At 65.0% G+C, this 57,189-nt stretch carries 52 protein-coding genes (1 of these 52 running past the window's edge); 21 read left to right on the top strand and 31 right to left on the bottom strand.

The features are described 5' to 3' along the window. Window positions 1-651: hydroxyethylthiazole kinase (locus tag GSQ83_RS18690; protein WP_158804405.1), on the bottom strand; the 651-nt coding region annotated here is incomplete at its 3' end. A gap of 137 nt (window positions 652-788) precedes the next feature. Here GSQ83_RS18690 and mbfA point away from each other — a divergent pair. Beyond that, entirely contained in the window at window positions 789-1,745 is a 957-nt protein-coding gene (gene mbfA, locus GSQ83_RS18695) for an iron exporter MbfA (RefSeq protein WP_158804406.1), read from the top strand. Window positions 1,746-1,771: 26 nt separating this feature from the next. On the opposite strand, the gene cbiB is transcribed toward mbfA, so the two are convergent. From cbiB to GSQ83_RS18725, 6 genes are read right to left on the bottom strand one after another with little or no spacing between them, the layout of a single operon-like run. Further along, window positions 1,772-2,782 carry an adenosylcobinamide-phosphate synthase CbiB gene (gene cbiB / locus GSQ83_RS18700; RefSeq protein WP_371418041.1) on the bottom strand — a complete coding sequence of 337 codons (1,011 nt, stop codon included), beginning with the start codon at window positions 2,780-2,782 and terminating at the stop codon, window positions 1,772-1,774. Next, the gene (locus GSQ83_RS18705) at window positions 2,743-3,879 is read right to left on the bottom strand and encodes an FUSC family protein (RefSeq protein WP_158804407.1); all 1,137 of its coding nucleotides are present in this window, start codon (window positions 3,877-3,879) and stop codon (window positions 2,743-2,745) included. Before GSQ83_RS18705 ends, cbiB begins: the two co-directional genes overlap by 40 nt. 6 nt (window positions 3,880-3,885) lie before the next feature. Continuing rightward, window positions 3,886-4,944, bottom strand: a complete 1,059-nt coding sequence (locus GSQ83_RS18710; RefSeq protein WP_158804408.1) for an HlyD family secretion protein — start codon at window positions 4,942-4,944, stop codon at window positions 3,886-3,888. 48 nt (window positions 4,945-4,992) lie between these two features. Further along, on the bottom strand, window positions 4,993-5,955 hold the full coding sequence (gene lpxK, locus GSQ83_RS18715; RefSeq protein WP_158804409.1) for a tetraacyldisaccharide 4'-kinase: 963 nt from the start codon (window positions 5,953-5,955) through the stop codon (window positions 4,993-4,995). A gap of 5 nt (window positions 5,956-5,960) precedes the next feature. Continuing rightward, window positions 5,961-7,238 carry a 3-deoxy-D-manno-octulosonic acid transferase gene (locus tag GSQ83_RS18720; protein WP_158804410.1) on the bottom strand — a complete coding sequence of 426 codons (1,278 nt, stop codon included), beginning with the start codon at window positions 7,236-7,238 and terminating at the stop codon, window positions 5,961-5,963. A 12-nt stretch (window positions 7,239-7,250) separates the two neighbouring features. Then, the gene (locus GSQ83_RS18725) at window positions 7,251-8,000 is read right to left on the bottom strand and encodes a lysophospholipid acyltransferase family protein (RefSeq protein WP_158804411.1); all 750 of its coding nucleotides are present in this window, start codon (window positions 7,998-8,000) and stop codon (window positions 7,251-7,253) included. Window positions 8,001-8,081: 81 nt separating this feature from the next. Here GSQ83_RS18725 and GSQ83_RS18730 point away from each other — a divergent pair, with 81 nt between their 5' ends. Then, entirely contained in the window at window positions 8,082-9,590 is a 1,509-nt protein-coding gene (locus GSQ83_RS18730; protein WP_158804412.1) for a glycosyltransferase family 39 protein, read from the top strand. A gap of 574 nt (window positions 9,591-10,164) precedes the next feature. Here GSQ83_RS18730 and GSQ83_RS18735 read toward each other — a convergent pair. Then, the gene (locus GSQ83_RS18735; protein WP_158804413.1) at window positions 10,165-11,217 is read right to left on the bottom strand and encodes a HoxN/HupN/NixA family nickel/cobalt transporter; all 1,053 of its coding nucleotides are present in this window, start codon (window positions 11,215-11,217) and stop codon (window positions 10,165-10,167) included. A 1,142-nt stretch (window positions 11,218-12,359) separates the two neighbouring features. Here GSQ83_RS18735 and GSQ83_RS18740 point away from each other — a divergent pair. Beyond that, on the top strand, window positions 12,360-13,517 hold the full coding sequence (locus GSQ83_RS18740) for a matrixin family metalloprotease (protein ID WP_158804414.1): 1,158 nt from the start codon (window positions 12,360-12,362) through the stop codon (window positions 13,515-13,517). Window positions 13,518-13,573: 56 nt separating this feature from the next. On the opposite strand, the gene GSQ83_RS18745 is transcribed toward GSQ83_RS18740, so the two are convergent. Next, complete coding sequence (locus GSQ83_RS18745) at window positions 13,574-14,500, bottom strand: dihydrodipicolinate synthase family protein (protein WP_174246690.1); 927 nt, start codon at window positions 14,498-14,500, stop codon at window positions 13,574-13,576. 282 nt (window positions 14,501-14,782) lie between these two features. Here GSQ83_RS18745 and GSQ83_RS18750 point away from each other — a divergent pair, with 282 nt between their 5' ends. Further along, window positions 14,783-15,130, top strand: a complete 348-nt coding sequence (locus GSQ83_RS18750; protein WP_158804415.1) for an RT0821/Lpp0805 family surface protein — start codon at window positions 14,783-14,785, stop codon at window positions 15,128-15,130. Between the two features lie 19 nt (window positions 15,131-15,149). On the opposite strand, the gene GSQ83_RS18755 is transcribed toward GSQ83_RS18750, so the two are convergent. The 4 genes from GSQ83_RS18755 to GSQ83_RS18770 form a co-directional block, all read right to left on the bottom strand. Further along, a complete protein-coding gene (locus GSQ83_RS18755) occupies window positions 15,150-15,986 on the bottom strand; it encodes a folate-binding protein YgfZ (protein WP_254065783.1) in 837 nt (278 codons plus the stop codon). Further along, window positions 15,968-16,414 (bottom strand): DNA polymerase III subunit chi, encoded by a 447-nt coding sequence (locus GSQ83_RS18760; RefSeq protein ID WP_158804416.1) that lies wholly within the window; start codon window positions 16,412-16,414, stop codon window positions 15,968-15,970. Before GSQ83_RS18760 ends, GSQ83_RS18755 begins: the two co-directional genes overlap by 19 nt. A 74-nt stretch (window positions 16,415-16,488) precedes the next feature. After that, window positions 16,489-17,916 carry a M17 family metallopeptidase gene (locus GSQ83_RS18765; RefSeq protein WP_158804417.1) on the bottom strand — a complete coding sequence of 476 codons (1,428 nt, stop codon included), beginning with the start codon at window positions 17,914-17,916 and terminating at the stop codon, window positions 16,489-16,491. Further along, entirely contained in the window at window positions 17,917-19,389 is a 1,473-nt protein-coding gene (locus GSQ83_RS18770) for a leucyl aminopeptidase (RefSeq protein ID WP_158804418.1), read from the bottom strand. It abuts the gene before it with no gap. A gap of 107 nt (window positions 19,390-19,496) precedes the next feature. On the opposite strand from GSQ83_RS18770, the gene GSQ83_RS18775 reads away from it, so the two are divergent. Together GSQ83_RS18775 and GSQ83_RS18780 are read left to right on the top strand one after the other, a co-directional pair. Beyond that, a complete protein-coding gene (locus GSQ83_RS18775; protein WP_158804419.1) occupies window positions 19,497-20,276 on the top strand; it encodes a 3'(2'),5'-bisphosphate nucleotidase CysQ in 780 nt (259 codons plus the stop codon). Further along, on the top strand, window positions 20,273-21,262 hold the full coding sequence (locus tag GSQ83_RS18780; RefSeq protein ID WP_158804420.1) for an L-threonylcarbamoyladenylate synthase: 990 nt from the start codon (window positions 20,273-20,275) through the stop codon (window positions 21,260-21,262). Before GSQ83_RS18775 ends, GSQ83_RS18780 begins: the two co-directional genes overlap by 4 nt. 19 nt (window positions 21,263-21,281) lie before the next feature. Here the strand turns inward: GSQ83_RS18780 and GSQ83_RS18785 are convergent, their stop codons facing one another. The 5 genes from GSQ83_RS18785 to carA form a co-directional block, all read right to left on the bottom strand. Then, window positions 21,282-22,175 (bottom strand): alpha/beta fold hydrolase, encoded by an 894-nt coding sequence (locus GSQ83_RS18785; RefSeq protein WP_158804421.1) that lies wholly within the window; start codon window positions 22,173-22,175, stop codon window positions 21,282-21,284. A 12-nt stretch (window positions 22,176-22,187) separates the two neighbouring features. Then, a complete protein-coding gene (locus GSQ83_RS18790) occupies window positions 22,188-23,387 on the bottom strand; it encodes a threonine ammonia-lyase (protein WP_158804422.1) in 1,200 nt (399 codons plus the stop codon). A 14-nt stretch (window positions 23,388-23,401) separates the two neighbouring features. Continuing rightward, the gene (gene greA, locus GSQ83_RS18795) at window positions 23,402-23,875 is read right to left on the bottom strand and encodes a transcription elongation factor GreA (RefSeq protein ID WP_158804423.1); all 474 of its coding nucleotides are present in this window, start codon (window positions 23,873-23,875) and stop codon (window positions 23,402-23,404) included. 136 nt (window positions 23,876-24,011) lie between these two features. Then, window positions 24,012-27,254, bottom strand: coding sequence for a carbamoyl-phosphate synthase large subunit (gene carB / locus GSQ83_RS18800; RefSeq protein ID WP_158804424.1), 3,243 nt, complete (start codon window positions 27,252-27,254; stop codon window positions 24,012-24,014). 2 nt (window positions 27,255-27,256) lie between these two features. Then, window positions 27,257-28,642: a glutamine-hydrolyzing carbamoyl-phosphate synthase small subunit gene (gene carA, locus GSQ83_RS18805; RefSeq protein ID WP_158804425.1), complete on the bottom strand. Its 1,386-nt coding sequence runs from the start codon at window positions 28,640-28,642 to the stop codon at window positions 27,257-27,259. 205 nt (window positions 28,643-28,847) lie between these two features. Here carA and GSQ83_RS18810 point away from each other — a divergent pair, with 205 nt between their 5' ends. The 10 genes from GSQ83_RS18810 to GSQ83_RS18855 all read left to right on the top strand — a co-directional run bounded on the left by GSQ83_RS18810 (window position 28,848) and on the right by GSQ83_RS18855 (window position 39,599). Further along, complete coding sequence (locus tag GSQ83_RS18810; RefSeq protein WP_158804426.1) at window positions 28,848-29,303, top strand: GatB/YqeY domain-containing protein; 456 nt, start codon at window positions 28,848-28,850, stop codon at window positions 29,301-29,303. A gap of 9 nt (window positions 29,304-29,312) precedes the next feature. After that, complete coding sequence (dnaG, locus tag GSQ83_RS18815) at window positions 29,313-31,160, top strand: DNA primase (protein ID WP_158804427.1); 1,848 nt, start codon at window positions 29,313-29,315, stop codon at window positions 31,158-31,160. Window positions 31,161-31,234: 74 nt separating this feature from the next. After that, window positions 31,235-33,175 carry an RNA polymerase sigma factor RpoD gene (rpoD, locus tag GSQ83_RS18820; protein WP_158804428.1) on the top strand — a complete coding sequence of 647 codons (1,941 nt, stop codon included), beginning with the start codon at window positions 31,235-31,237 and terminating at the stop codon, window positions 33,173-33,175. Window positions 33,176-33,302: 127 nt separating this feature from the next. Next, the gene (locus GSQ83_RS18825) at window positions 33,303-33,947 is read left to right on the top strand and encodes a GNAT family N-acetyltransferase (protein WP_254065785.1); all 645 of its coding nucleotides are present in this window, start codon (window positions 33,303-33,305) and stop codon (window positions 33,945-33,947) included. An 11-nt stretch (window positions 33,948-33,958) separates the two neighbouring features. Next, entirely contained in the window at window positions 33,959-35,020 is a 1,062-nt protein-coding gene (locus GSQ83_RS18830; protein WP_158804429.1) for a glycosyltransferase family 4 protein, read from the top strand. A gap of 288 nt (window positions 35,021-35,308) precedes the next feature. Beyond that, the gene (locus GSQ83_RS18835; RefSeq protein WP_158804430.1) at window positions 35,309-36,034 is read left to right on the top strand and encodes a hypothetical protein; all 726 of its coding nucleotides are present in this window, start codon (window positions 35,309-35,311) and stop codon (window positions 36,032-36,034) included. Between the two features lie 768 nt (window positions 36,035-36,802). Next, window positions 36,803-37,144 carry a DUF983 domain-containing protein gene (locus tag GSQ83_RS18840; protein WP_158804431.1) on the top strand — a complete coding sequence of 114 codons (342 nt, stop codon included), beginning with the start codon at window positions 36,803-36,805 and terminating at the stop codon, window positions 37,142-37,144. Next, entirely contained in the window at window positions 37,134-37,628 is a 495-nt protein-coding gene (locus GSQ83_RS18845) for a UPF0262 family protein (protein WP_158804432.1), read from the top strand. Before GSQ83_RS18840 ends, GSQ83_RS18845 begins: the two co-directional genes overlap by 11 nt. A 10-nt stretch (window positions 37,629-37,638) precedes the next feature. Next, window positions 37,639-38,724, top strand: coding sequence for an S-methyl-5-thioribose-1-phosphate isomerase (mtnA, locus tag GSQ83_RS18850; RefSeq protein ID WP_158804433.1), 1,086 nt, complete (start codon window positions 37,639-37,641; stop codon window positions 38,722-38,724). A 5-nt stretch (window positions 38,725-38,729) separates the two neighbouring features. Beyond that, entirely contained in the window at window positions 38,730-39,599 is an 870-nt protein-coding gene (locus GSQ83_RS18855) for a DUF2272 domain-containing protein (protein WP_158804839.1), read from the top strand. Window positions 39,600-39,663: 64 nt separating this feature from the next. Here the strand turns inward: GSQ83_RS18855 and GSQ83_RS18860 are convergent, their stop codons facing one another. Beyond that, a complete protein-coding gene (locus GSQ83_RS18860) occupies window positions 39,664-40,209 on the bottom strand; it encodes an ester cyclase (RefSeq protein ID WP_158804434.1) in 546 nt (181 codons plus the stop codon). Window positions 40,210-40,379: 170 nt separating this feature from the next. Further along, window positions 40,380-40,790: a rhodanese-like domain-containing protein gene (locus GSQ83_RS18865; RefSeq protein WP_158804435.1), complete on the bottom strand. Its 411-nt coding sequence runs from the start codon at window positions 40,788-40,790 to the stop codon at window positions 40,380-40,382. A gap of 71 nt (window positions 40,791-40,861) precedes the next feature. On the opposite strand from GSQ83_RS18865, the gene GSQ83_RS18870 reads away from it, so the two are divergent. From GSQ83_RS18870 to GSQ83_RS18880, 3 genes are all read left to right on the top strand, one after another. Further along, window positions 40,862-41,875 carry a cysteine synthase A gene (locus GSQ83_RS18870; RefSeq protein WP_158804436.1) on the top strand — a complete coding sequence of 338 codons (1,014 nt, stop codon included), beginning with the start codon at window positions 40,862-40,864 and terminating at the stop codon, window positions 41,873-41,875. Window positions 41,876-41,970: 95 nt separating this feature from the next. Then, entirely contained in the window at window positions 41,971-43,158 is a 1,188-nt protein-coding gene (locus GSQ83_RS18875) for an AI-2E family transporter (protein ID WP_158804437.1), read from the top strand. Between the two features lie 46 nt (window positions 43,159-43,204). Next, complete coding sequence (locus tag GSQ83_RS18880; RefSeq protein WP_158804438.1) at window positions 43,205-44,377, top strand: NAD(P)/FAD-dependent oxidoreductase; 1,173 nt, start codon at window positions 43,205-43,207, stop codon at window positions 44,375-44,377. 251 nt (window positions 44,378-44,628) lie between these two features. Here GSQ83_RS18880 and GSQ83_RS18885 read toward each other — a convergent pair whose 3' ends face one another. After that, window positions 44,629-45,231: a nitroreductase family protein gene (locus tag GSQ83_RS18885; protein WP_158804439.1), complete on the bottom strand. Its 603-nt coding sequence runs from the start codon at window positions 45,229-45,231 to the stop codon at window positions 44,629-44,631. Between the two features lie 51 nt (window positions 45,232-45,282). Continuing rightward, a complete protein-coding gene (locus GSQ83_RS18890) occupies window positions 45,283-46,107 on the bottom strand; it encodes an aspartyl/asparaginyl beta-hydroxylase domain-containing protein (RefSeq protein ID WP_158804440.1) in 825 nt (274 codons plus the stop codon). Window positions 46,108-46,266: 159 nt separating this feature from the next. On the opposite strand from GSQ83_RS18890, the gene GSQ83_RS18895 reads away from it, so the two are divergent. Beyond that, entirely contained in the window at window positions 46,267-47,127 is an 861-nt protein-coding gene (locus GSQ83_RS18895; RefSeq protein WP_158804441.1) for a hypothetical protein, read from the top strand. A gap of 46 nt (window positions 47,128-47,173) precedes the next feature. On the opposite strand, the gene GSQ83_RS18900 is transcribed toward GSQ83_RS18895, so the two are convergent. Then, window positions 47,174-47,320 (bottom strand): hypothetical protein, encoded by a 147-nt coding sequence (locus tag GSQ83_RS18900; RefSeq protein ID WP_158804442.1) that lies wholly within the window; start codon window positions 47,318-47,320, stop codon window positions 47,174-47,176. Between the two features lie 146 nt (window positions 47,321-47,466). Between GSQ83_RS18900 and GSQ83_RS18905 the strand changes: the two genes are divergently transcribed. Further along, window positions 47,467-48,420: a hypothetical protein gene (locus GSQ83_RS18905; RefSeq protein ID WP_158804443.1), complete on the top strand. Its 954-nt coding sequence runs from the start codon at window positions 47,467-47,469 to the stop codon at window positions 48,418-48,420. Window positions 48,421-48,480: 60 nt separating this feature from the next. Here the strand turns inward: GSQ83_RS18905 and GSQ83_RS18910 are convergent, their stop codons facing one another. The 8 genes from GSQ83_RS18910 to bamA form a co-directional block, all read right to left on the bottom strand. Further along, window positions 48,481-52,059, bottom strand: coding sequence for a vitamin B12-dependent ribonucleotide reductase (locus GSQ83_RS18910; protein ID WP_158804444.1), 3,579 nt, complete (start codon window positions 52,057-52,059; stop codon window positions 48,481-48,483). A 414-nt stretch (window positions 52,060-52,473) separates the two neighbouring features. Further along, window positions 52,474-52,875, bottom strand: a complete 402-nt coding sequence (gene gloA / locus GSQ83_RS18915; RefSeq protein WP_158804445.1) for a lactoylglutathione lyase — start codon at window positions 52,873-52,875, stop codon at window positions 52,474-52,476. Next, on the bottom strand, window positions 52,872-53,744 hold the full coding sequence (locus GSQ83_RS18920; RefSeq protein ID WP_158804446.1) for an LpxI family protein: 873 nt from the start codon (window positions 53,742-53,744) through the stop codon (window positions 52,872-52,874). The genes gloA and GSQ83_RS18920 overlap by 4 nt, the downstream gene beginning before the upstream one ends. Before the next feature lie 4 nt (window positions 53,745-53,748). Next, complete coding sequence (lpxA, locus tag GSQ83_RS18925) at window positions 53,749-54,564, bottom strand: acyl-ACP--UDP-N-acetylglucosamine O-acyltransferase (protein WP_158804447.1); 816 nt, start codon at window positions 54,562-54,564, stop codon at window positions 53,749-53,751. Then, a complete protein-coding gene (fabZ, locus tag GSQ83_RS18930; RefSeq protein ID WP_158804448.1) occupies window positions 54,561-55,058 on the bottom strand; it encodes a 3-hydroxyacyl-ACP dehydratase FabZ in 498 nt (165 codons plus the stop codon). The genes lpxA and fabZ overlap by 4 nt, the downstream gene beginning before the upstream one ends. 4 nt (window positions 55,059-55,062) lie before the next feature. After that, window positions 55,063-56,118: a UDP-3-O-(3-hydroxymyristoyl)glucosamine N-acyltransferase gene (gene lpxD / locus GSQ83_RS18935; protein WP_254065787.1), complete on the bottom strand. Its 1,056-nt coding sequence runs from the start codon at window positions 56,116-56,118 to the stop codon at window positions 55,063-55,065. Window positions 56,119-56,121: 3 nt separating this feature from the next. Continuing rightward, window positions 56,122-56,931, bottom strand: coding sequence for an OmpH family outer membrane protein (locus GSQ83_RS18940; protein WP_254065788.1), 810 nt, complete (start codon window positions 56,929-56,931; stop codon window positions 56,122-56,124). Then, window positions 56,931-57,189, bottom strand: partial view of an outer membrane protein assembly factor BamA gene (gene bamA / locus GSQ83_RS18945; RefSeq protein WP_254065789.1) — the end only. Its footprint extends 2,099 nt past the window's final position; 259 of the gene's 2,358 nt are visible here — the last part of the coding sequence; its start codon lies beyond the right edge, outside the window; it ends in the stop codon at window positions 56,931-56,933. Before bamA ends, GSQ83_RS18940 begins: the two co-directional genes overlap by 1 nt.

Consider the following 57,189-nt stretch of genomic DNA (forward strand, 5'->3'; position numbering starts at 1 on the left):
AGCAGACGCATAGGCGGCGGCGAGCGCGCCGAGCACGCACCCCGTCGCGGTCACGCGCGGCAACCAGGCGCTGCCGCCCGAGACGCGCACCAAAATGATCCGCTCGCCGACCCGCCCCACCACATGATCGATCGGGCCGGAGGCCGAGACGGTAGCGGCATGCACCAGCAGCGCCACCGCGGCGGGCACCGCCGCCGGGGCGTCGATGGCGCTATCGACCCCTCGCCCGCCCGCGCCGAGGCCCGCCAGGCCGATGATCTCCGAGGCATTGCCGCGGATGATCGCAGGTCGGTCGCGCAGCAATTCAACGGCGATCTGGCCGCGCCACGGCAGGCCGCCAGCGCCGATCGGGTCGAGCACCCAGGGCCGCCCGGCGGCGCGCGCCGCGGCGGTGGCGAGCCGCATACCCTCGACCTGCGCCGCCGTCGGCGTACCGAGATTGACCAGCACGGCATCCGCAATGCCGGCGAAGAGGCCGGCCTCCTCCGGGTTGTCGACCATCGCCGGAGCGGCGCCCACCGCGAGCAGCACATTCGCCATGAAATTGGTCGAGACGGCATTCGTCAGGCACTGGACGAGCGGCGCCTTCGCCCGCAGCGCGTGTTGCGCCGCCACGACATCCTCAAGCCCCGGCGCATGATCCAGCGTCATAACCCATCCCTCAAAGCGATCAGCCGACACCTATGACACAGGCGCCGGAGGTCTAGAACCCGATGCGAATGCGAGCGATTCGCATCGTTTCGATCTCGACTTGATCGTTCCGGGCGCGATCGTCAGACTCCAGCGCGATGCGCAACTTCTCCGACCTCTCCGAACGCGAAATCCTGGCCCTGGCCATCGGCAACGAGGAGGAGGATGGCCGCATCTATGCCGATATGGCGGAGAGCCTGCGCACCGACTATCCGAGCACCGCGCATGTCTTCCTGGAGATGGCGCAGGAGGAAAGTGGCCACCGCCATGACCTGCTCACGCTGTATCAGGAGAAATTCGGTGACCATATTCCGCTGATCCGCCGGCAGGACATTCGCGGCTTCATCGCGCGCAAGCCGGTGTGGCAGATCCGGCCACTCTCTGTCGCCATGGCACGGGCTCACATGCAGTCGATGGAGGTCGAGGCCTTCCAATTCTACACCCGTGCCGCCGCACGCAGCCAGGACGCCTCGATCCGCAAGCTGCTCGGCGACCTCGCCTTGGCCGAGACCGCGCATGAGCTGCGCGCCGATGATCTGGTGGAGCGGAACCTTGGCGAGGAGGCGCTGCATAGCGAGGACGAGGCGGCTCGCCGCTCCTGGCTGCTCCGCGTCATCCAGCCGGGTCTGGCCGGGCTCATGGACGGCTCGGTCTCGACCTTGGCGCCGCTTTTCGCGGCCGCCTTCGCGACAGGCAATACGTGGTCGGCCTTCCTGGTCGGGGTTTCCGCGTCACTTGGCGCGGGCATCTCGATGGCCTTCGCAGAGGCGCTTTCAGATAACGGAAGCCTCACCGGCCGTGGGTCGCCGGTGGTTCGCGGCTTGGTCTGCGGGCTGATGACGACGATCGGCGGCCTCGGACACAGCCTGCCCTTCCTCCTGCACGACTTCCACACGGCACTGTTCCTCGCCATCGCCGTGGTGCTGGTGGAACTCGGCGTGATCAGCTGGATCCGCTGGAAATACATGGACACGCCACCGATCTCGGCGACGATTCAGGTAGCGCTCGGCGGTGCGCTGGTCTTCGCGACGGGGGTGTTAATCGGGAACAGCTAGAGGGCCCGGGGCATCAAGTGAGGAGATCAGCGAAGAAACAACGCCAGCAGCAACAACACGCCGGCCTGGCACCAGCACGCGACACGGTACAGCCGGAGCGCGGCGCGGATGTCGGCAGCGGTCAGCGCGGCGCGGCCGTCGCCCATCCAGCCATCCTCCACCAGCGTCTCGCCATAGACGCGTGGCCCGGCGAGGCGGAGGCCGAGAACTCCGGCCATCGCCGCCTCCGGCCAGCCCGCATTCGGCGAACGGTGGTGGCCCGCGTCTCGCCCGATGGCGCGGGCGCCGCTTCGCCAATCCCCGCCCGTGACGAGAGCAGCGAACAGCAAGAGCGCTGCCGAAAGCCGGGATGCCGGCAGGTTCACCACATCGTCGAGCCGCGCCGCCGCCCAGCCGAAGGCGAGGTGACGGGATGTCCGATGGCCGATCATGCTGTCGGCGGTATTGATCGCCTTGTAGGTCGCCATGCCGGGCAGGCCGCAACAAGCGCCCCAAAATACGGGCGCCACCACGCCATCCGAGAAGTTCTCCGCGAGACTCTCGATGGCCGCGCGGCAGATGCCGGCCTCGTCGAGGAAAGCCGGATTACGACCAACGATTTGCGCGACCGCCACGCGCCCGGCATCGACACCCCCACGCTCCAGCCCGCCGGCCACCGCCGCGACATGAGTGTGCAAACTGCGCTGCGCGAGCAGGCTGGAGGCGAACAGCGCCAGCAGCAACAGGCCCAGCCAACGGCCGAGCAGACGCAGCGCCAGCACCTGCAACAGGACCATGGCGAGCACGACGATGAGGAGGATGAGCAGCAAAGCCGCCACGCCGCGAAAGCGCCGCCGCGCATCTGACACTACGGGATCGTTCACGCTGGTATCGAGCCGGGCGATCAGCGCACCGACCCAGGAAACGGGATGGCGGATGCGGCGAAACAGCGTGTCCGGATAGCCCAGCGCCGCCTCGAGCGCGACAGCGCCGAGGGTCAGCGTGAGTGCCGTCGCGGTCACGCGGCGCGCCGCGTCCGCACCGGTGGCGGCGGCCACACCACCACCACCGCACCGAGCACGAGGCAGCCGATGGCGATGCCGACCAGCCGTTGAAATCCCGGCGTGATACTGGTCGCCGGGCCTGGTCCCTGCACAAGAGTCACGATGAAGGCGAAACAGAACTGCGTGCCGACGTAGGAAAGGCCGGAGCGGCCGCCTTGAATATGGACGCCGATACCCACGCCCAAGGCCAGCGTCAGGCCATAGAGTGGCAGGCTGTCGCCGGCGAGAGGCAGCAACAGCAGCGCCAGCAGGCCGCCCATGACGCAGCCGAGCACGCGATAGACCGCACGCTGATAGATCGCGGCTATCCCCTCTTGCTCCACGACGGTCGCCGGCATGATCATGACGATGAAGGAAGTGACCGCCGTCGCGGAAATGTCGGTGATGCTGAAGGCGCGCCAGACCAGGGGCAGCGACCCCACCGCGATGGCCGCCCGGCTCGCATGCGCCAGGATGGCGGCATGGTCACGGCGCCAATTCTCATCGAGCAGGCGGCGCAGCGTGAGACGGCTGCCGGGCGAGGGCAAAGGCTGCGGCGGCGGCGCGCTGGGCTGCCGGAACAGCTCGAACAAACCCGAGACGACGATGCCGCAGAGCGTGCCGATGCCGACCTCCGCAATCCGCGTGCTCGCGAAGTCTATCGTGTCGGCGGGTGACGCGAAGGCCGCGGTCATGACCATTGCCGCGGTGACACCGAACAGCACCCAGGCATAGCTCGCGACGCTGACCGTCGATTGGTAGACGCAGACAAAGGTGACGACGACGAAGGTCACCATGAGCAGCGGGACCGAGGCGGATGTATAGCGGGCGAGGCCGAAGCCGAGTGCAGCGCCCGCCAGGGTGCCGAGCATGCGCTGGCCGCCGCGCGGCGCTGATTCTCCGAAACTGGTACGCATGACGAGAAAGCCGCTTAGCGCGGCCCAGGCATTGTCCTCGAGATGAAAGGCGCAGGAGACGGCGGTCGCCAGCAGAACCGCAAGCACAGCTTTGACCGGTTCGCGCCAGGTGCTGAGATCCGCCGCCAATGCCCGCGTTTCCTGCCAAAGCGCGCTCGGGATCGGACGCAGCGCGTCGAGGGCGGGAGAGGACATGGCCGATTAGAAGAGAATGAAGACGCGGGCGTCGGAGCCCATGAAGCGCTCGTCTTCAGGCGGTGGATTATCGAGGGTGAAGCGCACGGGCAAGCGGCGGGCGAGCCGGATCCAATCGACGGTCGGGGAAACATAGGGCAGCAGGCCGGGATCCTCCTGACTGCGGCGGATACCGGGCGCGACCCCTTGCACGCGCGCCCGGAAAAAATGCCAGGGCTGCGTGTCGAGCCAGACCCAGGCGACGGCGCCGGGATGGAGATGACGCAGCACCGATTCCTTGTAATTCGCGACGACACGCCAGCCATCCGCCGCGATCAGGGCGATCATCGGCGTGCTGGCATCCGCCATATCACCGACACGCAAGGTGAGATGTGCCACTCGCCCGGCGACCGGCGCGACTATTTTCGTTCTTGCGAGGCGCCAGAGCGCGATCAGCCGGTTGGCCTCGGCGGCGCCGAGCGCGATCTCGTGCAGCCGCAGCGTTTGTTGCGCCGCGATCACCGCGGATTGGGCAGCGCGGAGCCGGTCGGTGGTGCGCTGTTCGGTCGTCTGCGCCTCCTGCAGAGCCTGCACGGAAGCGAAGCCCGCATGATTCAGGCTGGTGGCGCGCGTGAGGTCGGATTCCGCGAGGCGCAGCTGTGCCAGGGCGCCGGCTCGCGCGTCGGTGGCACTTTCCAGCAAGGTTTGGTCGATTGGCAGCTGCGAACTTGCCTGCGCGGCGTCCGCCGTGGCGCGGTCGAGTTCATATTTGTAGGGCGTGGGGTCGATGGTGAAGAGCGGCGCTCCGGCGGCGACCAGTTGATTGTCCTGGATATCGACGGAAGCGATCGGCCCGGTCACCTGCGGCGCGATGGAAACGAGGTCGGAGGTGAGGAAGGCGTCATCCGTGAAGGCGAAGACATAGCCCGAGCCGATCCAAAGCAGCAGGATCGCGATCAGGCAGCCGAAGATTGTCAGTATGCGGCGGCGATACGGCGAGGCGCGCGGCGGATCCGGCACTACCGACACCGGGGTCGCTTCGGGGATGGTGGTGACGATGGCCGGTTGTTGCGGGTTGTCAGCCATGTCCCTCGACGGCTCCGTCTGCCGGCCGCAGATTATGGGGCCGGCCGTTCATTGCAACGCCTGGTTGAGCAAAGCGTCGATTTGACCGGGATCTTCCCAGCTTAATGTGACGCCGGCGACATCAACGCGCTCCCGCCAGGCTGGCGGCAAGCGAACGGCGTCCTTCGGCGTGGTGACAAGTCTCAACCCGGACGCCGCCGCGCGTTCGAGCAGGCGGGCTAGATCCCGCTCGGCATAGGCATGGTGATCGGGAAAGGCCTGCGTGGCGCGGAGCGAAACGCCCGATGCCCGGAGGCCGGCGAAGAATTTCTCCGGCCGCCCGATGCCGGCGAAGGCGAGATAGTCAGTGCCGGGCGCGAGATCGCCGAGGTCCTGCACGAGCTTCGCCGCGAATAGCGGAATGCCGGATGGCAGCGCCGCGCGGGCGTCCTTGGCATCCTCGCCGATCAGGACCGCCGCTTGGCAACGCGCGGCCGCTGCGGCGATGGGTTCCCGCAGTGGACCGGCGGGCAGTAGTCGTCCATTGCCGAAGCCGGCGCCTCCATCGATCACCAGCAGGCTGCAGGATTTGAGCAGACCCGAATTCTGCAGTCCGTCATCCATGACGATGGCGCTGGCCCCCGCCGCCACCGCGGCGCGCGCGCCCGCCGCGCGGTCAGCCGCGATCCAGGTAGGCGCGCAAGCGGCGAGCAAAAGCGCCTCGTCCCCGACTTGCGCCGCGTCGTGGCGCTCCAGATCAACCCGCAGCGGTCCTTTCTCTCGCCCGCCATAGCCCCGCAGCAACGCGTGAGGCGTGAGCGCGCGGGACTGGAGGCGCTGCAGCAAATCCAGCGCAACAGTTGTCTTGCCCGAGCCGCCGACGCTCGCATTGCCGCAGCAGAACACCGGCACCGGCGCGCGCCACCCTGGCTTGGCGACGCGCCGGGCGGTCATCCAGCCGGTCACCATGGAGCCCGGGGCGAGCAGCCGTGGCAGACAGCCGTCCCGCGCCCAAAATTCCGGCGCCCTCATGCGAGTTACGCCGCGCGTGGTGTCGCGAGGTCGCGCAGCATCGCCGCGACCTCGGCCGGGATGGTCGAGAAACCGTCCAGGAGTTTCGCGCCGCGCTCGCCGCTGGCGGTGGTGCCCCAGGGGTCGCGCAGCCGCGCATCGACCCACGGCGCGATCTCGTTGGCGTTCGGGATCTCGGTAAGCGCGCCGCCCTCCCGCAGCAGCGCCACGGTCTCGGTGAAGTTGGCGGTGTGGGGTCCGATGCCGACGGCGCGGGCGAGGCGGGCGGGCTCCGCCGGGTTCTGACCGCCATGCGGGATCAGGCTGCCACCGACAAAGGCCACCGGCGCCAGCCGATAGATCAGGCCAAGCTCGCCCACCGTATCGGCCACCCAGACTCCACCGCTCCGGGGAGGCGGCGCACCGAGGGAGCGCTGCGGCGCGCCGCCCGCCAGTTCGGCGATGGCCCCGCCGCGCTCCGGATGGCGCGGCACGATGATGGTGAGAATGCCGGGATGCGTCGCGGCGAGGCTCTGATGCGCGGCGAGCACCATCTCGTCCTCGCCACGATGAAGGCTTGCGGCGATCCAGACCGGCCCGCCGATCAAGGTGGAGAGGTGGGACAGTTCCGCCTGATCCACCGGCAAGGGTGGCGCCGCGAGCTTGAGGTTGCCCGGCGGCAAGATCCGCGCATCCGAGGGGGCGATTGAGGCGAAACGCTCGGCATCGCCCGCGCTTTGCGGATGAATGAGCGCGAAGCCGCTGAGCAGTGCCCGCGCGGTTGCCGGCACCATGCGCCAGCGCGACAGGCTGCGCGCCGAAAGCCGCGCGTTGATGAGCATCAGCGGGATGCCGCGACGCCGCGACGCGATGAGGAGATTCGGCCAGATCTCACTTTCGACAAAGCCCGCGGCATTCGGCCGCCAATGGTCGAGGAAACGACTTGCCCAGGCGGGCACGTCCAGCGGCACGAAACGGTGGATGACGCGCTCTGCCAGCCCCATCAGCGGCAGCCTTTGAGCCAGCAGCCGGGCCGCCGTGACGGTGCCCGTGGTGACCAGGAAAGTGCCAGGATCCCGCGCCAGTACCGCCAGCACCGGCAGGATCGAGGCGGTCTCGCCCAGGCTCGCGGCATGCAGCCAGAACAGCAGGCCGTCCGGGCGCGGCAGGCTCTCGATGCCCTCGCGCTCAGGCAGGCGGCCAGCGATCTCCTTACCGACGGCGAGGCGGCGGCGAAGCATGATACGCAGGGCCGGCGCGGCGATCCGGCCGAGGCCCGACCAGGCGCCGAGAGTAAGGCTCATAGGCGGGCCCGATCAGACATTGCAGAGGCGATCGCTCTGGCGGGAGACCGCGTCGATCGCCGCCGCGATCATCGGCACGAATTCGGCCCAACCCTGGCGCGGAACGAGGATCGCGGGACCACAGACAATGGCGCCGCGCCCGAAGGGAAACGGCACGACCATGCTGTCCCAGCTCGGCAGCCGGAAATGCCAGCGGCATTGGGCGGCGGCGGGAACCACCGGCACGCCCGTCGCCGCCGCGACCTGCGCCACGCCAAAGGCCGCGACCTTCGCCGGTCCGCGCGGGCCATCCGGGGTGATCGCAACGTTATGCCCTTCCCTCAGTAACAGCAGCATCCGCCGAAGGCTCTCCCGCCCGCCTGAGGATGAGGAGCCGATGACTGTATCGAGGCCGAAACGGCCAACGACCCGGCCGATAAAACGCCCGTCATTGTGGCGGCTGACAAGGACATGCGTACGCATCCTGATCCCCTCCTGCTGCGAGCGAAGGGCGAGGCGCGGCATCATGGGTAGCCGCTCGTGCCAGAAGGTGAGGATGCAGGGGTGACGGTTTTGGAAAACAGGTTCGAGGTGCTCCAGGCCCTCGAACTGCCACTGCGTGGTGCGCAAAACGAAGGCGAGATAGTTCCCAAGCGCCAGGGCGAAGAACCCCTTCAGCCAGGGGTGCCGCACGATGACCTTGAACGCCTTAGGGGTGCGGAACTTCGTGTTGCGGCTTTTCGCCATGGCGCGGCCGGTAGCATGGCGGGTCCCCGGCGGCAAACGACTGATCTCCCAATTCCTTTGCCACGGGTCATTTCATATCGATGTTGCATCCTTATGCCGCCCGCGAGATGGTGAGGCATGACGGCGAACCGGCGCTTCCTGTCCATACTCACGCTTGGGGCGGTAGTGCTGTCGCTCGCGGCGGTTTGCCGCGGACCGGAATATGACGAGGGCTACACGGCATTCGTGACGGGACGCGAGGCCCGGCCTGATTGGCCGCGGACGCCGTTCCGCGTGGCCGAGATGCGCGCCGCATTCCTCCCCGCACCCACACCGGCGGCAATCCTCGAAATGCTGCGGCAGACCGATGTGCATCCGCCGCTTTATTTCTGGCTTGCCTGGGGATGGCGTCGCTGCTTTGGCCCCGATTTGCGCGTCACGCGAATGCTCTCGGTGCTGCTCAGCCTCGGCGCGCTGGCGCTGGTGGGTGCGACCGCCCGGGTCACAGGATTGCCGCCGGGGTTGCCCATGCTGCTCACACTGGGGTGCTACGGCTTCGTGGGGAGTGGTGTCGTTGCGCGGGGCTTTGCCCTTGCGCAGTGCCTGTCGGTGGCGGGGCTGCTGCTGGCTTTGCTGGCGCGGCGGAAGGACCGTCCGGCGCTGGCCCTTGCGAGTGGCGCATCGCTGGGGGCGGCCTCATTCACCAACTATCTCGCGGGTTTTCCGGCTGCCGCCGCCTTGCTTTGGAGTCTTTCCCGCCGTCCGCGTGGCTTGCTGCAAAGCGCGGCGATGTTTGGCGGATTGGCGCCCTTCCTCGCGTCCGATTTTTATGTCTTCGTCGCTCAGCGCGGCAGCCGCATCGGCCAATTCGAGCCTTTTGCCTGGGCTCGGCTGCCGGCTGCCTTCGGCCGCGCCATCGGTGGGGCTCTGCTCGGCGGGCTGCCGCTTTATATCGGCGGCGTGTATCGGGTTACGGCCACCGGGTTGCTGGCGTTGCTTTTGGGCACGATGCTTGCCATGCCGGTGCTGCGGTGGCGCCGTGTCGAACCGCACGACGCGCGCGACCTTTGGGGGATGGCCGCGCTTGCCGCGCCTTTGGGCCTTGTCGCGATGGGCTGGGCGGCCGGATCCATGCCGGTCGAGATCCGTTATCTCACCTTCGCGCTGCCGCCTTTCGCGCTCATGCTGGCGGCCGCGCTGCGCGAAGTGGCCGTCGCTCGGGTGTTGTGCCGCGCGGTTCTGGCGGCGCAGGCGCTCAGCGTCGCTGGTTTGATCGTGCGGCCCGAAACGATGCAGCCAGAGGGGACTGCGGCGCTTGCCGCCGTGCGTGCCGCCGGACCGAATGGCCTGGTTCTCCTCCCGCGGGGCAATGATGGCGTCGGTCTTGTCGCGGCCTTCGCCACCGCCGCACCCAACGGGCTTCGCATCGCGCTGCTCGAACCGGGCACGGCAATAGCCGTGTTGCGTCGCGCAGCGCTATCGGGAGGACGTGTCGTCGTCGTGCTTCTCGCGGTCGATCGAGACAGCCGGTCCGTGAGCGGCGCAATCAGAGCGGCGACGGCCGCCGAGTGCAGGCATCCGGCGGGACCGTCGGGCGCCGAGTTGCTGATAGTCTCCCCTGGACTGACCTGCTTTTCGCACCTCTAAATCAAGGCATGGTCGACGCGCGCCGATATAAAGCTTCGTTTATGTCTACAGGCAGGGCACGGTAACGGCGGAAACAGCCCCTTGCCTGTGTAAGTTTACCTCTGGCCAGCTATCAACGCCTCCGCCGGCCGCACCACCTACATTCCTTGCAACCAGCGATAGGTTATCCACGCTGGGAGCCAGAACGGAGCGGTCAAGAGCGCGACCACTGTGAGTATAACCCGATAAGCGTCGCACCCCTGGTCGTCCGTTAGAGCTGGCTTGGGCGCCCCCAGCGCGGCTGCAGACGATGAGCGACGGTCGATTTTCGTGTCCACACGTATGGTCCCGTAACGAGCCAGTAAGTCGGTCGCTGCTGAGGCTGTGCCGCGCTCTCGCCACGGTGCGCGCAGTCTGGGGCAACCGCATTAATGTGGCGTTACCGGTGAACGCGCAGCAGTAACCGCGTCAGCCTCGTGGCCGCCTTCGCCACAGCAGCGCCGCACGGGCGGCGAGTGGCGCTGATGGATCCGAAGACTGGGGCCAGGGGGCCGAGTGGTCACTCGAGGACAAGCGACAAGCCCGTCATCCCAGGCTAGGAAGCTTGCCGCTCCAGGCTGTCATAGCCCTTGATGCGGTAGATCAGCATTGAGACAATCCAACCGGCGAAGAAAACGCCGATGATGGCGAAACCCAGATTGCTGAAGTTGCCGTTGAGCCTTTCGACGGCCCGCCAGATCGGGCCCCTCAGCTCGAATTGGCCGGCTAGCAGTCCGAGCACCTCGATGCCGCCGATCAGTACCGCCACCGCGATCGAAACCAGCGTGATGGTGAGGTTGTAGTAGAGTTTCCGGATCGGCTTGACGAAGGCCCATTCATAAGCACCCAGCATCAGCACCCCGTCCGTGCTGTCGACAAGGCACATCCCCGCGGCGAACAGCGCGGGGAAGACCAGGACAGACCATAAGGAGAGGCCTTTCGCCACCTCATGGGCGGAGATACCGAGGAGGCTCACCTCTGTCGCGGTGTCGAAGCCGAGGCCGAAGAGGAGGCCGATGGGCAGCATGTGCCAGCTTGACGTCACCAAGCTGAAAGCCGGGCGGAACAGGCGGGCAAGCAGCCCGCGTTTGTTAAGCAGGAGGTCGAAATCCTCGTCCACGTAGCGCCCGCCATGGCGGACGTGCCGGAAGGTTCGCCAGACGCCTTGCAGAATCACGATATTCATCGCCGCGATCAGGAACAGGAATAGCGCGGAGACGCCGGTCGAGAGAAAGCCGCCGACACTCTTCCAAGCTGCGAACCTTCCCTCGAGTGCTGCCGCCGTGGCGGCGACCGCCGCGGCCACCACCACCACGACCGTCGAATGGCCGAGTGCGAAGAACAGCCCGACCGAGACCGGACGTTTCCCCTCCTGCATGAGCTTGCGAGTCACATTGTCGATCGCGGCGATGTGGTCGGCATCGACCGCATGGCGGAGTCCGAAGCCATAGGCCAGCAGGCCGGTCGTCAGCAGAAAGGGCTGGCCGTGGAAGGCGGCGAAAGCCCAGATCCAGGCGCCAATGTTGACGACGCCAAGCAAGCCGAAGAGGCCCGCGACGCGTCGGCGGAGATTCCCGGTGGCGGGACGATAGGCAATGAAGGCAGACACCGAGATCCTCTCGACACATCAACCGTCCGCGCGGTCAGGCCTGACCACCGGGCCACCTTATGCCGAGGACCAGGGCCGTCTCATTCAGGCGCCCGCGGGAACCATATCGGCCAGCCTAGGGGGGAGTTCACGCGTCACGCAAGGCTCGACCGCCGGGAGGCGGCCCCATGCTGTGCCCCACGCATAGTGCGATGAGGAAATATGCAAGCATGACCCACCGCGCTAACCCCGCGGTAACGCACACATCCTATAAGAGCGGGACTGCCCAAGACGGCCGATATGAGAAGGCCGAGCGGGCTAAAATCCGGCGGTTGAAGGATGACGTTACTACAACCTAACGATTTGCGTGGCGCTCCTTTGGAGAAGGACCAGATCGCTCGCGACGACTGCAGTTATATCCTACCCCGAAACGATGACCATCCTTTAGCCTATGTTGGAATGCAGCGATTGTTCAGAGCTACCCCTTTCTCTCGTGTGCGGGTCGACGAATTCGTTAACGATACATGGCGATTACATTGACACGCCGTAACCATTAGTGGCTCGCGTCAATTTCGTAATGATTATTCGCGCGAAAGTTTATGTTTTGGGCAACCGAGAATGAATCTCGCTCTCTCTTAGGGAGATGGCCAAGCGAGTCGAGATTACGTCTTCACCCTTTCCTCACCGAACGGTCAGGGCGCTGATATCTTTTGAGCTCCTTCAACGCCCCGGACTACGCCGTCGCTGCACTTGATAAGTAACTGGAGACGTGGACTTACTACCGTCACTGCTCAGCAGCTTAGTCGAATAATGACTATTTGCGTTCAGACTTACGATTCCCACTCTCCATGACCGAATCGCCTCCCCTCTTTGGGAGCAACACCGCCAGGTACGATACCCGAGCCTATGTTTTCCTCCCCAAACGACTAAGACCTTCATGACTATACAATGCCTTCCAAACTCAGCACTACTCCGTTGCGTCAATGACGAGTGAATAACCTTGTTGCTCACAGAGAGTAATGTCAATTAACTCCCGGTAATAATCACTAAACGGACTTACTTAAGTAATGATTATGCGCAGCTCGCTTCTAGAGTTGCCGCAAGCGTTTATCTACGCCGGGAAGCATTTCGCTTATCCCACTTATGTGTGGCGGTCATATACTATGGCTCAATTCAGTACTATTGGTGCCAAATGGGCAGCGGGAGAAACCGTTACCTGGAGCTTCGCCGATCAGGCCGAAGATGGGATCAACTTTTCTTCAAACATAACCGACGGCGCCCAGCAGGCGGCGATTGAAGCCGCTTTTAACGAATGGTCGAGCGTCACTGGTATTAAGTTTCAGGAGGAAGCACCAGGCCAAACCTCCGATATCTACTTGGGCTATGCCGACAACAACAGCGCGAGTGGCCTGCTGGGGATCACTAGCCTGGCATGGGACGCGAACGGCATCATCAACGACGGCTCGGTCGTCATCCGCCTCGAAGACCCGAACGAGATGCCGCTCGCCAGCGTGAACGGCGCGCTGCTTTACGAGCGTCCCAGCGGAAACAGTGACACGGACACAACGCTCAACCAACTTGCTCTTCATGAGATCGGCCATGCGCTCGGCTTTGGCGTTTCGAGCGACCCCAACTCTATCGAGAACGTTTTCCTGACCTCGGCCAATCGTGGTTTGAACCAGACCGACATCGATGGCGCGCGATTTCTCTACCCTGCAACCGCCACCGCAGCCAACGCTGTGGCGGCGGCTGCTTCGTCGACTCCGGCCAAGGTCGTCCCGCAGCTGACAAGCTTCACGGTTTCCAACCAAAGCGGGACCTCTATCGTCGCCGGGGACACCCCGACCGTCGGGCTGAGCTATGTGAAGTCGCAGTTCATCGACGGTGGCGCTCTGACGGGCGAGGCCGTGACGGCGAATGGCAATAACGTCTATATTCAGACAGGCGCTGGATCGGACGCCATCAAGGTTCAGGGCGGCCAGAACTTTATCGATGCGGGCGCCGGCTCGAACTTGGTCGATGCGGGGACCGGCGTTTCGCAAATCTCCATGAACACAGGCGGCGTCAATGTATGGGACGCGATCCAGAACCTCGGCGTCGGTGATCTCGTGGCTCTGTTCATGCCGAACACGCTCAGCGCGACGCCGAGTTGGGGTGGCGTGATGGGCATGGGTGGTTTGGCCGGAGAGACCCTCGCGATCAAAACGGATACCGGCATCAGCGCCATCACCTTCAGCGGCGCCCCATCCTCTGCCGGCTACCAGGTCGGTGTCGTCAATCTCGGAGGCGAGCCCGTGGTGCTGGTCGATCGTGTCGCTTAGGGCAACCCACCATCAATGAGGTGATCGCCGCGACGGTGCGGCGTTCGTCTCGCGGATTACTTCGTCCAGCGCAGAACCAGCGGGTCCAGACGCCGCGCGGTATCCAGAAGCCCGGCCCTCGTCTCGGGGCTCATTGACGGGATTGGATGGCGCGGCGCGTCGCAGGCGATCACGCCGCCCTCTTTCATCAGCGCCTTGCAGGCCAGCAAGCCGCATTGGCGGTTCTCGTAATTGATCAGCGGCAGCCACCGGCCGTAGCGCTCCACCGCCGCTTCCCGGTTGCCGGCCAGATAATCATGAACGATGGGCTTCAGCCCGTCCGGATAGGCGCCCGCCGTCATGGCGCCGGTCGCCCCCGCATCGAGGTCGGCCAGCAGGGTGATGGCTTCCTCGCCGTCCCAGGGTCCCTCGATCGCGTCGCCGCCCAGCCTGATGATCTCCCGCAGCTTCTGCGCGGCATTCGCCACCTCGATCTTGAAGTAGGAGACCTGCGCGATCTCCTTCGCCATGCGCGCAAGGAAAGGCGCGGAAAGCGGCGTTCCGGCGGCGGGCGCATCCTGGATCATGATCGGAATGGTGATCGCGTCCGAGACCTTCTGGAAAAAGGCGAAGATCCCAGCCTCCGGCACGCGGAAGGTCGCGCCGTGGTAAGGCGGCATGATCATCACCATCACCGCACCCTGATCCTGCGCGCGCCGGCTACGCTCGGCGCAGATGCGGGAGCTGTAATGCGTCGTGGTGACGATCACCGGCACCCGCCCGCCAACATGCTTGAGAATGCGGCTGGTGAGCAGTTCGCGCTCTTCATCGGACAACACGAATTGCTCGGAGAAATTCGCGAGGATGCAAAGCCCGTCCGACCCGGCGTCGATCATGAAATCGATGCAGCGCATCTGGCTCGCCAGGTCGAGCGCCCCTTGCTCGTCGAAAGTCGTTGGGACAACGGGAAAGATGCCGGTGTAGCGGCGCTTCAACTCAGCCATGGATCTCGCTCCTCGGACGGGCCGCTACATTGGCACGACCGACCGCCAGCCCGCGAGGGCAAGACAGGCGACCGAGACAGGGCGGCTCTTTTACAGCGGGTGCATGCTGCACGGCGGCCGCCCGCAAGGCAACCGCGGCTATGGCGCTGAACGCTAGCGAATGGCCGGCAATGAAGCGCGAGGCCAATCCCGCCGAGGAAGTCTTTGCATCGCGGCCGTTGACCTTACCTGGCATCCGGGCGACCAATCATCCGCTTAGTCCAGTTTCCGGAGTCCCTCATCATGCGTCAGTCTTCTTTGACAGCCGCCGGCATGCTTGGTTTCCTCGCGCTCGCCGCACCGGCGATGGCGCAGGAATCCTACCTCCCCAAGGGTCTCAGCCGAGTCGATCTGAAAATGGTGCAGGAGGCGGCGGGAAATCTGGCGCCCGAGGGGCCCCGCGAGGGCAGTTGGTCAAACCCCAAGAACGGCCATAGCGGAACGGTGACGTATGTGAAGTCGACGAAGGAGAAGGGCATGAACTGCCGGCTCTTCCGCTACACTTTCGTCACCGGACACACCACCGACCGCACGCCGTATCACCTCAACTGGTGCCGGACGACCCAGGGCAACTGGGCCATCGTGAACTAACGGATACTGCGGTTTCGCCTCACGCTTCGGGCAGGCGCATCCATCCGGGAATCTCGGCCTCCAGCCGCGCCTCGCCAACGCCGAGCATCCCGCCGGTCCGCAACGCTTCGAGCCGCAGCACGGCCATGCCGCGATCGCCCTGACCCGAGCGCAAAGTTCCGACCTCCAACCCGTCCCGCATCACGGGCGTTCCGCGTGGCGGAAGCGTGCCTTCGATGCGAACCGGCACGAGGCGGCGCTTGAGCAAGCCGCGATAGCGGGTGCGAGCCGTCAGCTCCTGGCCCATGTAGCAGCCTTTGGTCCAGGATATGCCATTCAACTCGTCGAAGCCGGCCTCCAGCAATACAGTCTTCTCGCTCTCTAGGTCGCGGGAACCGTCCGGAAGGCCGAGCGTGAGGCGGTAATGGTCCCATTCCTCCGCATCGGCATTGGTCGGCAGCGGCGTCTCGGCGAGGATGCGCCAGCCGGCCTCGGGCAGGCGCGGATCGGGGGCGAGGGCACGAATGTTTGGCGACGCATCAGGCGCGGCACCCCAAGCGACCTGAACCGCGAGCGGCAGGGCAGTCACGGAGACCTTGGCGCGGAGGCGGTAACGCAGCAGGCGAGCGGCGATCATGTCGCGCTGGGCTGATTCCACATCAAGCAACAGGCGATCGCCCGCCGCCAGGACAAAGAAATCGGCAAGCCATTTGCCTTGAGGTGTGAGCAGCGCCGACCACAATGCCCGCCCCGGCGCCGCCAGCGCGATATCCTGCGAGACAAGCCCCTGAAGGAAGGCGACGCGATCCTCCCCGGTTACTTCGAGAACCGCGCGATCGCTCAAGGTCGCGAGCTTCATCATAGCTTCTTTTCCCATCCGCGCGCCGCCTGCTGCCAATAGCTTAGCGTGTGGCCAGCGGCCTTGGCTGCCGCCCAACGCTGGCGGGCCGCGGCGACCGCGGTCTCGTCATTGCCGTCGAAGAGATCGAAGACTCGGTCGTATTCCGCAAGCCGGTCGCTCGACATGCCATCGATGAGGAAAAGGAAGCGCGCCTCATTCGGCGCCTCATCCGCCTCGGTCAGCCAGATCGGCTGGCGCGTCGGCTTACCGGTCGCGGCGCTGCCATGCGGCAGCCAATCCGGATCCGGACAGAGCCAGAGCGCGGAGTCGAGCGCCGCCAGCCGCTCCGCGCTGCCGCAACGGATGACGGCGCGCTGCTTCGCGGCAAGGGTGCGGCCGAGCAACGGCGGCAACGCCTGGTCGGTAGTGGTACGCGTGAGGTGGTAGAAGCCGATCTCCGCCATAAGCGTTGTTTAGCTGCGATCGGGGTTTGTCTGAAGCGTCACGGCAAACCGCATCATCCGAGTCGCAACATCCCTCACGGATGCTCCGGATCCTCGTAGCGCGCGGCCACGAGTTGATCGAGCAACCGGACGCCGAAGCCCGTCGGCCCGGCGCTATACCGCGCATCGCCTTCATCACGCTGCTCGGTGCCGCCGATGTCGATATGCGCCCATGGCGTATCGCCGACGAATTCGCGCATCAGCGCGGCGGCCTGGCTCGCGTCGGGGATGAGGCGTCCGGTATTGCATTGGCGCAGATCCGCGACCTCGGAGTTGAGCGCCTCGCGATGGGAGGCTCCGATCGGCATGCGCCACAGGCGCTCACCCACAACCTCCCCCGCCGCGCCGAGATGCGCCGCCAAGGTCTCATCATTGTCGTAGAGGCCCGCGCGCTCATGCCCCAGCGCGACGGAAACGGCATGGGTCAGGGTCGCGAAATCGACGATGGCGCGCGGGGTGTAGGTCGCGACGGCATAGGAAAGCGCGTCGGACAGCACGAGGCGCCCCTCGGCGTCGGTATCAATGATCTCGATGGTGCGCCCGGCGTGGCTACGCAGGATATCGCCGGGCCGATAGGAGGTGGCGCCGATCATATTCTCCGCCAGCGCCAGAACCGCGATGGCGGGCGTTGGTGACTCGCGGCGCGCGAGCGTGACCATGGCGCCGACGCAAGCGGCGGCGCCCGCCATGTCGCCTCGCATGTCCCACATGCGATCCGCCGGCTTGATGGAAATGCCGCCGGTATCGAAGGTGATGCCCTTGCCAACAAAGGCGAGCGGCGGCAGGTCGAGCTTACCCTTCCACCGCATCACCACGAGGCAAGGCGGGTTCACTGAACCGCCGCCTACGGCCGCGATGAGACGCAGACCCTTCGCCGCGAAATCCTCCGCCGGGATGACATCGAGTTTCAGGCCCAGATCGGTCAGCGGCCGCAGCCGCTTCACGAAAAGCGCCGGCGTGAGAGTGTTGGACGGTTCGGCCACCAGATCCCGGGCGAAACCGACACCTTCCAGAACCGCCAGCGCGCGCCGCCAATGTTTGCCTTCCTTCCTGGCATCCTCGACGACGAGATCGATGCGCCCGATCACCATCGCTTCCGGATCCTCAGCGAAGCGATTGGTGGGAAAGCGCCAGGAGCGCAGCGCGGCGCCCACGGCAATCGCTGTCGCCATTGCGCGCGGCAGGCCGCGACCATCGATCGCGAGACGCGGCGCGCGCGGCAAACTCGACGCCGCCTGAGCGCCGGCGGCTTCCGGGTCAGCGGGATCGAGCCCAACCAGGATCGTAGCCGTGCGCCCAACACCCCAGAGTGTCAGCACCTGACCGGGCACCGCCGTAAATCCTGCCGCCTTGGCGGCAACCGCGTATTCAGGTGGCACGCCGCCGGGCGCGACCGGCAGCACAAGCGGTACCTCGGCCGTCAGTTCGGCAGCAGCGAGCAGGAAGAGCGAAGGCTGCGGCATTCAGCCCTCGTAGTGGTCCCGCACCAGCCGGTCGAGCAGCCGCACGCCGTAAGCGGTGGCACCCTTCGGCGTGATTGCCGTATCCTTCGAGGACCAGGCGACACCGGCAATGTCGAGATGCACCCAGGGCTTGTTATTGACGAAGCGCTGGATGAATTGCGCTGCTACAACCGCGCCCCCTTGCCGTCCGCCGATGTTCTTCATGTCAGCGATGTCGGATTTGATCGCCTTGTCATAGGCATCCCCGAGCGGCATGCGCCAAGCCTTCTCGCCCGTCGCGAGCCCCGCCGCCGAAAGTTTTTGCGCCAATTCGTCGTCATTGCTGAATAGTCCGGCATGTTCCTGGCCGAGCGCCACGATGATGGCGCCCGTCAGCGTCGCGAGGTCGATCATGAAGGCCGGATCGAATTTTTCCTGCGCATACCAAAGCAGATCGGCCAGCACGAGGCGGCCTTCCGCGTCGGTGTTCAGCACCTCAACGGTCTGGCCGGAATAGGTCGTAACCACATCGCCCGGACGCTGCGCGGTGCCGGAGGGCATGTTCTCGACCAGTCCCACCAGCCCGACCACATCGGCCTTGGCCTTGCGCCCGGCGAGTGCCGCCATGAGACCGATCACGGCGCCCGCGCCTGCCATGTCCCATTTCATATCCTCCATCCCGCCGGCCGGCTTGATGGAGATGCCGCCGGTGTCGAAGGTGACACCCTTGCCGACGAAGGCGAGCGGCTTGCGCGGCTTACCCTTGCCCGCGCCGTTCCACTGCATGATGACGACGCGCGGTTCCTGGGCGCTGCCCTGCGCCACACCCATCAGGGCGCCGAAACCAAGCTTGTCGAGTTCCTTCGGCCCTAGAATCTCGACCTTCACGCCGAGCTTCGTCAGGGCCTTGCAGCGCTCGGCCATTTCCGTCGGGTTGAGCACATTGGGCGGCTCGCTGACGAGATCGCGGCTAAGAAACACTCCCTCGGCCACCGCCTGAAGCGGCGCATAGGCGGCCTTCGCCTTGGGAGCATCATCAACAAGGATCGTAAGACCGGCGAGCTTGGGTTTGTCCTCCGCCTTTTCCTTCGTGCGGTAGCGATCGAAGCGATAGGCCCGTAACGCGGCGCCAAATGCCAGATGAGCGGCGTCCTCGCTGCGCAAGCCCTCAGCGGAGACGGCGGCAGTCGCCTCCTGCGACAAAGCGGAGGCAATGGCGCCGCCGGCTTCCTCGGCGACGCTGGCCGTGACTTCGGCTCGCTTGCCGAGACCGATGAAAACGACTCGGGTGAAACCGGCGGCGGGGGAGAACAGCAGGCAGGTCTTGGCCTTCTGGCCTTTGAAGGCGGCGGCCTCCAAGGCCCGCGTGACGCCGCCCGCGCTCGCCTCATCCAGCGTCTTTGCGATGCCGGACAGCGCCTCTTCCTCGGCAACGAGGAGCGCGAGCGCACCCGACTTGGGCAGGGCCGCCCGCGCGAAGGCCATGGTCAGCATCGATGTCACTCCAGAAACCGGGATAGAGGCGTTCAGCGAGTCCGAAGCGGCAAGTTAACGGTTAATGCGCGCTTTGCCAGGGCCGCCCGCGCGTCTATCACACGCGGATGAAATATCGCTATTCGGACGAGTCGCTGCTGGAACTCGCGGCGGAATTGGCCGTGCGCGCCGGCCGGCTCATCCTTGAGTGCCGCGCGCGGGGAATTGCGGTCACCGCGAAGGCGGATCGTTCCGTCGTGACGGATGCCGACAACGCCGCCGAGGCGCTGATTCTGGAGGGACTACGCCGCGCCGATCCGGGTGTGCCGATCATCGCCGAGGAAGCGACGGCGGCGGGCGAGGCGCCCGAAACGGCCGGCGAGTATTGGCTGGTCGATCCGCTGGACGGCACGCGGGAATTCGCCGCCGGGCTCGATGATTTCGCGGTCAACGTCGGGCTGGTGCGGGACGGGCGGCCGGTGCTCGGCGCGGTGGATGTGCCGGCGCGCGGTGCGGTGTTCTGCGGCATGGTCGGCGGCGCGGCCTTTCGGCGCGACGCCGCAGGCACCACAGCGATCACCGCACGCACTGTGCCGGATCGCGGCCTCACTTTGCTGGTATCCCGCTTCCATGGCAGCTCGGTGGTCGATCTACCGCCCCGCCTGCGCGGTCACGCGGTTTACGACAGCATTCGCATGGGTTCGGCCGCGAAATTCTGTGTGCTGGCCGAAGGCGGCGGCGACTTCTATCCGCGCCGCGGCCGGACGATGGAATGGGATACCGCGGCGCCACAGGCGCTGGTCGAAGCGGCCGGCGGCGCCGTTCTGCGCATGGATGACGACACCATTCTGCGCTACGGCAAGCCGGGCTGGGAGAACCCTTCCTTCTACGTCGTCGGGCGACCGTGACCTTCGCGACCCGCCTGCTGCCGCCAGATGCCGCCGGGCTGCATGAGGCCGCCAATATGGTGCGCGGCGGGCTGCTGGTCGCCTTCCCGACCGAGACCGTCTATGGCCTCGGCGCCGATGCGACGCAGCCGCAGGCCGTCGCGATGATCTTCCAGGCCAAGGGGCGGCCGCATTTCAATCCGCTGATCTGCCACTACTCCACTGCTGCCTTCGCCTTCGATGACGTGGAGGCGAGCCCGTTCGCCGAGCAACTCGCCGCCGCCTTTTGGCCGGGGCCCCTGACCCTTGTTCTGCCGCGCCGCGTGACCTGTCCCGTGGCTTTGCTAGCTGGGGCGGGGCTCGAAACCTTAGCTGTGCGCGTGCCGGCTCACCCCTTGGCACGGGCTTTTCTGACCGAGGTCGGCAAGCCGGTCGCCGCACCCTCGGCCAATCGCTCCGGCAGCGTTAGCGCGACGACCCCGGCCCATGTGCTGGAGGGATTGGCGGGGCGCATCGCCGCCGTGCTGGACGGGGGCGCATGCCCGGTCGGCGTGGAATCCACTGTGCTGGATCTGAGCGGCGACCGCCCGTTCCTCCTCCGCCCCGGCGGCACGACGCGGGAGGAGATCGAGGCGGTGGTGGGACCGATTGGCGTTGGCATCCCGCACGCGGTCGCGGAGGCGCATCGCAGCTTGCGCTCGCCGGGGCTGCTCGTTTCGCACTACGCGCCAAACATGCCGCTGCGGGTGGGGGCCACAAGTGTTGCGGCCGAGGAGGCGCTTCTTGCATTCGGGCCACCGCTGCCGGGCGCTGCGCTGACCTATCAATTGAGCGAAACCTCCGACGTGACGGAGGCCGCCGCGCGGCTATTCGACGGTCTGCGCTGGCTCGACCGGGAAGGCAGTGCCTTGGGGCTGCGGCGGATCGCGGCGATGCCGGTGCCGGAAGTCGGCCTAGGTGCCGCCGTCAACGATCGGCTGACCCGCGCGGCGGCACCGCGCGACTAAGGCACGGACGAGCGGCTTGTCACCCTGCCGCCAGCATCTCCAAGATCGCTGCCGCACAGATCCGCGGCGCCTCTTGCGGAATGTTGTGGCCCACTCCCGAAACCACGCGACGGTCGTAGCGGCTCGTGAAATGACGTTCGTGACCTTCCGAGCTGGACGGCGGCGCCACGTCATCATCCGCGCCATGGAAGGTGATGGTCGGCACGCCAATTTTCGGCAAAGCCGCTAGCCGATCCTCCATCGCCTGATAGGCCGGATCGCCCGCAACAGCGCCGAAACGATGACGATAGGAGTGGATCACCACATCCACGAAATCCGGATTCGCGAAAGCTGCGGCACTAAGATCGAAGGTCGCGTCGTCAAACTCCCAACTCGGAGACCACAGACGCCACAGCAGCTTCGCCAAAGCCTCGCGGTTCCGCGCGAGACCAACGCGCGCTCGCTCACTTTGGAAGTAATACTGGTACCAAAGCCGCCGCTCCTGCAGCGGATCCTCCGGCTCGAGCGCCTTGGCGATGTTTTGGATCGCATAGCCGCAGGCATTCACCAGCCCGATCACCCGCTCCGGGTGCAGAGCCGCGAGTATCGTCGCGCTGCGCCCACCCCAGTCGTAACCGGAAACCAAAGCGCGATCGATGCCCAGCCCGTCGAGCAGATCCAGCGCGTCCTGCGCCAAAGCCGCCTGCTGTCCCGAGCGCATCGTCGCCGCAGAAAGAAAACGCGTCGGACCGTAACCACGCAGATACGGCACGATCACCCGGCAGCCGCTCGCCGCAAGCTCCGGCGCCACCTCCGCGAAAGCCTGGGGCGCATAGGGAAAGCCGTGCATTAGCAGAACCGCAGTGCCGTCAGACGGCCCCGTCTCCTCATAGGCAATGTCGAGAACAGCCGTCCGCAGCGTCTTCAGTGCCATGCGCCCACGCCTCTAGCCGCGGTGAACGATGTAGCTTTCCTCGAGCAAGGTCGCGATGGCAGCACCATGCGCCGCGTCGCGCGCCTCGATCATCACCTCCAGCTGCGCCGCCTGTACGGTCGGCGAGGCGAAGAGCCGGTGATGTGAAACGTCGATGATATTGCCGCCCTGATTGCCGATGAGCGTCGCGATATCGGCGAGCATGCCCGGACGATCCGGAATCTCCATGATGACGCGCACCAGTCTGCCGTCCCGAAGCAGATTGCGCAGGAGGGTATTCGCCAGGATCCGCGCATCGATATTGCCGCCGCAGATCGGCAAGGCAACCTTGCGGCCGGCGAAACGATCCGGATAGGTCAGCACCGCGGCGAGCGCCGCAGCACCCGCCCCTTCGGCCACGACCTTCGCACCCTCCGCCAGCATCGCGATGCCGCGCTCGACCGCCGCTTCGGGCACCAGCAGGATCTCGATGCCCATCTTGCCGAGCAATCGCACCGGCAACTCGCCCACATCCCGCACCGCGATACCCTCGGCGATCGTCGCACCACCGACCGAGACCGGCTCGCCTGCCAGGCGCTGCTTCATGGCGCGATAGCTATCGACCTCGACGCCCAGCACCTCGATCCCCGGCTTGCGCGCCTGCACCGCGATGGCGCAGCCCGTCAGCAGCCCGCCGCCGCCGACCGGCACCACCAGCACGTCGAGATCGGGAAAATCCTCGATGAGTTCGAGGCCGAGCGTGCCCTGCCCGGCGATCACGGCGGGGTCGTCATAGGGATGGATGAAGACCATCCCCTCGCGTCGTTCGAGGTCATGGGCATGCTCGGCCGCTTCGGCCAGCATCTCGCCATGCAGCACCACCCGCGCGCCCCAGGCCGCCGTGCGGGTCACTTTGCTGACCGGCGTGAAGCGCGGCATCACGATGGTCGCCTTGATGCCGAGCAGATGGGCGTGCCGCGCCACCGCCTGCGCATGGTTGCCGGCGGACATCGCAACGACGCCGCAAGCCCTCTCCTCGGGCGTCAGTAAGGCGAGCCGGTTGGCCGCCCCGCGCTCCTTGAACGCCCCCGTAGCCTGAAGGTTGTCGAGCTTGAGGATGATCTCCGCCCCCGTCGCGCGGCTCAGCGCATCGGAGCGGATCGCGGGCGTGCGGAGGACTTTGCCGGAGATGCGTGCCGCCGCCGCCCCGATATCGAGGATCGTGAGAGACATAGACCGAGGCGCCGTCAGCCGAAACGGACGGAGAGGATCTCGTAAGAGCGGTCGCCGGAGGGCGCCGGCACCGAGACGGTGTCGCCCTTTTTCTTGCCGATCAGAGATTTCGCCAGCGGCGAGGAGACCGAAAGCAGGCCTTGCTTGATGTCCGCCTCGTACACGCCAACGATCTGATAGGTATATTCCTTCTCCGTCTCCTCATCGACGAGCTGGATATGCGCGCCGAACTTGACGTGATCGCCAGACAGCGAAGTCGGATCGATGACCTCCGCCGCCGAGGTGACCTCCTCGAGCTCCTGGATACGGCCCTCGATGAAGGATTGCCGCTCGCGCGCCGCGTGATATTCGGCGTTCTCGCTCAGGTCGCCGTGGCTGCGCGCCTCGGCGATGGCGCGAATGACGGCCGGTCGCTCCTCACTGCGGAGAAGGCGAAGTTCGGCCTCTAAGCGCGAGAGGCCGGCCCCGGTCATCGGAAATTTCTGCACGCGTTAACCCCGCAGTCCTCGTCCGTCAGGACATCTGTTGCTCAGGAAGCCCGCAGACCGGATGGCCCGGTCGCCGACATCCCATCCCTACATGCCGAAAGCGGCCGAAGCCCGGCCGCGTCCTGCCCGCATCCCTCTAGAAGGGGGAACGAAAGTAGGACTGGAGCGGCGCGACTTCAAGCGGCCCGGCCTTGAGGGCTGCCACGGCATGAACCGCGGCTCTGGCTCCCGCGATGGTTGTAAAATGCGGGACGCCCTTGGTCAGGGCACTGCGGCGGATGTCAAAGCTGTCGGTCACCGACTGCGGCGTGGAGGCCGTATTGATGACGAGCTGGATTTCGCCACTCTCGATCGCGTCCACGCAATGCGGCCGCCCCTCCAGCACTTTGGACACGGTGCTGACCTCCAGCCCCGCTTCTCGAATGCGGGCGGCGGTGCCCCTGGTGGCGACAATGCCGAAGCCCATCTCCGTCAGCCGGCGGGCCAGCGGCACCATGGCCGACTTATCCGCCTCCTTCACCGAGAGGAACACGCTGCCCTGCATCGGTAGGATGACACCGGCGCCGAGTTGCGCCTTGGCGAAGGCGCGGGCGAAGCTGGTATCGAGCCCCATGACCTCGCCGGTCGATTTCATCTCAGGGCCGAGGATGGTGTCGACATTTGTGAAGCGCGCGAAGGGGAAGACCGCCTCCTTCACGGCGACATGGCGGCCAATCGTCTGGTCGTCGAGCGCGAAATCCTTGAGCTTGGCACCGGTCATGACCTGGGCGCCAATCTTGGCGAGCGGCACGCCCGTCGCCTTGGCGACGAAGGGCACGGTGCGGGAGGCGCGGGGATTGACCTCCAACACGTAGATCGTGTCGTCCTTGATGGCGTATTGCACGTTCATCAGGCCGACGACGTTCAGCGCCCGGGCGAGTGCCACCGTCTCGGCGCGCAGTTCCTCGACGATAGCGGGTGAGAGGGAATAGGGCGGCAGCGAACAGGCGCTGTCGCCGGAATGGATGCCAGCTTCCTCGATATGCTCCATGACACCCGCCACGAAGACGTCCTCACCGTCGCAGATGCAATCGACATCGACCTCGATCGCGTCATTGAGGTAGCGGTCGATGAGCACCGGATTGTCGCCGGAAACGCGCACAGCCTCCCGCATGTAGCGGGCAAGCTGCGAGCGGTCATGCACGATTTCCATGGCGCGGCCGCCGAGCACATAGCTCGGACGGATCACCACCGGGAAGCCGATGCGTTCGGTGATCGCCTCCGCTTCCTCGGTCGAGCGAGCGATACCATTTTCTGGCTGAAGCAAGCCGAGGCGGTGCAGAAGGGTCTGGAAGCGCTCGCGATCCTCGGCGATGTCGATGGCGTCCGCGCTGGTGCCAAGCACGGGAATGCCGGCGGCGGAAAGGCGCTGCGACAGCTTCAGCGGTGTCTGACCACCATACTGCACGATGCAGCCCAGCACCGTGCCGTTCTCCTGTTCGCGCCGGATGAGTGAGATCACGTCCTCGGCCGAAAGCGGCTCGAAATACAGACGGTCGGAGGTATCGTAATCGGTGCTGACGGTTTCCGGATTGCAATTGACCATGATGGTCTCGAACCCGGCATCCTTCAGCGCATAGGCAGCATGGACGCAGCAATAGTCGAATTCGATGCCCTGGCCGATGCGATTCGGCCCGCCGCCGAGAATGACTACCTTCTGCCGGTCGGTCGGATCGCTCTCGCAAACCGGCGTGCCGAAGCCCGTTTCATAGGTGCTGTACATATAAGGTGTGGCGGAGGCGAATTCGCCCGCACACGTGTCGATGCGTTTATAGACCGGGCGCACTTTGAGCTTCTCGCGCAGGGCTTCGACCTGAGCGGTGGTCATGGCGGAAAGATGCGCAAGTTGATTGTCCGAGAACCCCAGCGCCTTGAGGCGCCGCAGCGATAGGGCCGTGGTCGGCAGGCCATGTTCCTTGATCTTGTCCTCGGCCGCGACGATGCGGGCAAGCTCGCGCAGAAACCATGGATCGAACTTGCAGGCATCGTGGATGTCTTCCACCGACAGCCCGGCACGCAGCGCTTGCGCCGCCATCAGCAACCGGTCGGGACGCGGTTGCGACAAAGCGGCGCGGAAAGCATCAGCGGTGCCATCGCCCGGCGCCTCGATCGGATCAAGGCCGGAGAAGCCGGTCTCCATGCTCCGCAAACCCTTCTGCAGGGCCTCCGCGAAGCTGCGGCCGATCGCCATCGCCTCGCCCACCGACTTCATGCTGGTGGAGAGCATGGCCGGCGTGCCGGGAAACTTCTCGAAGGTGAAGCGCGGGATCTTGATGACGACATAGTCGATCGTCGGCTCGAAGCTCGCCGGTGTGGTGCGGGTGATGTCGTTCTTCAGCTCGTCGAGCGTGTAGCCGACCGCGAGTTTCGCGGCGATCTTGGCGATCGGAAAGCCGGTCGCCTTGGATGCGAGGGCGGAGGAACGCGACACGCGGGGGTTCATCTCGATGACCACCATGCGGCCATCGGCGGGGTTGAGACCGAACTGCACGTTGGAGCCGCCGGTATCGACGCCGATCTTGCGCAGGCAGGCGATCGAGGCATCTCGCATGCGCTGATATTCTTTGTCGGTCAGCGTCAGCGCCGGGGCAACCGTCACGCTGTCCCCGGTATGGACGCCCATCGGATCGACGTTCTCGATGGCGCAGACGATGATGCAGTTGTCGGCGCTGTCGCGCACCACCTCCATCTCGTATTCCTTCCAGCCGAGCACGCTCTCCTCGATGAGGACCTCGGTGGTGGGGCTGGCTTCGAGACCGCTCGAGACGATGCGCTCGAACTCCGTCTTGTTATAGGCGATGCCGCCGCCGGTGCCGCCGAGCGTGAAGCTGGGGCGAATAACGGCGGGCAAACCGACCTCGGCGAGCGCCTCGCGCGCTTCAGCGAGCGTACGGGCGATCGCGCTTTTCGGGCTCTCGATGCCAATTTCGGTCATCGCGTCGCGGAACTTCAGGCGATCCTCGGCGCGGTCGATAACATCCGCCTTGGCGCCGATGAGTTCGACGCCAAGCCGCTCCAGCGTGCCAGATTTGGCAAGGCTCATCGCGACGTTGAGCGCAGTCTGGCCGCCCATGGTCGGCAGCAATGCATCGGGCTTTTCGCGCAGAATGATGCGCTCGACGATCTCGGGCGTGATGGGTTCGACGTAAGTCGCGTCCGCTAGGGACGGATCGGTCATGATCGTGGCGGGATTGGAATTGACCAGGATCACGCGATAGCCCTCGGCCCGCAGCGCCTTGCACGCCTGGGCGCCGGAATAGTCGAACTCGCAGGCCTGACCGATGACGATGGGGCCGGCGCCGATGATGAGGATCGACTTGATGTCAGTGCGTTTCGGCATTTTCAGGCCTTCTCGTCCATCATCGCGACGAAGCGGTGAAACAGGTGGTGGCTGTCACTCGGGCCGGGACTCGCCTCGGGATGGTATTGCACCGAGAAGGCGCGCTGCGCTGGCGCCGCTATGCCTTCGTTGCTGCCGTCAAAAAGGCTGACATGGGTGACGGTCACACCTTCGGGCAGCGATTTGTCATCGACCGCGAAGCCATGATTCTGGCTGGTGATCTCGACCTTGCCGGTCGCGAGATCCTTAACCGGCTGGTTGGCGCCGCGATGGCCGAGATCGAGTTTGTAGGTGCGCGCACCGAGCGCCGTGGCGAGAAGCTGATGACCGAGGCAAATGCCGAAGATCGGACGCTTGGCCGCCAGCACGCCCTGAATCGCCGGTACCGCATATTCGGCGGTCGCCGCCGGATCGCCGGGACCGTTCGAGAGGAAAACACCATCCGGCTCGTGGCGCAGAATGTCCTCCGCCGTCGCGGTGGCGGGCACCACGGTCACCCGGCAACCGGCCGCCGCGAGGCAGCGCAGGATATTGCGCTTGGCACCGTAATCGACGGCGACGACATGGTGACGCGGCGCGGTCTGACGGCCCGGCGTGGTCTCCTCGCCCCATTCCCACAGCGTCTCGTCCCAGCTGTAGCTCTGCGTACAGGAAACGGTGCGCGCGAGATCCATGCCTTCCAAACCAGGCCACGCCACGGCCTGGCTTCGCAGCTCGGCGATGTCGAAACGGCCGTCGCGCGGGAAACACAACACGCCAGTCGGCGCGCCACCGTCGCGAACGCGAACGGTCAGCGCGCGCGTGTCGATGCCGGAGATGCCGGGCAGATCCATCGCGCGCAGCCAGTCAATCAAGCTTCGCGTCGCCCGCCAGTTGCTCGCCTCGGTGATATCGAGTGCGGTGATAAGGCCGAGCGGTCCAGGATTGCGCGCCTCCTCGTCTCTGAGATTCGCGCCGATATTTCCAATATGCGGAAAGGTGAAGGTAACGATTTGCCCGGCATAAGAAGGATCGGTGAGTGTTTCCTGATAACCGCTCATGCCTGTGTTGAAGCAGACCTCACCGACACGCGCCGCGCCGTGTGCGGTGTTTGCGCCGAAGCCCCTGCCCCACCACAGAGAGCCATCGCCCAGCACTAGTACCGCGGTCGCGCCTTCGGGCAGCGCATCGGCGTCCGGCACGGCAATCGCCCGCTCGGCTTCCTCGGCGTTACCGGGCATGTCGGAGAGCGACAGGCCGGTTGCCGCGATGATGGCGCGCCAATGGCGCGAGGGAATGACCCCGGACTGGCGCCATTTGCGCAGCGCCTCAGCGCCGACATTGGTAAGGCGAGCGGCGGCGTCAGGACCACCAAGCCGATCGATGATATCGCTGGTCGAGAGGGGCATGTAAATCGCATATGGGAAATTTCTTCCCAACGCAATATGATTGACGCTCTCGTGAAAAAACTTCCCTCTGCGCAAATGAGGGGCTAGGGGCGGGTCGTTCCGGGCGCCACATTAAACGCGCTAAGGTATATGCTCGTGAGCCGGCACCCACCCCGGCCCTCCCTGAGAGGGAGAGGGAGAGGGAAGTAAGTAGCTAGGAGTAAGCATGGCGCTGCGAGAGACTCTGACCGACGCGATGAAGACAGCCTTGAAGGCTGGCGAGACCGAGCGGCTTTCGGCCATCCGCCTTATCCTGGCGAAGCTCAAGGACACCGAAATCAACGCGCGCGGCACCGGCAAGACGATCGAGGACGCCGATATCCTCCTCATGCTCCGCGGCATGATCAAGCCTCGGCAGGAGGCCATCGCGCTCTATCGCCAAGGCAATCGGCCCGAGCTTGCGGAAAAGGAAGAGGCCGAGATCCGCGTGATCGAGGGGTTCCTCCCCGCCGGATTGAGCGAGCAGCAAACCACGGCCGCGGTCGATGCCGCCATTGCCAGCACCGGCGCCTCGAGTTTGCGCGACATGGGGAAAGTGATGGCCGCATTGAAGGCGGAGCACGGTGCGGCGCTCGACATGGCGCAGACCGGCGCGCTTGTGAAAACGCGTCTGGCGGGCTGAAGCGCAAGCATGGCGCTGCCGCCCGCATTCCTCGATGAACTTCGCCAGCGCACACCGCTGCCGGCACTCATCGGCCGGCGCGTAAAGCTCACGCGTTCGGCGCGGGATTGGCGCGGCTGCTGCCCCTTCCACAACGAAAAGACGCCGTCCTTCTACGTCTATCAGGACCACTACCACTGCTTTGGCTGCGGCGCGCATGGCGACGCGATCGGCTTCGTCATGCAGAGCCAGGGCGCCGGATTCGTGCAGGCGGTCGAGGTTCTGGCTGCGGAAGCCGGCCTCGATGTGCCGCGCGCAACGCCGGAAGCCGCGGCGGCGGAACGTCGTCGCAGCGATCTGCATGATGTGCTCAAGGCGGCCGATGCCGCGTTCCAGCACAAGCTGCATATGCCTGAAGGCCGCGCGGCACTCGACTACTTACGCGGTCGCGGTCTGTCCGATGAGACGATCACCCGCTACGGCCTCGGCTTTTCCGGTAGCGGGCGTGGCGCGCTGGCATCCGAACTTTCGGGCCAGGGGATCGAACTGCGCCAATTGGTCGATGCCGGCCTCATGAAGCAAGGCGAGGACGGACGCACCGTCGATCTCTTCTTCAATCGCGCGACCTTTCCGATCCGCGATCCGCGCGGCCGCACGATCAGCTTTGGTGGTCGTATTCTCGGTGACGGCCAGCCGAAATACCTCAACGGGCCGGAAACCGCGCTCTTCTCCAAGCGCCGCACCCTCTATGGCCTCGATCTTGCGAATGCTCTCCGGCGTGAGCGCGGGCGCGGCGCCTCGTCGCAAGAAGGACATAAGGGACTGATCGTCGTCGAAGGCTATATGGACGTTATCGCGCTGGCGCAGGCGGGTTTCGCGGCCGTCGCACCGCTCGGCACCGCGCTCACGGCGGAGCAGCTCGAAGCTTTGTGGGAGCAGGATGACCGTCCCATCTTCTGCTTCGACGGTGACGCGGCGGGCCGCCGCGCGGGCATTCGCACCGTGGGTCTCGCATTGCCGATGCTGGCGCCGAACAAAAGTCTCGGCGTGATCGTGCTGCCTGAGAGCGATGATCCGGATAGCGTCATTCGTCGTGGTGGCCGACTGGCCTTCCAGGATGAACTGGCGCGGGAGGATCTCGGCAACGCGCTGTACGGCCTGCTCAAGGATGATGCGCGTCCCGCGACACCCGAAGGCTGGGCCGCTTTCCGCAACCGGCTGGTGGCGGAGGCCGGACGCATTCCGGATCGCTCCCTGGCGGCGGAATACCGCTCGCTCTTCCTCGACCGGTTCTTCGCCGAACGCCGCCGCGCGGCGCCCTCGAACCGTGGCGCCAACGCTGGCACAGGCTTCGGCCTGCGGCGTGAGCGCCCGCAGGCGCCAGTCGCGCTGGGCGCCCGGCCGAGGGCCAGCGAACTCGCGACACAGGAGGAACGTGGCCGGGGATTGGTGGCGATCCTGCTGGCCCACCCGACCCTGCTGCCGGACCTCGAGGAATCCTTCGCCCTGATCGACCTGCCGCCTACCCTCGCCGCCATCCGCGATGGCATGGGAGACTGGCTTGCAACCCACCCCACACTTGACAGTCAGTCGTTGAAGAACCATCTCGACAGCCTTGGGCTCGCGGGCGCGGTTTCCGCCGCCCTTGAGTCGCGCCCGCTCCCCGTAGGTGCAATGGCAGAGGCGCTACCAGCGGAGGCCGCGGCGAAGTGGCAAGAAATCTTCGGCCACATGCGCCTCCATCATGCGGAGAGAGAACTCGAGGAGCAACAGATGGCGTTTGCTCGTGAGGGCTCTGAGGAAGCACAGAACCGTCTGATTGCGATCAAGGGGTCTGTCGATCGGCTACGTCGTGGAGAGCCCGACAGCACGGGCTAAGCACCGGCACGAACGTGCGTTAAGTCTAGGTCCCGCGACGCGCGGCGCGGGGCGGTAATGGTAAAGGGTCGATTATGGCAACCAAGCCGTCTGTGACAACCGAGGCCGCTAGCTCGGATCAGGACAGCGAGAATACGCTTCTGGACACGCAATCGGCCGCTGTGAAGCGGCTGGTCGCGAAGGGGAAGGAGCGTGGCTACATCACCTTCGACGAGCTCAACGCCGTCCTGCCGTCCGAGCAGAACAGCTCGGAGCAGATCGAGGACGTGATGTCGATGCTTAGCGAAATGGGCATCCAGGTGGTGGAGAGCGAGGAGGAAGAGACCGAGGCGCCGGTCGTTAAACCCGCCGAGGAAGAGGAAGAAGAAGAGAAAGCCGGCAACATCAACGAGGAGACCGCCGGCCGTACCGACGATCCCGTTCGGATGTATCTTCGCGAGATGGGCAGCGTTGAGCTGCTGTCCCGCGAAGGCGAAATCGCGATTGCCAAGCGTATCGAGGCCGGCCGCGACATGATGATCGGCGGCTTGTGCGAAAGCCCGCTGACCTTCCGCGCGATCGTTGCCTGGCACGACGCGCTGAAGAACGGGAAGATGTTGCTCCGCGACATCATCGACCTCGAAGCCACCCAGGGCATGGGCAATCCGCCAGCGGAAACCGAAGGCGAGGCCGATCCCGCGGAGCCGCCCGCGCCACCGCCTTTCGCGGCGATTGAGGAGAGCGATGACGACGAAGGCGAAGGGCCGAGCCTTTCGCTGTCCGCGCTCGAAGAGAAGCTGAAGCCCGATACCCTCATCATCTTCGAGGAGATCGAGGCGCTCTATAAGAAGCTGTCGAAGGTGCAGAACCGCCGGCTGGAAACCATCACCAGCGGCGAGGAAGTGAACTCACGTTCGGAGCGCGGCTATACGAAGCAGCGCGAGGAGCTGGTGGTCAAGGTCAAGACCGTCCGCCTGCATAACAACCGGATCGAGGAATTGGTCGCGCAGTTCAAGCAGCTCAACCAGCGGCTGACGGCGATCGAGGGCCAGATTCTGCGCCTCGCCGAATCCACCAAGGTCGGGCGCGAGGAGTTCCTGCGCGAATACCGTAACCACGAACTCGACCCGAATTGGATCGAGCGGGTGAGCGCGCTGACCACCAAGGGTTGGAAGCTCTTTATCTCCAAGCATGGCGAGCAGGTGCAGGAACTGCGCATGCAGGTCGGCGCCATCGCTGCCGATGCCAGCCTGCCGATCGAGGAATTCCGCCGCGTCTACATGACCGTCAGCCGTGGCGAGCGGGAAAGCGCGCGGGCGAAGAAGGAGATGATCGAGGCCAACCTCCGCCTCGTGATCTCGATCGCCAAGAAATACACCAATCGCGGCCTGCAATTCCTCGACCTCATCCAGGAAGGCAATATTGGGCTGATGAAGGCGGTCGATAAGTTCGAATATCGCCGCGGCTACAAGTTCAGCACCTATGCGACCTGGTGGATCCGGCAGGCGATTACCCGCTCGATCGCCGACCAGGCGCGGACCATCCGCATCCCGGTCCATATGATCGAGACGATCAACAAGCTGGTGCGGACCAGCCGCCAGATGCTGCACGAAATCGGCCGCGAGCCGGCGCCCGAGGAATTGGCGGAAAAGCTCGGCATGCCGCTGGAGAAAGTGCGGAAAGTCCTCAAGATCGCCAAGGAGCCGATCAGCCTCGAAACCCCGATCGGTGACGAGGAAGACAGCCACCTCGGCGATTTCATCGAGGACAAGAACGCGGTGATCCCGCTGGATGCCGCGATCCAGGCGAATCTGCGCGAGGCGACAACGCGTGTATTGTCGAGCCTCACGCCACGCGAGGAGCGTGTGCTGCGGATGCGCTTCGGCATCGGCATGAACACCGACCATACGCTGGAAGAAGTCGGCCAGCAGTTCAACGTGACGCGCGAGCGTATCCGCCAGATCGAGGCCAAGGCGCTCCGCAAGCTCAAGCATCCCAGCCGCAGCCGGAAACTGCGCAGCTTCCTCGACGACTGAGGCTGGTAGCCGCCGGCCACTTTGCGCCAGCCGTGAGAAGTTCTGGCGGGTCTCGATGGCTTCCTATTGAGGCTTCGTTCAGACGACTCGGGCTATGGTGGCAAGCTTGCAAAGCACGACGCTAGGCATGAGCGACAAGAGGCGACGACGGGCGATGGAGCGGCGGAACGTGGTCGGAGCGGCGAAGCTACACGACGAAATGTCGAGCATAGGGGCTGATAGTGTGACGCGGGCGCGGGTGACGATCACCTTCCTCTGCATGCTCGAACGCCCGCAAATACCGGCGCCGCCGCTACCCGCGAATGCGCAGGTCATCCAGTGGCGGGCGCCGAAACCGGAAGGCTATCTGGCACTGCAGGAAGCGGTGGGCGGGGAATATCTCTGGTGGCTGCGGCGCGCAACGCCACGCGCCGAGCTGATCCGCATCCTGGAGAACCCCCAGGTTGCCGTGCATGTGCTGCAAATCGACGGCCAGGATGCCGGCTATTACGAGCTTGATGCGTCGCGCTGGCCTTTCATCAACCTCAGCTACTTTGGTCTGATGGCGAATGCGATCGGGCATGGTTTGGGGCGAGCTTTCCTTCGCCACGCCGTGGACAATGCCTGGTCCGGCCCCATTCGCGGTGTCACGGTCAATACCTGCACCGCGGATCACCCGCGCGCATTGCCGCTCTACGAGAGTGCCGGGTTTCGCCGGATGAAGGTGACGCAGGAGGACTGGGATATTCCAGATCGTCTCGGCTTCAAAATTCCTGACAGGCTGCGCGCCTGACCTCCGCCTCTATGAGAATTACGATCTTCGCGCCGGGATCCTTTCCTGCGGCAACGGGCGCAATCGTCTACGACACACGTCTCGTCACGGCTCTTCGCGGCTTGGGGCATGATGCCTCGCTCGTCATGCTCGCTGGTTCACATCCGACAGCCGACGACACGGCGCGGGCGTCCGCAGCCGAGGCGTGGCACGCTCACGGCGACGCCGACCTCCGCATCATCGATGGCTTCTGCCTGTCCGCGTGGGAAGGGCTGGAGGAGGCGCTGAGCGCCCGTGGCGTCATTGGCCTCATCCATCACCCCCTCGCCCTGGAACCCTTCCAGGAAGCCGTCAAAGTGGCGGAATACGCCCGGGTCGAGCGCCGACTGCTGCCGCTGCTGAACGGCATCCTGGTACCAAGCCAGGAGATGCGGAACCGCATGCTCTCGGCCTATGCCGTCGAAGCCGGGCGCATCTCCGTTCTGATGCCGGGGACCGATGTCACGCTGCCTCGCAGCCCGCGCGAGCCGGCGGCGACATGCCGCATCTTGTCGGTTGGCAGCTTCATTCCGAGAAAGGGTCACGACACCCTGCTCAAAGCGCTGTCCCGTCTCGTCGATCTTGACTGGCACTTGACGATCTGTGGCGACCAGACCGCCGATCGCGCTTGCGTCGTCGAACTCGGTGCCTTGAGAGAACGGCTCGGGCTGACCGAGCGGGTAACCTTCCTCGGTGCGCTCAGTCCGGCACAATTCGATGAGCTTTGGCAGGCCAGCGACCTTTTCGCCTTGGCGACGTGGTTTGAAGGCTACGGCATGGCTGTCGCTGAAGCGTTGAGGCGCGGTCTCCCCGTCGCCGTCACAACCGCTGCCGCAATTGGCGCGCCGCTCTCCCCCGATACCGCGATCATCGTCGAGCCCGGCGATCACGAGCAGCTTTCGAAAGCGCTCCGCCGCGTCATCTATAGCCCGGAGCTGCGGCATATCATGGGGCATGCGGCCTGGTCGGCGACGCGTAGCCTGCCAAGCTGGGAAAATCAGGCGCGTCATCTGCTCGACATCGTGACGCCGGCCGCGCCAACGTCCCTGTCCTGATCGCAACGCAAAAGGGAGGCTTCGGCCAGTGGCCTGCCTCCCAATGCTTTTCAGACATCAGCCGCCACTGCGAAAATCGACAGCGGCTCATCAAACTCAAGACAAAGCCTGACCGGCGCGAATAAATGCCGGTCAGGCTTTTGTCGTGGCTACTCCGCCATCTCCGACTCAGGCTCGTGCGGGATCTCGACCTCGGTCTCGGGAGTCTCGATGATCGGCAGCTCCTGCTTTGGCTGACGCGGACGGCGCGGCCGCTTTACGCGCGGCGCGGCGGCTTCGGCTTTCGGTGTGGACGTTCGCCGGGCAGCCGCAGGCTTCGCGGCCTTGCGCGCGGTTCCGGTGCGCGTGCCAGTGCCGCGCGCGCTCTTGCCGCGAGTGGCGGGCGCTTTGCGAGCGGCGGGCGCCTTGCGAGTGGCAGTTTTGCGAGTCGCTGTCGTCTTGCGCGCGGTGGTGGCCCGAGTGCCAGTCTTGCGTGCGGCGGTGCGCGTCGACTTGCGAGCCGTCGCCGTGCGGGTCGCGGCGGCGCGCGCCGTGGTCTTGCGAGCGGCGGGCTTACGGGTCGCGGCGACCTTGCGAGTCGTCGCGGTCTTGCGCGTGGCAGCCGGCTTGCGGCCGGGAGTCTTCCGCGTCGCGGTAGCGGCGCCACGGCGTGTCGCGGCGGTGGCACGCACGGGCTTGCGGGTCGCGGCGACCTTTGTCGTCTTGGCGCGGCGCGTCGTCGTCGCTTTCGCGGCTGTCACCCGACGCGTTGTGCCGCGCGCCGTTGTCGCCTTTGTCGCGGTCTTGCGCGCGGCGGGTTTGCGGGTGGTCGCGCGTGTCGCGGTCTTTGCAGCGGTAGAGCGGGCTGCCGGCTTCCGCGTGGTCTTGGCGCCGGCTTTAGCGGCACCCCGGCCAGTCGTCTTGGCCGTGCTCTTGGCGGCGCCACGAGCCGTCGCGCGCTTCGGCGCTGCACGACGTGTTGTCGCTCTTACCGCCAGCGCTTTGGCACGGGGGGAAGCTTTGCCGCTTCCCTGATTCTCTTCACTCACGAGCGTCACTCCTTCGGTTGCAAGTAGATCGTCGGCTTTCCGACGAATGGCTGTCCGACATCCGCCGTTCGATTGCTTCGCGCTAATCCCTGTCGGTCCAGAACTGGCACGTGGGAAAGCTCGAAAGAACTTCCAGCACTGTGGAACGCGATTATTCAGGTCCCTCGGTATTTCGTCTGCTAGGCTTCGTCACGTTCAGAGTCGGATCCTCAACACCCGGGGCGGTACCGCCCGCCCGACTCGTGCCGCGTGTTTCAGATCTCGCTATTCCAAGTCTCTAATGAAGCTGTCAACAAAAAGGCGTCGTTACCGACGAAGTTTTGCAATCTTTTCTTGGCCGAGCCATCTGACGGGCGCCAAACGCCAGCCCAGCCAAGCTCTCTTTAAATCGAAACCCTTTGATCTCAACAGCGAATTTGTAGAATTCAAGGTAAAGCGATAAACGCGATCCGACAATCTCGTCCCACGCTGGGAAAATGGGGCCGCCGCGCCGCGATTCGCCCCGACAACAGGCCCGATAAACAGCGCCGAGCCAGTAATCCACCGTCCACCTTTCGTTAAGCAGCCGATTCTTGTAGGGTGGGAGCCGGACAAAACAGGCCCAGCGCCGGACAAGCTGCCGCGTCTGACGCCTCCAAGACAAGCGATCACGATGATTGGAACCGACATGCCGAAAGGGGACGAGCCTATCCGCTGGCGCCCGGATCGAGCGCCACGGTTTCCGCCGTGGCCACTTCCAAGCATCCCCACGACCATGTTCCGCGGCGCCAAAGGCCGCTGCCCATCGTGCGGGGAAACCAAACTGTTCAGCAGCTATCTGAGGGTCGTGCCAGTCTGCGCGGTCTGCTCCGCCCCCCTCGGCACCTATCCATCTGACGACGCGCCGCCCTACATCACGATGGTGATAGTGCTTCACCTCATCATCCCGATCATCGTCGTGCTGGAGGAAACTGTGCAGCCGCCCTTCTGGCTCGACGGGATTATCTTCCTCCCGCTCGCCGCGATCCTCACCTTGCTGCTGCTGCCAGTCGTGAAAGGTGCCACCATCGGACTTCTTCTGCGTCTCCAAGTGCAGCGGGGACAGGATGGGCATTGAAGCGCAGCCGCATCTCCTTCGCGTCCTGTTGAGCGACGAAACCTTGGGAAGCCTGCCGCCGCTGATCGAAGCGGACCGCGCGCAGGCCGTCGCCGACCTCGAACTGCAGAACGTCTTCGCGCCGCGCGGCGCAGGTGCCGGCCCCTTCATCCTCGCACTCTCGGTGCGTGACGGCCGCCTGATCTTCGACATTCGCGACGCCGCGATGCAGCCCGTCACCGCCATCGGCCTGGCACTCGGACCGCTACGGCGCCTGATCAAAGACTATGTGATGCTCGTCGATAGCTACGCGGTCGCCATCCAGGAAGGCCGGGAGGCGCGCGTGCAGGCAATCGACATGGGCCGACGCGGCTTGCACAACGAGGGCGCGGCGCTGATCGCCGCACGTCTCGACGGCAAGGTCGATCTCGACCAGGATACTGCGCGTCGCCTCTTCACCCTGATCGCCGTTCTGCATCATCGCGTCGCCGGTCCAGCAGCATAAAGTCCCGCCCATGAAAATCGACGGCACGCCCTATCGCAGCATCTGGCTCGCCGAAGACGGCTGGTCCTTGCGCATCATCGACCAGACCAAGCTGCCCTGGTCCTTCGAAATTCTGACACTGGAAACGGTGGCGGAGGCGGCTCACGCCATCCGCAGCATGCAGGTGCGCGGCGCACCGCTGATCGGCGCGACCGCCGCCTATGGCCTGTGCCTGGCGCTGCGCGCGGATGCCAGCACCGATGCGATGGAGCGCGACGCAGCGACATTGGCGGCGACGCGGCCGACCGCCGTGAACCTCAAATGGGCGCTCGACCGCATGCTGACGCGGCTGCGCAATACGCGGCCGGCCGAGCGAGTCGCCACCGCCTATGCCGAAGCCGCCGCCATCGCGGAGGAGGATGTCGCGCAGAATGCCGCGATCGGGCGGCATGGACTCGAACTCATCAGAGCGCGGCAAAAGCCTGACAAGCCGGTGCAGGTGCTGACGCATTGCAATGCCGGTTGGATCGCGACGGTGGATTGGGGAACGGCGCTGGCACCCATCTACCAGGCTCACGATGCCGGCATCGGCGTGCATGTCTGGGTCGATGAAACCCGCCCGCGCAATCAGGGCGCGGCGCTGACGGCTTGGGAACTCGGCCGCCATGGCGTGCCGCATACCGTCATCGCCGACAATGCCGGTGGCCATCTGATGCAGCATGCCGAAGTCGATCTCGTGATCGTCGGCGCCGACCGGGTAACGCGGCGCGGCGACGTCGCCAATAAAATCGGCACCTATCTCAAGGCGCTTGCCGCGCATGACAATTCGGTGCCGTTCTGGGTCGCCGTTCCCTCCACCACGATCGACTGGACGATCGAGGATGGCGTGGCCTCGATCCCCATAGAGGAGCGTGCGGAAACGGAAGTCACGATGATGACGGGACCGACAGCGGATGGCACGCTCGCCACCGTGCGCGTGACGCCGCATGGCAGCGGCGCCGCCAATCCCGCTTTCGACGTGACACCGGCGCGGCTGGTTTCTGGCCTCATCACCGAGCGTGGGCTTTGCGACGCGACGACCGAAGGCCTTGCCTCACTCTTTCCCGAGCACGCATGAGCCACATGAACTGGCGTGCCGCCGTCGCGCTCGCCGCGGCGCTTGTGCTCAGCGCTTGCGCCGTCAACAAGCACCCGGCACCGGTTGCCGGACGCACGGCGCCCGCGCCACCGACCTTCTCCTCCTGTGTTCAGCAAACGGGCGATCCACAGGAACCGCCTTTTATTCGGCAGTGCTACGAACCCTTCTCGCGCGCCTCAGCCGTCGCCATCGCCATGCGCGAATGGCGAGCCTGGGGCAGTGTCGTCTATGACGCAGACCCGAGAAACGAGCTGCCGCCTGACCCGAATACCAAGGCCGAACGGCAGGACGGCTATTGGCAACGCGTTGGAGAATATTGGTGGCTCGGCCTGAACCAGAACGATCCCGCGACAGCCTGGACCGGCAAGCATGACGAAACCGGCGCGGATTTCGCGCCCGAGGGCGACAGCCAATATGCCTGGTCCGCCGCTTTCATCTCTTATGTAATGCGCATGGCCGGGGCTGGCCCGTCCTTTCCTTATGCAAGATCGCATGTCGATTACATCGACATCGCGGCGCAGGAGACCGCCGGTACGGCGCAGGGCTATTCGATCGAGGCGCAGCCGCCCGCGACTTATCCGCCCGCGCTCGGCGATCTCATCTGCTTCGGGCGCGGTCGCGCGGAGAGGCTGCGCTACACGGATCTTCCGACCGGTCACTTCCCTGGCCATTGCGGCATTGTCGTAAGCGGGCAGCCCGGCCAGATCAGCATCATCGGTGGCAATGTCGAGGATGCGGTGGCGCTCACCCATGTTCCGCTGACGGCCCAAGGAACGCTTGCGACTCCTGACGGCGTGTCCATCGACCCACGCTATCCGTGGCTGGTGGTGATCCGCGTTCTATACGCGCGGTAACGCGACGACCGTTGACCGTGTTCGGCAAAGGCCGAGCACGGCGGCTAGCCGGAGATGGTGGACGCTAGAGCGGCTTGCCCTCGCTGCTTGCCCAGGCGGCCATCAGCGCGTTGCTCGGGCGGTTTTTGTCCGCGACCTTGCGCGCCGTCTCTGCGCCCGCGACAGGCAAACCTCTGGGATCGAGCAGGCCGACCTGCACGAGAACCGAGGCCTGGTCCCAATAGATATGCTCGTGAAGCAGCTTGTCGCCCTCGAACCGGATGACGGCGATCGCTGGAATCTCGACCGCACGGCCAGTGGGTTCGACGCCCGGCAGCATCCAGTCGATGACTGTCGTATGCGTGAAGCCGATGATGAACTCATCGACGATCTGGCTGTCGCCGACGGTGCGGCTGATCGGCGTCAGACGAAGGTCCGGCGGATTGCCTTGGATGAAGTGAAATTTGTAGAAGCGCTTGAGTTCGTCGTGCCCGACGCCGCCGGTCATGGTCGGGATGTGGTTGACGTAGGGTGTGGCGACCATCGTCGCCATCGTCGCATCGACATCCCGCGTCTCGAACTCGTAGCGGCAATGCGCCTCCCAAAGCGCGACCAGATCGGGTTTCGTCATCTGCGGTTCCTCTCCCAATTCCGCGTGTCGCTGAGCGGGTCACCTGCGTATCGCTGAGCACTTCCTCGCCACAACCCATCGTCATGCTCGGCGAAGGCCGAGCATGACGGTACTGGCTAGGTCCCAGCCTGTACTAGTCCGCGCGTCGCCGACCCGCCACACCAAGCTGGCTATCGCTGCTGCCAAGGCAGCCCGTCTGCCTTCCAGCCCGCAACGGTTCCGCGATGTCCTTCGGGTCCCACCGGCCCCTCGAAACCATCGGCCACATTGTAGACCTCGGGAAAACCCGCCGCCCGTGCGGCCTGCGCGGCGGCCAGGCTGCGCGCGCCACTGCGGCATATAAAGAAAACCCGGTGTTCGGGGGTGAGGCCCGCGGCACGCAAATGCTCGACGAAGGCACCGTTGCGCTGCATCGACGGATAGACCTGCCAAGGGATCAGCACCGGCTCCTTACCAGCCTCCTCCAGGTTCGGCAGGCCGACGAAGTTCCATTCGGCATCGGTCCGCACGTCGCATAGCGCGGCTTGCGGATCGCTCTTGAGGGCATCCCAAACCTTGCCCGGCTCGATGTCTTCGATCATGTCTCTTCTCCTCGCGTCTCGGTGGCCAGTGAAGGCCCCGCGGCATCGGGATGGCAAGAGCGAGGACCGGCATGTCCACTGATCGTCTGACGCCGAGCGACGCCGCGATCGCCGACGGCCTCGTCGGTGCCATCGGCGGAACGCCGCTGATCCGCCTGCGCCGCGCATCTGAGGCCACCGGCTGCACCATTCTCGGCAAGGCGGAGTTCATGAACCCTGGCGGTTCCGTGAAGGATCGCGCCGCCCTCGCCATCATCCTCAACGCCGAACAGCGCGGCCAATTGCGCACCGGCGGCACGATCGTCGAAGGTACCGCCGGGAATACCGGCATCGGCATCACGCTCGTCGCCAATGCGCGCGGCTACAAATCCGTCATCGTGATGCCGGAGACCCAGAGTCAGGAGAAGATCGACTTTCTCCGGATGATTGGCGCCGATCTGCGTCTGGTGCCCGCCAAGCCTTTCAAGGACCCGGGCAACTACGTCCATGTCGCGCGTCGCCTGGCGGACGAGCTCGATGCCGTCTACGCTGACCAATTCGACAATCTCGCCAATCGCCGTGGCCATGCGATGACGACCGGCGTCGAGATCTGGGCGCAAACCAACGGCCGCATCGACGCCTTCACCTGCGCCTGCGGTACTGGCGGCACGCTCGCCGGGGTGTCCGATGCGCTCAAGCTGCGCAGTTCGCGCGTGAAGATTGTCTTGGCTGACCCCACAGGCAGCGGCCTCTATGGCTGGGTGAAATCGAACGACCTCTCGGTCGAGGGCAGTTCCATCACCGAGGGCATCGGCCAGTCCCGCGTGCCCGGTAACCTTCGCGACGCCCAGATCGACGATGCTCTACGCGTCACCGATGAGGAGGCGCTGGAGCAAGTGTACGACCTTCTACAGTGTGAGGGGCTCTCGGTCGGCGGCTCGGCCGGCATCAATGTCGCCGCCGCCATCCGCCTCGGACGTCAGATGGGGCCTGACCATGTCATCGTCACCATTCTCTGTGACGGCGGGGCGCGCTATCAGTCCAGGCTCTTCAATCCTGACTTCCTGCGCGGCCGGGGACTGACGCCGCCGTCCTGGATGAGTTGAGATCGGGTGCGGTACGCGAGCAATTGTCTTCCACATCCGACCCGCCCACTTGCTATTATTGACCCGTTATCTTCCTCCGACTGATGGAACCTAGTTTGTCCGCATCACCGGCCTTCGGCCTGACGAAGGAGCCCGGCACCGCCGGCTCGGCCACCGACGAAGAGCACGGGCGCGGTGGCCTGGGCGAAGCGCTCGGGCTCACGGTCGGCGAGTCCGACGATACGGAACTGCGGCGGCATGACATGCCGCTACCGCGCTCGACCCAATCCGTCTGCCTCGGCATCCTGACGACCATCGCGATCCTGGCGTGTCTCTATGTCGCCCGGGACATCGTGCTGCCGGTGGTCCTCGCGATCGTGCTCAAGCTGCTGTTCCAGCCATTGGTAAAGCTGCTGGAACGGGTGCATGTGCCGAAGGCGGTCGGCGCGCTGTTCTCGATTGCACTGCTCCTTGGCGTCTTCGTCGGCCTTGGGATGCTGCTGTCGAGCCCGGCTTCCCGCTGGGCCGGGCAGTTGCCTCAGGCCTGGCCGATGCTGCAGAAGCGCTTCGCCATGCTGAAAACGCCGGTGGATCATATTCAGCGCACGCTCGAGAATATGGGTGTCCATTTCACCGGGCCGGGATCGGATTCCTTCTTCGCTCATCCCGTCGGCATGGTGACGGCGGTCTTCAGCGGCACCGGCACTGTCGCCTCCCATCTCTTGGAGACGCTGCTCGTCCTCTTCTATCTCTTGGTCTTCGGCGAAACCTTCCTGCGCCGCCTGGTGGAGGTACTGCCCCGCTTCGACGACAAGCGCGAGGCGGTGGAAATCTCCATGCATATGGAGAAGGACCTCTCGGCCTATCTCCTGACCATCACGATCATCAACGCCGTGGTTGGTTGCGCGACCGGCGCGGTGATGTGGATCTGCGGCGTGCCGGGCGCGATTCTTTGGGGCGTCGTTGCCTTCTGCCTCAACTTCGTACCGATCCTCGGGCCGTTCTGCGGCATCCTGGTTTTCCTGGCGGTCGGCATTGTGACCTGGGGATTCGAGTGGTTCTCGATCCTGCCGGCGGGCCTGTATTTCGGGATCCATGTCGCGGAAGGCGAGATCATCACGCCGATGCTGCTGGCGAGTCGCTTCACCATAAATCCGGTCGCGGTGATGCTGTCCTTGATCTTCTGGTATTGGATGTGGGGTGTCGCGGGCGCCATTCTGGCGGTGCCGATGCTCGCCATAATGAAGATCGTTTGTGATCGCCTGCGCCCCTTCCGCGCCTTCGGCCATCTGCTGGAAGGCTAGCCGCCCGCGATGCGGCGGCATGGCATGAAGGTTTGCCGCGCTTAGCATGGAGCAGTTCGACGCCATCGTGCTCGGGGCCGGCGCGGCCGGCCTGATGGCGGCGATGACCGCGGGGCAGCGCGGCCGGCGCGTGCTTCTGCTCGACCATGGCGCCGAAGCGGGTGCCAAGATCATCATATCCGGCGGCGGTCGCTGCAACTTCACCAATCGCGAGACGCCGCCGACGCGCTTCCTCTCGGCCAATCCGCATTTCGCCAAATCGGCGCTCAGCCGCTACCCGCCTGCCGCCTTTATCGCGCTGATCGACCGCCACGGGATTGCCTGGCACGAGAAGACGCTGGGCCAGCTGTTCTGCGACGGCTCAGCGCGGCAGGTGGTCGCCCTGCTGCTCGCCGAATGCGCGGCGGCGGGCGTCGTGCTGCGGCTGGGTCAGCGCGTTAGCGATCTCGGCCATGACGGCCAGGCATTTCGCGTCGAGACCCCAAGCGGTGGCGTGACGGCGGCTGCCCTGGTGGTGGCGACTGGTGGCCTCTCGATCCCGAAAATGGGCGCGACCGGCTTCGCTTATGACATCGCGCGAAAATTCGGCTTACCTATCGTCACACCCGAACCGGCGCTCGTGCCGCTGACCTTCGCGGAGCCAGAGCTTGGCCTGATGCGCGGCTTGAGTGGCGTCTCCTGCGAAGCGATCGCCCGCGTCGGCAAAACCGCCTTTAGGGAGGCGCTGCTCTTCACCCATCGCGGCCTCTCCGGCCCCGCCATCCTGCAAGCCTCGAGCTACCTCGGCCCGAACGGCAACCTGTCGCTCGACCTCACGCCGGAGCGGGATGCGCGGGCCTGGCTGTTCTCGCTGAAGCGCGAGCGGCCACGGATCGAGCTGCGCACGGCCTTGGCGGAGGCCCTGCCCCAACGCCTCGCCGCGGCCCTGGCGGAGGGCGCGACACGGCCGATGGCGGAACTCACCGACAAGACGTTGTCGGCGGTGGCAGAGCGACTGAAGAACTGGCGCCTGGTCCCCTCGGGTTCCGAGGGCTTCGCCAAAGCCGAGGTCACGCGCGGGGGTGTCGATACCAGCGCGCTCTCATCCCAGACGATGGCGGCGCGCAATGTGCCGGGCCTCTACTTCATTGGTGAAGCGGTGGACGTGACCGGCTGGCTGGGCGGCTACAATTTCCAATGGGCCTGGGCGAGCGGATGGGTGGCCGGCCACGCAATCTAGATTTGGCTCACCAGGTCTGGGCTAACACCTAGTGATGGCAGACGAATTATATGAGCGGGACATTCTGATTTGGTCGGAGCAGCAATCCGACCTGCTATGGCTATGCCGTGGCCCAAGCCCGCGCCGGACACCCCTCCTCACCAGACCTCGCTCCGCGATGCCCCTTCTCCCTCGACGATCTCCTTTCGCTGAATGTCGAGCCTTCGGCGCCGGCGGCCCGGTTGCATGAGCCGGGCCAGCCCTAAACGCCCTCAGCCCTTCTTGAACCCACCCTCGAAAACGCTCTCGCTGATCGGCTTGCGGGGGCTCGGCGCCTCACGGGCCTGAAGTTGCTCCGGCAGAACCGACTTGTCGCACTGGCGGCCGATCGCGACGGCGGCTTCCACGCGATGGCCCTCAGGCACGTCGAGCTCGGCGAAGGCGCGCGGGATGTCGAAGCCGACCATGCCGTGCGTGTGCCAGCCGATCCGCTGCGCCTCCAGCGCCATATAGGCCCAGGCCGCGCCCGTATCGAAGGAATGGCTATGCGAAGGCACCGGCTTCTCGCTGCTCGGGGTCGTCATGAGGGAATTGGAGACGACAATCACCAGCGCCCCCGCTTCCTTGGCCCAAGACTGGTTGAAGGGGATCAGCAGCCCAAGCAGCTTCTCCCAATGCGGCGTGCCGCGCCGGGCATAAACGAAGCGCCACGGTTGGGAGTTGTAGGAGGACGGCGCCCAGCGCGCGGCCTCGAAGATAGTCATCAGATCGGCTTCGGAGATCACCTCCCCGGTGAAGGCGCGGGGCGACCAGCGCTCTAGGAATTGGGCGCTGATCGGATGGTCGGCCGTGCGGCCGTTGGCGGTCGTTGTCATTCTTTCTCTCCTGGGTCTCGGCGGAGTAATAGGTTGGGTGGCGAACGCCTACTATCGAGGCTGGGCGTTCCGCAGAGCCTCCGCCTCGGCGTAGAATTTCTTCTCCCACGCCGTATGGTTCTCCGCCCCTTCCCGAATGAAGGGCGTGAAGATCGCGACACTGAGCAATAGCTTGTGGAACAGCACGGCCGGGAACCGCAGCGGCTTGTCGAAATCGACAAACAGCACCACGCGCGTCTCGTCGGAATGATTCCAGGCCTCATGCTCGAAGGCATCGTCGAAGATCAGCGCGCGGCCCTCCTGCCAATGGCAGATCTGCTTGTCGACGCGGATCGCGATCTTGTCGGGATAGGGCGGCACCTTGAGGCCGAGATGCAGGCGCAGGACGCCGTTATAGGGGCCGCGATGGGCCGGCAGATGCTTGCCCGGCTCGAAGATCGAGAACATCGCCGTCCGCAGACCAGGTATTTTCTGGACGATGCGCCAGGTTTCCGGACAAAGCGCGGTGTTATTCGCGGAGGTATGGCCATAGCCGGTGAGGAAGAACGTCTTCCAGCCGGCATCGGTGCTGATCGTCGCGACATCGGTCGAGATGTCATGAAAGCTCGGCAGGTCCTGCTTGCGGACCAGGACATGATCGAGTTCGGTGCGGATCAGGGCCCATTCCCGCTCGATCTCATGCGCCCAGGCGAAAGTCGCGAGGTCATAGACCGGCGGATTGCCGACCTTGGAGCAGCGGAGGTTCATCCGCTCCACCCAGGCGACCACGCTCATGACGGCACGCGTGGTCAGGCTGGGACGCCCCATGGGCTTGATGCCCTCGGTCCCGAAGGCCTGCTTGGCATCGCCCGACGGATTGGTGTTCACCCCGTCCATGGTCGTCTCCACTGAGTGGCGCAAAGCGAAGCTATGGCGCAGCTACCTCGCGGTGGGAAGTAGCGCGGCGCTAGGGGCAGAGGGTTGATCCGCTTCGCGTCGATGTCGTAACATTACAATCAGCGAACGACACGAAGTGATGGCGGGAGACTGAGAGCGATGGACGGGCTCACTTTGGCTGCCGAAGCCATCCGGCCAAGGGTCGCCGCGATCGGAACCTGCCGGATATTCTCGCCGCTTAGCTACCTGGAGCGAGACAACCAAATCGACCCGGTCCGAGACCCGGTCAGGTGGTACACCCACAGCATCCCCGAAGCGATCCAGAAGATCAGGATCCTCAAGGGCGAAGTGGCGATCACGCCCAGCCTTGTCCCGCTCGTGGCCTATGAGGCCGATCACTTCGAGACTGACCTCTTCCGGCCGGATTACTATGAGGCGTCCGAGGTTTTCGTGGTCGAGGTCTCCTCGATTAACACCGTGCAGTGGCGAAATTTGGAGCTGCAGCGATGGTGTTTAAAGGCTGCCTTCGAAGCTGGGGGGGTCGATTACAGCAGACTATTACGGCTGTTGAAGGCACCGCCTGAAAGCCGTGAACTCTCGGACATTCCCGAGGCGTTGCGGTCTCTCGCCACCGAAGCGAGGCAAGTGACGCAGACGCCGGACGCCATGATGACCGGGCTGTACCAGCTCCGGGAGATGCTCCGGCGCCCACTCGTTCTCGTCCCCACACTCAACGTGGACGGCTCGGACGGGAAGCCGATCCGTGAACGGGCACAAATCAACGACGTGCTGCGGCGTTTCTCCGAAGCGGCCGGCGAGACATTCTTCGATCCCCTGCCGATCGCTCGCGGCTACGGCATCACCGAGGCGCTTACCGACGGCAGCAGCCACTACGCGAGACCGTTCATGGAGGTGCTCAAGGACCGGCTGCATCGCGCTATCATGGAGCGGCTTACGGCTGGGATGTCACGAGGCGGCACAGGCTCAGCTTCTCGTCGCGACGCGGCTCTTTTGGTGTGACTCCGCCGCGAGGGCGATAGCTGGTAAGGTCGCGGCTGCGAAACCGCTAGCGGCGCAAGATCACCCGTTTCATCCGGGCTACCAGGCCGTGACGGCGGGTGATCAGGCTGGGGCATCCCAGGGGCTTGATGCCCCCGGTCTTGAGGCTCTGCGTTCCCTCGGGCAAGGCGGGCGTGATGTAAAGCGCGTCCATGATCACCTCCACTTAACGGGATCATAGCTCGGCCAGACCGCGCCGCGAGATAGCGGCCAGCCTCCAATCCTAAGTGCGCCGCGGATTTAGAGAAAAGAAATATCCACGTGTTAGCACAACTAACACTAACATCTGGAAACCTTGAAATGTCCTCGACAGTCAATAAAGGCAGTCCCTATAGTGGATTTCAGCCGCCGGGTGGCCACGTCGACACACCGGCTGTGTTTAACATGTCGCTCACTAACAAGAAGCAGCCATCCCCGCCCGACTTCGACGCCGCTGTCCACAATTGGTATGACGTTAACAAGAAGGCCGTCGAGGCACATGTAATGGGTTATCCGGGCAATAAATGGAACTATCTCTACCCTCTCGATCTCAGCAAAATGCCGGGAAAGCCTTACGGCGACACCTACATCTCTTGGGCTAACTCCGACTGGGCATTGCTGGCAAAAGAGAAGAAACATGGACCCCATGCATATGATCAGGGGTTCGCGGTCGCGCCAGAGGGTGGGGGAAGTTATAGTGCCCGTTTAAATGGTGTTCCGGTGAACTCGGACTCGGAGTACGCGGCAGCGCTTTATAAATTCATGACAGAAAGCCCAGCAGCCTACCTGCCGCTGGCGACGTCGCTAACTAGTTCGCTCACTTTTGATGCGCCGCAGGTGCAACAGCCGGTACCAATACCGCCGCCCCCTGCCCCCGTTACACTCAGACCGACCATTACGCCCAGACCAGTCCAAGCTGTGCCCATACCTTCAACGCCGCTCCAAACATTTAATTCTAATGTCGCTTATATCCACGGGCAGGGTGCGAACTTCTTTAGCCTTCCCGACGTAGTAGCCCCAGTTAATCTCCCTCAATCTAATCTCCCTAAAATGATAGCCGAACAGCAGCAGTATTTTGCGCAAACGAGATCGGGCTACGTCGTACAGGATTACGACCAATGGCAGCATGGGAAGAACGGTCTCTACCTGCCGTATGAAGGCGAGCCTCTTTACAATAGCAGTACTGTGCACGACCAGGTTGCCGCCAGACAGCAGATTCCTTTTGCGCTCGCGCAGGCCGCATCGGATTACATGAGAAGATACATCAAACAATAGAACCACCGAAGGCGACTATCCTGCCGAATAGTCAGCAGAGATAGTCGCCTTGCTTGTGGCTCAAGAACACCCGCTCGTCGCCCCGCACGTCACGCATTTCAAGCACGTCCCATTCCGCACCATCGTGAAGTTGCCGCAATCCGGGCAGCTGTCGCCCTCATAGCCCTTCACCTTCGCCTCCCGCACCCGGCTCATCCGGTCATCCGCCGCGGCCACTGGCGCCGAAACCGTCGTCGCCTGCAACGGCCCGCGCACAAAACCACGGCTCACGTCACGCTGGATATCCGCCAGCCGGGAGCGCGCCTCCTCCGCCAAAGGTCCAGGTCCGCGCGGCAGATTGCCCTCGCCGATCCCCGTGCCCATCGCATCCGGCAGCAGATCCGACGCATCGACATGCGCGAGATCGTTGCGCGCCAGATAGGACACCGCCAGCTCGCGGAAAATGTAATCGATGATCGAGGTCGCCATGCGGATGGCGTCGTTGCCCTGCACCATCCCCGCCGGCTCGAAACGCGTGAAGGTGAAAGCCTCGACGAATTCTTCCAGCGGCACGCCGTATTGCAGCCCGATCGAAATGGCGATCGCGAAGTTGTTCATCAGCGAGCGGAAGGCGGAACCTTCCTTGTGCATATCGATGAACACCTCGGCGAGGCTGCCATCCTCGTATTCGCCGGTCCGCAGATAGACCTTGTGGCCGCCGACGCTCGCCTTCTGCGTATAGCCCTTGCGGCGGCCCGCAAGCTTGCGGCGCTCGGCGCGATGGATGACGCGCTCGACGATACGCTCCGCCATCGCGACCGCCTGAGCCGCCGGCGCCATCGCGATCAGCTCCTCCGCGTCATCATCCTCATCGTCGATGAGCTGCGAAGACAGCGGCTGGCTGAGCTTGGAGCCATCGCGATACAGCGCATTGGCCTTCAACCCGAGGCGCCAGGACAGCAGATACGCCATCGAACAATCCTCGACCGAGGCCGAGTTCGGCATATTGATGGTCTTCGAGATCGCGCCGGTAATGAAGGGCTGCGATGCCGCCATCATGCGGATATGGCTGTCGGCCGAGAGAAACCGCACACCGATACGGCCGCAGGGATTGGCGCAGTCGAATACCGGCAGATGCGCGGGGTCGAGTTCCGGCGCGCCCTCCAGCGTCATCGCGCCGCAGATATAGGTATTCGCCGCCTCGATCTGCGCGCGGGTGAAGCCCAGCGCCGTCAGCAGATCGAATTTCGGCGTCGCGATAGCCTCCGCCGTCATGCCGAGGGCGTTGATGAGGAATTCCTCGCCCAGCGTCCATTTGTTGAAGACGAACTTGATGTCGAAGGCCGCGACCAGCGAGGACTCGACCTTGGCGAGATCCGCCGCGCCGAAGCCCTTGGCGGTCAGGCTTTGTTGGTTGATGGCCGGCGCGCCAAGCAGCGTGCCATGGCCGACGGCATAGCGGATGATGCGATCGACCGCCGCCGGCGTATAGCCGAGCGTCGCGAGGCCGGTCGGCACGATGCGGTTGATGATCTTGAAGTAACCGCCGCCCGCCAGTTTCTTGAACTTCACCAGCGCGAAATCAGGCTCGATGCCGGTGGTGTCGCAATCCATCACCAACCCGATGGTGCCGGTCGGCGCCACGACACTGACCTGCGCATTACGATAGCCATGCGCCTCGCCCATCTTGAGCGCTTCGTCCCAAACATCGGCCACGGCATTGGCAAGACCGGCATCGGGGCATTGCGCGCGCAGGAAAGGCACCGGTGCCACCGTCAGCCCCTCGTAAGCCTCCACGCCGCCGCGCGCCGCGCGCCGGTGGTTGCGGATGACGCGCAGCATCGGCTCGCGATTGGCGGGGAACTCGGCGAATGGCCCGAGCTGGGCTGCCATCTCGGCGGAGGTGCGATAGGCGACGCCGGTCATCACCGCGCTGATGCCGCCCGCGATGGCGCGACCGCCATCGCTGTCATAGGGCAGCCCCGCCGCCATCAGCAGACCGCCGAGATTGGCGTAGCCGAGGCCGAGGGTGCGGTAATCGTAGGACAGCCGCGCGATCTCCTTCGACGGAAACTGCGCCATCAGCACCGCGATCTCCAAAACCACGGTCCAGAGGCGGACGCCATGGGTGAAGGTCGCGGTGTCGAAATGGCCGTCGTCGCGCCGGAAGGCCAGCAGGTTCAGCGACGCAAGATTACAGGCGGTGTCATCGAGGAACATGTATTCCGAGCAGGGGTTGGACGCATTGATGCGTCCGCCCGCCGGGCAGGTGTGCCACTCATTGATGGTGGTGTCGTATTGCACGCCGGGATCGGCAGAGGCCCAGGCGGCTGAGCTGATCTTGTCCCACAGTGCGCGCGCCCGCATCGTCTTGTGGATCTTGCCGTCGGTGCGGCGGATGAGGTTCCAGTCCTTGTCGTCCAGCACGCGCTGCACGAAGTCATTGGTCAGCCGCACGGAGTTGTTGGAGTTCTGGCCGGCGACGGTGAGATAGGCGTCGCTATCCCAATCGGTGTCGTACGTGCGGAAGTCGAAACTCTCCTGCCCCTGGCGCGCTGCGTCGATGGCGCGGCGGATATAGTTCTCGGGGATCGCGCAATCCTTGGCCTTGCGCACGGCGGCCTTCAGCGCCGGGTTCTTCAGCACGTCATAGGCCGCGTCGCCCAGATCCGGCGCCGCCGCGCGGGCGGCGAGGATGACGCCATCGAGCTGGCGCTTCGTCATCTTGGAGCCCGCAACGAGCGCCGCGACCTTCTGCTCCTCGACGACCTTCCAATCGACATAAGCCTCGATATCCGGATGATCGACATCGACCGACACCATCTTGGCGGCGCGGCGCGTCGTGCCGCCCGACTTGATGGCGCCCGCCGCGCGGTCGCCGATCTTGAGGAAGCTCATGAGGCCGGAAGAACGGCCGCCACCCGACAGCTTCTCGCCATCGCCGCGCAGCTTGGAGAAGTTGGAGCCGGTGCCGGAGCCATATTTGAACAGCCGGGCCTCGCGGACCCAGAGATCCATGATGCCGCCCTCATTCACCAGATCATCCGAGACGGATTGGATGAAGCAGGCATGCGGCTGCGGGTGCTCATAGGCGCTGGTCGACTCGATCACCTTGCCGGTCGCGGAATCGACGTAGAAATGGCCCTGCGCTGGACCGTCGATGCCATAGGCCCAATGCAGGCCGGTATTGAACCATTGCGGCGAATTGGGCGCGGCCATCTGGCGGGCCAGCATGAAGACAAGCTCGTCGCGGAAGGCTCGGGCATCGCCCTCGCTGTCGAAATAGCCGGCCTTCCAGCCCCAATAGGTCCAGGTCCCGGCCATGCGGTCGAAGACCTGCTTCGCCGAGGATTCGCCGACGAGCCGCTCGGTTTCCGGCAGTCCGGCGAGGGCCTCCTCATCGCGCACATGGCGGCGCAGCCAACCGGGCACGCCGGGTTCCTCGACGGGCTTGAGCCGCGCCGGGATGCCGGCCTTGCGGAAGTATTTTTGCGCCAGGACGTCGCAGGCGACCTGGGACCAGGCGCCCGGAACCTCGATATCAGCGGCGCGGAAGATCACCGAGCCATCGGGATTTCTGATCTCGCTGGTTGTCGTAGTGAACGCGATCTCGCCGTAGCGGCCCTCTTCCTCGGTCGTGAGTTCGCGGTCGAAACGCATGGGCCATGTCCTTTATCGAGCGGTTGGCGGGGCGTCTCACGGACTCGCGAGCGACGCGGCGATACCATATCTTGTGGCCCCGAAGGCCAATTGGCAACTAGTTATAGTGCATGGCGATATGCGGAGGCAGCACGCGATTATCGCGACCGCTTCCCGGAATTTCCACTGGAAACCGCGCCTGAGGTGTTTTGTGAAGACTGTGTGGCACCAGCGCCACCCGTTTTACGCGAGTGTGCATGGTGGCTCAGCGCGCGAAACAATCAATCACGTCATCCTCGGCGAAGGCCGAGGATCCACGCGTTCGCCGGGCGTCGCTAAGGAAGAAGGCGTGGATGGCACGCCTTCGCGTGCCATGACGGGAATGCGAGACTCGCTGTCCGCTGGGCTAGCACCGGGCGGATGAGCCCACGCGTGTTAGCTACGCTCGATCAGCTCGATCTTGTAGCCGTCCGGGTCCTCGATGAAGGCGATCACGGTGGTGCCGAACTTCACCGGCCCTGGCTCGCGGCTGATCTTGGCACCGGCCTTCCGCAGCTTTTCGCAGGTCGCCTTGATGTCCGATACGCCCAGCGCGAGATGGCCGAAGGCCGTGCCCATGTCATAGGTCTCGGTGCCGTAGTTATAGGTCAGTTCCAGCACCGTATGGTCACGCTCATTCCCGTAACCAAGGAACACCAAGGTGTATTTCCCGTCGGGCACGTCCGCCCGCCTAAGCTCCTTCATGCCGAGGTTCTCGGTATAAAACTTGATGCTGCGGTCGAGGTTGCCGACCCGCATCATGGTGTGGAGATAGCTGAATTCCTGCGTCGCGCTCATGGGGCATGTTCCTTCTGGCTGCCGGCTGCCGCGCCGGTCTCGTGAGTGTCGAGGCCGAGCAGGAAGAGCCCAGCCGCATTCGCGGCGGCGATGGTGCCGGCGCGGTCCATGAGGATGGTGCCACCGCCCTCGAAAGCCAAGCCTCGAAGTCCGGCTTCTGCCGCGCGCCGCACGGTCTCAATGCCGATGGTCGGCAAATCCGCCCGGCGTTCCTGCCCCGGCTTGACCAGCTTCACCAGCACGCCGCCCGGTCCCGGACGCGCCAACGGACCGCAGCGGGAAAGCATCGCGTCGGTGCCCTCGGCCGCTTCGACCGCGAGCACGAAACCATCCTGCACGACGCAGCCTTGGCCGATATCCGCCGCACCCATGGCCCGCGCTACCGCGACGCCCCGCGCCACATCGGCCAGCGCCGCGTCATCGGGCGCGATTTCGGTCAGCAGCCCGGTATGGCCAATCAGATCATCCAGCACATCGTGCGCGCCGAGGATGCGGAAACCCTCCTCCCCCAGCACGCGGATCACCGCCTTCAACAACCCGTCATCGCCCGCGAAAGCCGCCCTGCCGACGCGGGCGAGCAACCGCATCCCATCGGCTTCCGGGCGGATCTCAAAAAACGACGGCCGCCGCACAGGCCCCGCCATGACGAGGTCGGTGCAACCCTCGGCCTTCAGGCGCCGCAGCATCCGCGCCGCCGCGCCGACTCGCAGGATGACATGAGGAAAGGGCGCGAGCGCCTTAGGATCGGCATGCCCCTCGAGGCCCACGATGAAAACCTGGCGCCCCGCGGACTGGGCCGCTGTCGCGATACGGAGCGGCAAGGTGCCGCCGCCCGCGATAATTCCGAGCGTGCTGGAGGCTGCGGCCACCCGCTCAGGCCGCGTCGTCAGCCTCGACCAAGCGGGGTTCGCGCCGGATCAGGCCGCGCTTGCTCGGTTGCTCGATGAAGGTGAGGATTTCGGCGACAATCGGGTCGTCGCCATAGCGCATGCGCGTCTCGCCGACGCGGGCCGCGAAAACGCCCTCGTGCTGGAATAACAGGCGGAAGGCCGCGCGCAGCCGGCGAATGGCCGCGGAATCGAGCCCTCGTCGTCGCAGCCCAACGATGTTGAGACCAGCGAGCCGCGCCCGGTTGCCCATCACCATGCCGAAGGGAATGACATCGGCCTCGACACCCGAAACGCCGCCGACCATGGCACCCCGGCCGATCCGCACGAACTGGTGCAACGCCGCGCTGCCGCCGATCACGGCCCCATCCTCGATCGTCACATGCCCGCCCATCACCACGTTATTCGCGATGATGACGCCGTCCCCCAAAACGCAGTCATGGGCGATATGGACCACCGCCATCAGCAGGCATTCGGCGCCGACCCGGGTGATGCCGCTGCCCGTCGCGGTGCCACGATGGACGGTACAATGCTCGCGGATGCGGGTGCGCGCCCCGATCTCGCAACGCGTCGGCTCGCCGCGATACTTGAGGTCCTGCGGCGGCAGTCCGACCGAGGCGAAGGGATAGAGGGTCACGCCCTCACCAAGCCGCGTATGGCCATCGACCACGGCATGGGAGACCAGGCAAACGCCATCCCCCAGCACCACATCGGGGCCGACATGGCACCACGGCCCGATCTCGACATTCTGGCCGAGGACGGCGCCGTCGGCGACGATGGCCGACGGGTGGATTGAGTTCACGTTCCCTGCTTATCCATGATCATGGCCGCGTAGGTCGCCTCCGCGACGGAAATCCCGTCGACCCGCGCCACGGCATGGAATTTCCACACGTTGCCGCGGTTGCGCAGCTTGACGACATGCACATGCACCTGATCGCCAGGCACGACCGGGCGGCGAAATTTCGCGCCCTCGATGGACATGAAATAGACGACTTTCCCGCGTGCCTCCGGCCCCAAGGTTTCAACCACCAGCACGGCCGCGGTCTGCGCCATGGCCTCGATGATGAGCACTCCCGGCATTACCGGATGGCTGGGGAAATGGCCCTGGAAAAACGACTCGTTGATCGTGACGTTCTTGATCCCGATCGCCGAGGTGTTCTTGTGCATCTGCACCACTCGGTCGATCAGCAGGAAGGGATACCGATGGGGAATCGCGCCCATGATGCCCGCGATATCCACGGTTTCACCGACCTCACCGCTCGTCACGGGCGAGCCGTGGTCAATCTGTGCATCCATCGGCTCAGTCCGCACCCGTTCCGCTTCCGGCCGCACCGCTCCGCTTCACGAGCCGGCGGATGAACGCGACCTGACGAAAAAAATCCTTTATCGGCTCGGCGGGCGTGCCCACGACCTCAGCACCGGCTTCCAGGTCGGCCATCACACCGGCCTGAGCCCCGATCCGGGCCCCGCGACCGATCTTCAGATGTCCCGCCATGCCGACCTGCCCGCCGACCACAACATGATCGCCGAGCGTGGTAGACCCTGAAATGCCGACTTGAGCCACAATGATACAGCCGCGTCCGACGCGGACGTTGTGCCCGATCTGCACTAAATTGTCGAGGCGAGTGCCTGCCCCAATCACGGTGTCTTGCGCCGATCCCCGGTCGATCGTGGAATTGGCCCCGACCTCGACGTCATCCTCGATGATGACCCGGCCGAGCTGCGGGACGGTCTTGAACCCGCTGGCCGCGGCGTCGAAGCCAAAGCCTTCCTGGCCGAGCCGTGCCCCGGGATAGATATAGACTCTTGCGCCGATCAGGCTGTAGCTGATCGAGGCACCGGCGCCGATGCGGCACTCCGCGCCGAGCACCACCCCCTCCCCGATCGCCACGAGCGGCCCAATACGGCAGCCACGCCCAATTTCCGCCCGCGCCCCGATCACCGCCAGCGGTCCGATCTCCGACCCTTCGCCAATGATCGCCGTGGGATCGATGACCGCCGTGGGGTGGATGCCGGGCGTTGCCACTGGAGCTGGATGGAACAGCGTCGCGACCTCGGCCCAGGCGCGGACAGGATTGGCGGTCGGGAGCGCGACCGTGCCGGCCGGCACCCGAGCCACCATCGCTGGCTCTAGCAGGACCGCACCCGCTCGCGTTGCCGCCAAGGCATGCTCGTATCGCTGGCTATTCAGGAAGCTGACATGCCGCGGACCCGCAAGCTGTAGGGGCGCTACACCGACGAAGGACTTGCCCTCCAGTGCCGTCAGCTCAATGCCCGCTGCTTGCGCGACTTCCGCCAGCGAAAAGGGGCCGCATCTCGCGAAGAAGCGCGGATCCCCCGTGATCGACTCGATCAACCGCTACTGACCCTGCGCCGCCTGTTGCTGCTGCTGCATCATGGCGGCGGTGACATTGGCGAAAACCGAATCCGGCGGCACGGTGACCGCGGGTAGCACGATGTTAAGTTCCTTGGTGACCTCATCGCTGATGTCGAAGGCGTTCATGTTCAATGCCACCTGCGCCCGGTGCAGGACGAGGTTCATGCCGCGGCTCTGCGCGACCTGGCGGATAACGGCGATCAGCGTCCGTTCGATCTGGCCCAGAGACACCTGCGCCGCCGCCTGGATGCGCGCCTCGCGATTGCGGAACGTGGTCTGCGCGGTAGCGATACGCTGCTGCAGGCTCTGCTCGCGCGTCCGTATCTGATCGGAGGAGAGATGCGCCCTGGGATCGGCCAATGCGCTCTGCAGCTTACGCCAGCTGTCCTGTTCCTTCTGCACATCCTGGGCTAGGGCGGCACGCCGCTTCTGAATCTCTTTGTCAACCGCCTGACCGGCGGTCGACGCCTGCAATACCTCGGGCACGCCGATCACACCGATGATCGCCGGTGGCGGTGTCTCCCCCTTCGACAGGGGCGGAAGCTGCGGGATTGGCGCGTTCATCTGCGCCTGCACAGCCTTCATCGCGGCAGGATCCACAGGCGTCGCGGCCGGCGGGGAGTCAGCCACGGACCGGCGATGCACCGCGCGCGGTTCGGCGGCAGCGCGTGGCGCCGCCGGCTGGCTGGGAACGAACCAGCCAGGATTGGCACTTTGCGCATGCAGGGTGGCAGGGGCAGCCATAAGCGCGGCCGCCATCAGGCAGACGCGTCGCAGAGAAATATATTGCACTAGAACCTCGTGCCGAAGCCGAATCGGAAAACTTGGGTTTGATCGTCTTTGTATTTGACGATCGGGTCGGCCAAATCGATGTTGATGAGGCCGAAGGGGGTGTTCCACGAGAAGCCGACACCGGCGGCGACGCGGGGCGAGGAGGTGTCGTAGACCGGTCCGAATTTCGCATCAACGCCCGTCAGCACGCCGATGTCCGCGAAGACGCGTCCCGAGAGGCCAATATCTGGCGAAATCGGCAGCGGAAAATGGAGTTCC

Origin of the sequence: Acidisoma sp. L85 (assembly GCF_009765865.1) — a bacterium.
Lineage (GTDB): Bacteria > Pseudomonadota > Alphaproteobacteria > Acetobacterales > Acetobacteraceae > Acidisoma.

Excerpts from the sequence above, each read along its gene's own strand:
- GSQ83_RS18775 (WP_158804419.1), top strand. The coding sequence starts at position 19,497 with ATGAAATATCGCTATTCGGACGAGTCGCTGCTGGAACTCGCGGCGGAA.
- GSQ83_RS18710 (WP_158804408.1), bottom strand. The coding sequence starts at position 4,944 with ATGGCTGACAACCCGCAACAACCGGCCATCGTCACCACCATCCCCGAA.
- GSQ83_RS18910 (WP_158804444.1), bottom strand. The coding sequence starts at position 52,059 with ATGCGTTTCGACCGCGAACTCACGACCGAGGAAGAGGGCCGCTACGGC.
- GSQ83_RS18785 (WP_158804421.1), bottom strand. The coding sequence starts at position 22,175 with ATGGCACTGAAGACGCTGCGGACGGCTGTTCTCGACATTGCCTATGAG.
- GSQ83_RS18825 (WP_254065785.1), top strand. The coding sequence starts at position 33,303 with ATGAGCGACAAGAGGCGACGACGGGCGATGGAGCGGCGGAACGTGGTC.
- GSQ83_RS18865 (WP_158804435.1), bottom strand. The coding sequence starts at position 40,790 with ATGATCGAAGACATCGAGCCGGGCAAGGTTTGGGATGCCCTCAAGAGC.
- carB (WP_158804424.1), bottom strand. The coding sequence starts at position 27,254 with ATGCCGAAACGCACTGACATCAAGTCGATCCTCATCATCGGCGCCGGC.
- GSQ83_RS18720 (WP_158804410.1), bottom strand. The coding sequence starts at position 7,238 with ATGAGCCTTACTCTCGGCGCCTGGTCGGGCCTCGGCCGGATCGCCGCG.
- GSQ83_RS18765 (WP_158804417.1), bottom strand. The coding sequence starts at position 17,916 with ATGCCGCAGCCTTCGCTCTTCCTGCTCGCTGCTGCCGAACTGACGGCC.
- GSQ83_RS18810 (WP_158804426.1), top strand. The coding sequence starts at position 28,848 with ATGGCGCTGCGAGAGACTCTGACCGACGCGATGAAGACAGCCTTGAAG.
- GSQ83_RS18895 (WP_158804441.1), top strand. The coding sequence starts at position 46,267 with ATGGACGGGCTCACTTTGGCTGCCGAAGCCATCCGGCCAAGGGTCGCC.
- GSQ83_RS18750 (WP_158804415.1), top strand. The coding sequence starts at position 14,783 with ATGCGTCAGTCTTCTTTGACAGCCGCCGGCATGCTTGGTTTCCTCGCG.
- mbfA (WP_158804406.1), top strand. The coding sequence starts at position 789 with ATGCGCAACTTCTCCGACCTCTCCGAACGCGAAATCCTGGCCCTGGCC.
- GSQ83_RS18900 (WP_158804442.1), bottom strand. The coding sequence starts at position 47,320 with ATGGACGCGCTTTACATCACGCCCGCCTTGCCCGAGGGAACGCAGAGC.
- carA (WP_158804425.1), bottom strand. The coding sequence starts at position 28,642 with ATGCCCCTCTCGACCAGCGATATCATCGATCGGCTTGGTGGTCCTGAC.
- GSQ83_RS18790 (WP_158804422.1), bottom strand. The coding sequence starts at position 23,387 with ATGTCTCTCACGATCCTCGATATCGGGGCGGCGGCGGCACGCATCTCC.
- GSQ83_RS18845 (WP_158804432.1), top strand. The coding sequence starts at position 37,134 with ATGGGCATTGAAGCGCAGCCGCATCTCCTTCGCGTCCTGTTGAGCGAC.
- fabZ (WP_158804448.1), bottom strand. The coding sequence starts at position 55,058 with ATGGATGCACAGATTGACCACGGCTCGCCCGTGACGAGCGGTGAGGTC.
- GSQ83_RS18905 (WP_158804443.1), top strand. The coding sequence starts at position 47,467 with ATGTCCTCGACAGTCAATAAAGGCAGTCCCTATAGTGGATTTCAGCCG.
- GSQ83_RS18880 (WP_158804438.1), top strand. The coding sequence starts at position 43,205 with ATGGAGCAGTTCGACGCCATCGTGCTCGGGGCCGGCGCGGCCGGCCTG.
- GSQ83_RS18870 (WP_158804436.1), top strand. The coding sequence starts at position 40,862 with ATGTCCACTGATCGTCTGACGCCGAGCGACGCCGCGATCGCCGACGGC.
- gloA (WP_158804445.1), bottom strand. The coding sequence starts at position 52,875 with ATGAGCGCGACGCAGGAATTCAGCTATCTCCACACCATGATGCGGGTC.
- GSQ83_RS18705 (WP_158804407.1), bottom strand. The coding sequence starts at position 3,879 with ATGTCCTCTCCCGCCCTCGACGCGCTGCGTCCGATCCCGAGCGCGCTT.
- GSQ83_RS18855 (WP_158804839.1), top strand. The coding sequence starts at position 38,730 with ATGAACTGGCGTGCCGCCGTCGCGCTCGCCGCGGCGCTTGTGCTCAGC.
- GSQ83_RS18740 (WP_158804414.1), top strand. The coding sequence starts at position 12,360 with ATGGCTCAATTCAGTACTATTGGTGCCAAATGGGCAGCGGGAGAAACC.
- GSQ83_RS18860 (WP_158804434.1), bottom strand. The coding sequence starts at position 40,209 with ATGACGAAACCCGATCTGGTCGCGCTTTGGGAGGCGCATTGCCGCTAC.
- GSQ83_RS18760 (WP_158804416.1), bottom strand. The coding sequence starts at position 16,414 with ATGGCGGAGATCGGCTTCTACCACCTCACGCGTACCACTACCGACCAG.
- GSQ83_RS18755 (WP_254065783.1), bottom strand. The coding sequence starts at position 15,986 with ATGGGAAAAGAAGCTATGATGAAGCTCGCGACCTTGAGCGATCGCGCG.
- GSQ83_RS18745 (WP_174246690.1), bottom strand. The coding sequence starts at position 14,500 with ATGGCTGAGTTGAAGCGCCGCTACACCGGCATCTTTCCCGTTGTCCCA.
- GSQ83_RS18730 (WP_158804412.1), top strand. The coding sequence starts at position 8,082 with ATGACGGCGAACCGGCGCTTCCTGTCCATACTCACGCTTGGGGCGGTA.
- dnaG (WP_158804427.1), top strand. The coding sequence starts at position 29,313 with ATGGCGCTGCCGCCCGCATTCCTCGATGAACTTCGCCAGCGCACACCG.
- GSQ83_RS18890 (WP_158804440.1), bottom strand. The coding sequence starts at position 46,107 with ATGGACGGGGTGAACACCAATCCGTCGGGCGATGCCAAGCAGGCCTTC.
- GSQ83_RS18830 (WP_158804429.1), top strand. The coding sequence starts at position 33,959 with ATGAGAATTACGATCTTCGCGCCGGGATCCTTTCCTGCGGCAACGGGC.
- GSQ83_RS18840 (WP_158804431.1), top strand. The coding sequence starts at position 36,803 with ATGTTCCGCGGCGCCAAAGGCCGCTGCCCATCGTGCGGGGAAACCAAA.
- mtnA (WP_158804433.1), top strand. The coding sequence starts at position 37,639 with ATGAAAATCGACGGCACGCCCTATCGCAGCATCTGGCTCGCCGAAGAC.
- rpoD (WP_158804428.1), top strand. The coding sequence starts at position 31,235 with ATGGCAACCAAGCCGTCTGTGACAACCGAGGCCGCTAGCTCGGATCAG.
- GSQ83_RS18770 (WP_158804418.1), bottom strand. The coding sequence starts at position 19,389 with ATGCTGACCATGGCCTTCGCGCGGGCGGCCCTGCCCAAGTCGGGTGCG.
- GSQ83_RS18885 (WP_158804439.1), bottom strand. The coding sequence starts at position 45,231 with ATGACAACGACCGCCAACGGCCGCACGGCCGACCATCCGATCAGCGCC.
- lpxK (WP_158804409.1), bottom strand. The coding sequence starts at position 5,955 with ATGAGGGCGCCGGAATTTTGGGCGCGGGACGGCTGTCTGCCACGGCTG.